Source organism: Lapidilactobacillus dextrinicus DSM 20335, from assembly GCF_001436095.1.
GTDB lineage: Bacteria > Bacillota > Bacilli > Lactobacillales > Lactobacillaceae > Lapidilactobacillus > Lapidilactobacillus dextrinicus.
In genome coordinates this window covers 288358-344167 of the sequence record NZ_AYYK01000004.1, presented here as the reverse complement: position 1 = coordinate 344167, position 55810 = coordinate 288358, and the positions used below count along the sequence as shown (strand labels likewise).

76 protein-coding genes and 2 tRNA genes (2 of these 78 running past the window's edge) are annotated in these 55810 nt (G+C 38.5%); 69 read left to right on the top strand and 9 right to left on the bottom strand.

Going from position 1 to position 55810, the window contains the following annotated elements:
- The 3 genes in view from FC84_RS03890 to FC84_RS09075 are tightly spaced (at most 42 nt apart) and all read right to left on the bottom strand, a layout consistent with a single transcriptional unit that may run on beyond the window.
- Window positions 1-286: the beginning of a zinc-ribbon domain-containing protein gene (locus tag FC84_RS03890; RefSeq protein WP_057755742.1), read on the bottom strand. Its footprint begins 404 nt before the window's first position; only the first 286 of its 690 coding nucleotides appear in the window; it begins with the start codon at window positions 284-286; its stop codon lies off the left edge, out of view.
- A 42-nt stretch (window positions 287-328) separates the two neighbouring features.
- Window positions 329-850, bottom strand: coding sequence for a hypothetical protein (locus tag FC84_RS03885; protein WP_057755741.1), 522 nt, complete (start codon window positions 848-850; stop codon window positions 329-331).
- 11 nt (window positions 851-861) lie between these two features.
- Window positions 862-1509, bottom strand: a complete 648-nt coding sequence (locus tag FC84_RS09075; RefSeq protein WP_057755740.1) for a helix-turn-helix domain-containing protein — start codon at window positions 1507-1509, stop codon at window positions 862-864.
- 142 nt (window positions 1510-1651) lie between these two features.
- On the opposite strand from FC84_RS09075, the gene FC84_RS03875 reads away from it, so the two are divergent.
- The 54 genes from FC84_RS03875 to FC84_RS03630 all read left to right on the top strand — a co-directional run bounded on the left by FC84_RS03875 (window position 1652) and on the right by FC84_RS03630 (window position 35862).
- Complete coding sequence (locus tag FC84_RS03875) at window positions 1652-1930, top strand: helix-turn-helix domain-containing protein (RefSeq protein ID WP_057755739.1); 279 nt, start codon at window positions 1652-1654, stop codon at window positions 1928-1930.
- A complete protein-coding gene (locus FC84_RS03870; RefSeq protein WP_057755738.1) occupies window positions 1930-2112 on the top strand; it encodes a hypothetical protein in 183 nt (60 codons plus the stop codon). The genes FC84_RS03875 and FC84_RS03870 overlap by 1 nt, the downstream gene beginning before the upstream one ends.
- Window positions 2113-2204: 92 nt before the next feature.
- Entirely contained in the window at window positions 2205-2771 is a 567-nt protein-coding gene (locus FC84_RS03865) for a hypothetical protein (RefSeq protein ID WP_057755737.1), read from the top strand.
- Window positions 2738-3031: a hypothetical protein gene (locus FC84_RS03860; protein WP_057755735.1), complete on the top strand. Its 294-nt coding sequence runs from the start codon at window positions 2738-2740 to the stop codon at window positions 3029-3031. Before FC84_RS03865 ends, FC84_RS03860 begins: the two co-directional genes overlap by 34 nt.
- 11 nt (window positions 3032-3042) lie before the next feature.
- Window positions 3043-3177: a hypothetical protein gene (locus FC84_RS09130; protein WP_263970765.1), complete on the top strand. Its 135-nt coding sequence runs from the start codon at window positions 3043-3045 to the stop codon at window positions 3175-3177.
- 114 nt (window positions 3178-3291) lie between these two features.
- Window positions 3292-3672, top strand: a complete 381-nt coding sequence (locus FC84_RS03855; protein WP_057755733.1) for a hypothetical protein — start codon at window positions 3292-3294, stop codon at window positions 3670-3672.
- A complete protein-coding gene (gene bet, locus FC84_RS03850) occupies window positions 3672-4451 on the top strand; it encodes a phage recombination protein Bet (RefSeq protein WP_057755731.1) in 780 nt (259 codons plus the stop codon). Before FC84_RS03855 ends, bet begins: the two co-directional genes overlap by 1 nt.
- Complete coding sequence (locus tag FC84_RS03845) at window positions 4402-5241, top strand: PD-(D/E)XK nuclease-like domain-containing protein (protein WP_057755730.1); 840 nt, start codon at window positions 4402-4404, stop codon at window positions 5239-5241. The genes bet and FC84_RS03845 overlap by 50 nt, the downstream gene beginning before the upstream one ends.
- Window positions 5242-5253: 12 nt before the next feature.
- Window positions 5254-6204 (top strand): DnaD domain-containing protein, encoded by a 951-nt coding sequence (locus FC84_RS03840; protein ID WP_057755729.1) that lies wholly within the window; start codon window positions 5254-5256, stop codon window positions 6202-6204.
- Between the two features lie 16 nt (window positions 6205-6220).
- Window positions 6221-6667 carry a hypothetical protein gene (locus FC84_RS03835; RefSeq protein WP_057755727.1) on the top strand — a complete coding sequence of 149 codons (447 nt, stop codon included), beginning with the start codon at window positions 6221-6223 and terminating at the stop codon, window positions 6665-6667.
- Complete coding sequence (locus tag FC84_RS09195; RefSeq protein WP_057755725.1) at window positions 6664-6906, top strand: helix-turn-helix domain-containing protein; 243 nt, start codon at window positions 6664-6666, stop codon at window positions 6904-6906. Before FC84_RS03835 ends, FC84_RS09195 begins: the two co-directional genes overlap by 4 nt.
- Window positions 6903-7094 carry a hypothetical protein gene (locus FC84_RS03825; protein WP_057755723.1) on the top strand — a complete coding sequence of 64 codons (192 nt, stop codon included), beginning with the start codon at window positions 6903-6905 and terminating at the stop codon, window positions 7092-7094. Before FC84_RS09195 ends, FC84_RS03825 begins: the two co-directional genes overlap by 4 nt.
- Window positions 7095-7230: 136 nt before the next feature.
- Entirely contained in the window at window positions 7231-7389 is a 159-nt protein-coding gene (locus tag FC84_RS08955; RefSeq protein ID WP_157051850.1) for a hypothetical protein, read from the top strand.
- A gap of 14 nt (window positions 7390-7403) precedes the next feature.
- Complete coding sequence (locus tag FC84_RS03820) at window positions 7404-7628, top strand: hypothetical protein (RefSeq protein ID WP_057755720.1); 225 nt, start codon at window positions 7404-7406, stop codon at window positions 7626-7628.
- 25 nt (window positions 7629-7653) lie between these two features.
- Window positions 7654-8022, top strand: a complete 369-nt coding sequence (locus FC84_RS03815; protein ID WP_057755718.1) for a hypothetical protein — start codon at window positions 7654-7656, stop codon at window positions 8020-8022.
- A complete protein-coding gene (locus FC84_RS03810; RefSeq protein WP_057755716.1) occupies window positions 8022-8210 on the top strand; it encodes a hypothetical protein in 189 nt (62 codons plus the stop codon). Before FC84_RS03815 ends, FC84_RS03810 begins: the two co-directional genes overlap by 1 nt.
- Window positions 8200-8424 (top strand): hypothetical protein, encoded by a 225-nt coding sequence (locus FC84_RS03805; protein WP_057755709.1) that lies wholly within the window; start codon window positions 8200-8202, stop codon window positions 8422-8424. Before FC84_RS03810 ends, FC84_RS03805 begins: the two co-directional genes overlap by 11 nt.
- On the top strand, window positions 8411-8851 hold the full coding sequence (locus FC84_RS08860; protein WP_083479518.1) for a DUF1642 domain-containing protein: 441 nt from the start codon (window positions 8411-8413) through the stop codon (window positions 8849-8851). Before FC84_RS03805 ends, FC84_RS08860 begins: the two co-directional genes overlap by 14 nt.
- Window positions 8848-9084, top strand: a complete 237-nt coding sequence (locus tag FC84_RS03795; protein ID WP_057755707.1) for a hypothetical protein — start codon at window positions 8848-8850, stop codon at window positions 9082-9084. The genes FC84_RS08860 and FC84_RS03795 overlap by 4 nt, the downstream gene beginning before the upstream one ends.
- Window positions 9085-9336, top strand: a complete 252-nt coding sequence (locus FC84_RS03790) for a DUF3310 domain-containing protein (protein WP_057755705.1) — start codon at window positions 9085-9087, stop codon at window positions 9334-9336.
- 16 nt (window positions 9337-9352) lie between these two features.
- Complete coding sequence (locus tag FC84_RS08950) at window positions 9353-9520, top strand: hypothetical protein (RefSeq protein ID WP_157051848.1); 168 nt, start codon at window positions 9353-9355, stop codon at window positions 9518-9520.
- The gene (locus FC84_RS03785; protein ID WP_057755704.1) at window positions 9517-9990 is read left to right on the top strand and encodes a RusA family crossover junction endodeoxyribonuclease; all 474 of its coding nucleotides are present in this window, start codon (window positions 9517-9519) and stop codon (window positions 9988-9990) included. The genes FC84_RS08950 and FC84_RS03785 overlap by 4 nt, the downstream gene beginning before the upstream one ends.
- Before the next feature lie 18 nt (window positions 9991-10008).
- Window positions 10009-10422 carry an ArpU family phage packaging/lysis transcriptional regulator gene (locus FC84_RS03780; protein ID WP_057755702.1) on the top strand — a complete coding sequence of 138 codons (414 nt, stop codon included), beginning with the start codon at window positions 10009-10011 and terminating at the stop codon, window positions 10420-10422.
- 491 nt (window positions 10423-10913) lie between these two features.
- Entirely contained in the window at window positions 10914-11402 is a 489-nt protein-coding gene (locus tag FC84_RS03775; protein WP_057755698.1) for a terminase small subunit, read from the top strand.
- Entirely contained in the window at window positions 11389-12705 is a 1317-nt protein-coding gene (locus FC84_RS03770; protein WP_057755695.1) for a PBSX family phage terminase large subunit, read from the top strand. Before FC84_RS03775 ends, FC84_RS03770 begins: the two co-directional genes overlap by 14 nt.
- Window positions 12706-12718: 13 nt before the next feature.
- Window positions 12719-14269: a phage portal protein gene (locus tag FC84_RS03765; protein WP_057755692.1), complete on the top strand. Its 1551-nt coding sequence runs from the start codon at window positions 12719-12721 to the stop codon at window positions 14267-14269.
- Window positions 14266-15411 (top strand): phage minor capsid protein, encoded by a 1146-nt coding sequence (locus FC84_RS03760; RefSeq protein WP_057755690.1) that lies wholly within the window; start codon window positions 14266-14268, stop codon window positions 15409-15411. Before FC84_RS03765 ends, FC84_RS03760 begins: the two co-directional genes overlap by 4 nt.
- Window positions 15412-15450: 39 nt before the next feature.
- Window positions 15451-15672, top strand: a complete 222-nt coding sequence (locus tag FC84_RS03755; RefSeq protein ID WP_057755687.1) for a hypothetical protein — start codon at window positions 15451-15453, stop codon at window positions 15670-15672.
- 97 nt (window positions 15673-15769) lie between these two features.
- Window positions 15770-16342: a phage scaffolding protein gene (locus FC84_RS03750; RefSeq protein ID WP_057755686.1), complete on the top strand. Its 573-nt coding sequence runs from the start codon at window positions 15770-15772 to the stop codon at window positions 16340-16342.
- A gap of 11 nt (window positions 16343-16353) precedes the next feature.
- Window positions 16354-17256 carry a hypothetical protein gene (locus FC84_RS03745; protein ID WP_057755684.1) on the top strand — a complete coding sequence of 301 codons (903 nt, stop codon included), beginning with the start codon at window positions 16354-16356 and terminating at the stop codon, window positions 17254-17256.
- 12 nt (window positions 17257-17268) lie between these two features.
- Window positions 17269-17703 carry a hypothetical protein gene (locus FC84_RS03740; protein ID WP_057755682.1) on the top strand — a complete coding sequence of 145 codons (435 nt, stop codon included), beginning with the start codon at window positions 17269-17271 and terminating at the stop codon, window positions 17701-17703.
- A complete protein-coding gene (locus FC84_RS03735) occupies window positions 17700-18050 on the top strand; it encodes a putative minor capsid protein (protein WP_057755679.1) in 351 nt (116 codons plus the stop codon). The genes FC84_RS03740 and FC84_RS03735 overlap by 4 nt, the downstream gene beginning before the upstream one ends.
- Window positions 18051-18395 carry a minor capsid protein gene (locus FC84_RS03730; protein ID WP_057755677.1) on the top strand — a complete coding sequence of 115 codons (345 nt, stop codon included), beginning with the start codon at window positions 18051-18053 and terminating at the stop codon, window positions 18393-18395.
- On the top strand, window positions 18395-18793 hold the full coding sequence (locus FC84_RS03725; RefSeq protein WP_057755675.1) for a minor capsid protein: 399 nt from the start codon (window positions 18395-18397) through the stop codon (window positions 18791-18793). The genes FC84_RS03730 and FC84_RS03725 overlap by 1 nt, the downstream gene beginning before the upstream one ends.
- Window positions 18794-18795: 2 nt before the next feature.
- Window positions 18796-19413, top strand: coding sequence for a phage tail tube protein (locus FC84_RS03720; protein WP_057755674.1), 618 nt, complete (start codon window positions 18796-18798; stop codon window positions 19411-19413).
- A 77-nt stretch (window positions 19414-19490) separates the two neighbouring features.
- On the top strand, window positions 19491-19955 hold the full coding sequence (locus FC84_RS03715) for a hypothetical protein (protein ID WP_057755672.1): 465 nt from the start codon (window positions 19491-19493) through the stop codon (window positions 19953-19955).
- A 6-nt stretch (window positions 19956-19961) separates the two neighbouring features.
- A complete protein-coding gene (locus FC84_RS03710) occupies window positions 19962-20606 on the top strand; it encodes a Gp15 family bacteriophage protein (RefSeq protein ID WP_057755670.1) in 645 nt (214 codons plus the stop codon).
- On the top strand, window positions 20607-24950 hold the full coding sequence (locus FC84_RS03705) for a tape measure protein (protein ID WP_057755659.1): 4344 nt from the start codon (window positions 20607-20609) through the stop codon (window positions 24948-24950).
- The gene (locus tag FC84_RS03700; RefSeq protein WP_162257964.1) at window positions 24928-25662 is read left to right on the top strand and encodes a phage tail family protein; all 735 of its coding nucleotides are present in this window, start codon (window positions 24928-24930) and stop codon (window positions 25660-25662) included. Before FC84_RS03705 ends, FC84_RS03700 begins: the two co-directional genes overlap by 23 nt.
- Window positions 25662-27650 (top strand): GH25 family lysozyme, encoded by a 1989-nt coding sequence (locus FC84_RS08855; RefSeq protein WP_083479517.1) that lies wholly within the window; start codon window positions 25662-25664, stop codon window positions 27648-27650. Before FC84_RS03700 ends, FC84_RS08855 begins: the two co-directional genes overlap by 1 nt.
- 4 nt (window positions 27651-27654) lie before the next feature.
- Window positions 27655-28458 carry a hypothetical protein gene (locus FC84_RS03690; protein WP_057755653.1) on the top strand — a complete coding sequence of 268 codons (804 nt, stop codon included), beginning with the start codon at window positions 27655-27657 and terminating at the stop codon, window positions 28456-28458.
- 70 nt (window positions 28459-28528) lie between these two features.
- Entirely contained in the window at window positions 28529-29014 is a 486-nt protein-coding gene (locus FC84_RS03685; protein WP_057755651.1) for an Ig-like domain-containing protein, read from the top strand.
- 15 nt (window positions 29015-29029) lie between these two features.
- Complete coding sequence (locus FC84_RS03680) at window positions 29030-30049, top strand: hypothetical protein (protein WP_057755643.1); 1020 nt, start codon at window positions 29030-29032, stop codon at window positions 30047-30049.
- 35 nt (window positions 30050-30084) lie between these two features.
- Window positions 30085-30507 (top strand): hypothetical protein, encoded by a 423-nt coding sequence (locus FC84_RS03675; protein WP_057755641.1) that lies wholly within the window; start codon window positions 30085-30087, stop codon window positions 30505-30507.
- Window positions 30508-30519: 12 nt separating this feature from the next.
- The gene (locus tag FC84_RS03670; protein ID WP_057755639.1) at window positions 30520-30873 is read left to right on the top strand and encodes a hypothetical protein; all 354 of its coding nucleotides are present in this window, start codon (window positions 30520-30522) and stop codon (window positions 30871-30873) included.
- The gene (locus tag FC84_RS08850) at window positions 30873-31007 is read left to right on the top strand and encodes an XkdX family protein (protein ID WP_083479516.1); all 135 of its coding nucleotides are present in this window, start codon (window positions 30873-30875) and stop codon (window positions 31005-31007) included. The genes FC84_RS03670 and FC84_RS08850 overlap by 1 nt, the downstream gene beginning before the upstream one ends.
- 140 nt (window positions 31008-31147) lie before the next feature.
- Window positions 31148-31804: a hypothetical protein gene (locus FC84_RS03665; protein WP_057755637.1), complete on the top strand. Its 657-nt coding sequence runs from the start codon at window positions 31148-31150 to the stop codon at window positions 31802-31804.
- A 41-nt stretch (window positions 31805-31845) separates the two neighbouring features.
- A complete protein-coding gene (locus FC84_RS03660) occupies window positions 31846-32139 on the top strand; it encodes a hypothetical protein (protein ID WP_057755634.1) in 294 nt (97 codons plus the stop codon).
- On the top strand, window positions 32136-32396 hold the full coding sequence (locus FC84_RS03655; protein WP_057755631.1) for a phage holin: 261 nt from the start codon (window positions 32136-32138) through the stop codon (window positions 32394-32396). The genes FC84_RS03660 and FC84_RS03655 overlap by 4 nt, the downstream gene beginning before the upstream one ends.
- The gene (locus tag FC84_RS03650; protein ID WP_057755628.1) at window positions 32393-32611 is read left to right on the top strand and encodes a hypothetical protein; all 219 of its coding nucleotides are present in this window, start codon (window positions 32393-32395) and stop codon (window positions 32609-32611) included. The genes FC84_RS03655 and FC84_RS03650 overlap by 4 nt, the downstream gene beginning before the upstream one ends.
- Window positions 32608-33918: a LysM peptidoglycan-binding domain-containing protein gene (locus FC84_RS03645; protein ID WP_057755626.1), complete on the top strand. Its 1311-nt coding sequence runs from the start codon at window positions 32608-32610 to the stop codon at window positions 33916-33918. Before FC84_RS03650 ends, FC84_RS03645 begins: the two co-directional genes overlap by 4 nt.
- A 289-nt stretch (window positions 33919-34207) precedes the next feature.
- Window positions 34208-35167, top strand: a complete 960-nt coding sequence (locus FC84_RS03640) for a homing endonuclease associated repeat-containing protein (protein WP_057755623.1) — start codon at window positions 34208-34210, stop codon at window positions 35165-35167.
- A gap of 80 nt (window positions 35168-35247) precedes the next feature.
- Window positions 35248-35631 carry a hypothetical protein gene (locus FC84_RS03635; protein WP_057755620.1) on the top strand — a complete coding sequence of 128 codons (384 nt, stop codon included), beginning with the start codon at window positions 35248-35250 and terminating at the stop codon, window positions 35629-35631.
- Window positions 35632-35649: 18 nt separating this feature from the next.
- Window positions 35650-35862 carry a helix-turn-helix domain-containing protein gene (locus FC84_RS03630; protein WP_057755617.1) on the top strand — a complete coding sequence of 71 codons (213 nt, stop codon included), beginning with the start codon at window positions 35650-35652 and terminating at the stop codon, window positions 35860-35862.
- Between the two features lie 410 nt (window positions 35863-36272).
- Here FC84_RS03630 and FC84_RS03625 read toward each other — a convergent pair whose 3' ends face one another.
- Complete coding sequence (locus FC84_RS03625; protein ID WP_057755615.1) at window positions 36273-37466, bottom strand: aminotransferase class I/II-fold pyridoxal phosphate-dependent enzyme; 1194 nt, start codon at window positions 37464-37466, stop codon at window positions 36273-36275.
- Between the two features lie 556 nt (window positions 37467-38022).
- On the opposite strand from FC84_RS03625, the gene FC84_RS03620 reads away from it, so the two are divergent.
- From FC84_RS03620 to FC84_RS03580, 9 genes are all read left to right on the top strand, one after another.
- Complete coding sequence (locus FC84_RS03620) at window positions 38023-38994, top strand: mannose/fructose/sorbose PTS transporter subunit IIA (protein ID WP_057755613.1); 972 nt, start codon at window positions 38023-38025, stop codon at window positions 38992-38994.
- Window positions 38995-39033: 39 nt separating this feature from the next.
- Window positions 39034-39858: a PTS mannose/fructose/sorbose transporter subunit IIC gene (locus tag FC84_RS03615; RefSeq protein ID WP_057755611.1), complete on the top strand. Its 825-nt coding sequence runs from the start codon at window positions 39034-39036 to the stop codon at window positions 39856-39858.
- 18 nt (window positions 39859-39876) lie between these two features.
- Complete coding sequence (locus FC84_RS03610; RefSeq protein ID WP_057755609.1) at window positions 39877-40800, top strand: PTS system mannose/fructose/sorbose family transporter subunit IID; 924 nt, start codon at window positions 39877-39879, stop codon at window positions 40798-40800.
- Between the two features lie 41 nt (window positions 40801-40841).
- Window positions 40842-41225, top strand: coding sequence for a DUF956 family protein (locus tag FC84_RS03605; RefSeq protein WP_057755606.1), 384 nt, complete (start codon window positions 40842-40844; stop codon window positions 41223-41225).
- A gap of 143 nt (window positions 41226-41368) precedes the next feature.
- Complete coding sequence (locus tag FC84_RS03600) at window positions 41369-41998, top strand: superoxide dismutase (protein WP_057755604.1); 630 nt, start codon at window positions 41369-41371, stop codon at window positions 41996-41998.
- 90 nt (window positions 41999-42088) lie between these two features.
- Window positions 42089-42415: a hypothetical protein gene (locus FC84_RS03595; protein WP_057755602.1), complete on the top strand. Its 327-nt coding sequence runs from the start codon at window positions 42089-42091 to the stop codon at window positions 42413-42415.
- The gene (locus tag FC84_RS03590) at window positions 42408-42590 is read left to right on the top strand and encodes a hypothetical protein (protein ID WP_057755600.1); all 183 of its coding nucleotides are present in this window, start codon (window positions 42408-42410) and stop codon (window positions 42588-42590) included. The genes FC84_RS03595 and FC84_RS03590 overlap by 8 nt, the downstream gene beginning before the upstream one ends.
- Window positions 42591-42665: 75 nt before the next feature.
- Window positions 42666-42737: transfer RNA gene (locus FC84_RS03585), tRNA-Glu, on the top strand.
- A gap of 5 nt (window positions 42738-42742) precedes the next feature.
- Window positions 42743-42815: transfer RNA gene (locus tag FC84_RS03580), tRNA-Gln, on the top strand.
- Between the two features lie 65 nt (window positions 42816-42880).
- Here the strand turns inward: FC84_RS03580 and FC84_RS03575 are convergent.
- Window positions 42881-44302 carry a DNA/RNA non-specific endonuclease gene (locus tag FC84_RS03575; RefSeq protein ID WP_225733088.1) on the bottom strand — a complete coding sequence of 474 codons (1422 nt, stop codon included), beginning with the start codon at window positions 44300-44302 and terminating at the stop codon, window positions 42881-42883.
- A 228-nt stretch (window positions 44303-44530) separates the two neighbouring features.
- Here FC84_RS03575 and FC84_RS03570 point away from each other — a divergent pair, with 228 nt between their 5' ends.
- From FC84_RS03570 to FC84_RS03555, 4 genes are all read left to right on the top strand, one after another.
- Window positions 44531-44959, top strand: coding sequence for a VOC family protein (locus FC84_RS03570; protein ID WP_057755598.1), 429 nt, complete (start codon window positions 44531-44533; stop codon window positions 44957-44959).
- 219 nt (window positions 44960-45178) lie between these two features.
- The gene (locus FC84_RS03565) at window positions 45179-46927 is read left to right on the top strand and encodes an ABC transporter ATP-binding protein (RefSeq protein ID WP_057755596.1); all 1749 of its coding nucleotides are present in this window, start codon (window positions 45179-45181) and stop codon (window positions 46925-46927) included.
- Between the two features lie 7 nt (window positions 46928-46934).
- Entirely contained in the window at window positions 46935-48653 is a 1719-nt protein-coding gene (locus tag FC84_RS03560; protein WP_057756071.1) for an ABC transporter ATP-binding protein, read from the top strand.
- A gap of 98 nt (window positions 48654-48751) precedes the next feature.
- Window positions 48752-48988 carry a DUF2187 family protein gene (locus FC84_RS03555; protein WP_057755594.1) on the top strand — a complete coding sequence of 79 codons (237 nt, stop codon included), beginning with the start codon at window positions 48752-48754 and terminating at the stop codon, window positions 48986-48988.
- 55 nt (window positions 48989-49043) lie between these two features.
- On the opposite strand, the gene spxB is transcribed toward FC84_RS03555, so the two are convergent.
- Window positions 49044-50780: a pyruvate oxidase gene (gene spxB / locus FC84_RS03550; protein WP_057755591.1), complete on the bottom strand. Its 1737-nt coding sequence runs from the start codon at window positions 50778-50780 to the stop codon at window positions 49044-49046.
- Window positions 50781-50984: 204 nt separating this feature from the next.
- On the opposite strand from spxB, the gene FC84_RS03545 reads away from it, so the two are divergent.
- Together FC84_RS03545 and FC84_RS03540 are read left to right on the top strand one after the other, a co-directional pair.
- Window positions 50985-52688, top strand: coding sequence for a M3 family oligoendopeptidase (locus FC84_RS03545; RefSeq protein WP_057755588.1), 1704 nt, complete (start codon window positions 50985-50987; stop codon window positions 52686-52688).
- Between the two features lie 12 nt (window positions 52689-52700).
- Entirely contained in the window at window positions 52701-53384 is a 684-nt protein-coding gene (locus FC84_RS03540; RefSeq protein WP_057755586.1) for a 2,3-bisphosphoglycerate-dependent phosphoglycerate mutase, read from the top strand.
- A gap of 123 nt (window positions 53385-53507) precedes the next feature.
- On the opposite strand, the gene FC84_RS03535 is transcribed toward FC84_RS03540, so the two are convergent.
- From FC84_RS03535 to FC84_RS03525, 3 genes are all read right to left on the bottom strand, one after another.
- Window positions 53508-54854 carry a C1 family peptidase gene (locus FC84_RS03535; protein WP_057755584.1) on the bottom strand — a complete coding sequence of 449 codons (1347 nt, stop codon included), beginning with the start codon at window positions 54852-54854 and terminating at the stop codon, window positions 53508-53510.
- A 149-nt stretch (window positions 54855-55003) separates the two neighbouring features.
- Entirely contained in the window at window positions 55004-55690 is a 687-nt protein-coding gene (gene rpiA / locus FC84_RS03530; protein WP_057755581.1) for a ribose-5-phosphate isomerase RpiA, read from the bottom strand.
- Window positions 55690-55810 carry the end of a GNAT family N-acetyltransferase gene (locus FC84_RS03525; RefSeq protein ID WP_083479515.1) on the bottom strand. It continues 188 nt past the right edge of the window, so 121 of the gene's 309 nt are visible here — the last part of the coding sequence; its start codon lies beyond the right edge, outside the window; it ends in the stop codon at window positions 55690-55692. Before FC84_RS03525 ends, rpiA begins: the two co-directional genes overlap by 1 nt.

Here is a 55810-nt window from a genome sequence, read left to right as displayed (position 1 = left end):
CTTTGAAATGTTTACCACATACATAATAACCGTCACTTAATTCTATAGATTTATTTAATAAACCAATTTCTCCGCCGTCAACTGCACAAATATCTTTATTACGATCACGAGAAAGTTCAACAGCATATTTTTTATTTAGATTTTCTTTTGGTTCTTTTGTTTCACTTGTTGTTTGTTCAATTTCAGTCGTTGTACTATCTGAATCGTTTTCAATTTTATATCCGCAGTGCTGGCAAAATACGGCACCTGCAACTAATTTAGTTCCACACTTAGGGCAAAACTCCATGGTAATTCCTCCCAAACAATTAACCTTCTGTCGTACATAAACTTAGCGTTGTTTAATTACTTTCTTAATATTCTCAACATTTTCAGTAAATGTTTTAAAATTGTTGGTCGATAATTGCTTTTGATATAAAGATAATTCAGCCAACGTTTTATTAAGGTTATTTAATTGAGCTTTTTCTGTTTTTAATTTTTTAATCTTTTTTATCAGGGCTTGTAAGACCCTATCAAGGAAAAGTGCATCAATAGATTCTCTTTTATCAAAAAGTGTTTTACTTAAATCGTTTACCCTTGACTTATTTAGAGAGAGCTTCCGCTTTGCTAATGGTGAGTAAAATTCTATTGATCCACCAACTTTTTCTAAATTTAAATCGAGTAAATTAACATGATCCATCAATGTGTCCCATCTTGGAAAATAAACCTCTGGATTAGCTGTTTTTTCAATTAAAGAAAACGATTCTTTTATTATTTTATAATTTGTTCCGAAATATAAATCAGCGTTTTGTCGTAGCTCCTTAGCTTCCTTTTTAGAACTATGAATATTAACAATTTTTGATAAAATACCCATTTTATCGCCTCTTAATATTTCCTTTTAGTTTGAACTAATCTGCCTGCAATTAATATTTCGTTCATATCATTACCTGCAAAAATTCTAGGTGGGTAACTAGGGTTGGATGCCGTTAATACAATAGAATCTTTTGATTTAGTGACATGCTTTAACGTTCCTTCTTCACCATCTACAATAACCGCACAGATATCGCCGTTATTAAACTCGGTTGTTCGTTTAATCATGGCGTAATCTTTATCGTAAATTCCATCTCCAGTCATAGAATCGCCTGAAACGACTAACCAAAAATAATCATAGCTCATGTCGATATCATCTTTATTGACAAATTCCATGCCTAGGTGATCTTGCATAGCTAAACCGTTTGGACCGGCTTTGATTGTGCCGATGACTGGAATATCAATTAAATTATTTACGTCGACAGGTAAGGCATTAGTCGGCAGTTCAGTATCTGTTACATAACCGGCCATTTTCATTAGTTCTAGTTCATTAAATTTAAGACCCTTAGCTAACTTTTTTATTGTGTTAACTTTTGGGGTTGCCATTTTACCATTTTCAATTCTAGATATTTGTGATGCACTAACGCCGGACAGCATAGCAAATTGGTTTAACCCAAGCTTACGTTCTAATCTAAGTTGTTTCAATTTTTCGCCAAAAGCCACGTTATCACACCTTTCACGATTAATTTTATTGCATAAATGCAATGCTTTCAAACTTTTTTTGCTTTTTTGCAATAAAACTATTGCTTTTTAGCAACGAAGAGTTTATTATAAGTATTGTTAAAAAGAAACAGAGGTGATGCAGATGGTAGTTATTAAAGATAATAAAGTAATTTTAAAAAACGACTATTTTCATGAGTTATTAAAAAATAAAGGTATGACAATCACTGGATTATCAAGAATTATGGGCGTTAATCCATCTACGATTTATAGAATGATGAATCAAGAAACAGAAGTATCAAGTAATGTCATTGCTAAAATGATGGCAGCATTTGGACTAAAAGAAGCTGATTTTGGTGAGCTTTTTATTTTTAAGTCAACGTTGCTAAAAAGCAATGATGATGACAAGGAGGTGATCAAGTAATGCGAAAAGGAATAATTGGACGCGAAAATCAAATCAGATGGATTGCAAGCGTAGAACATAGAAGCTTTGATGAAGTTAATTTTGAAATGTTGCCTTTTGATGACGACATGGTTGAGACAAGATATCAAGATTTGTTTTACGAATATCAAAGCTTAATCAGACAAAAAATGATACTTGCTTAATTAATATTAATGCAAACATGTTTTACATCTTTAATTCTAATCGTAATCAAGTTGGAATAAATACACTAAAAATTTAAATAGGTCGTGTTCATATGGATATATCAAAAGCATTGCATAGAGTCGAAAAGCGATTAAACGTCACTCCTAAGGTTGTTCAGACAGATACACATAATAAGTATTCTAAATCGACAATCTATAACTGGTGGGGTGGTTCGAATATAAAGGCTAATGATGCAGTTGAAGTAAGTAAGGCAATTAAAGATTTCGCAACTGCTAATGATTTAGCGTCGCAATTCTTTGGGATATTCAGAATGCTGGATGGTGACAAATTCAAAGAAGATGCATTATCGGTTGAAGCTTTTGCCGAGTTTGAAGAACAAGAAAAAGTAGATGCTTTTTCCAAATATCACGTCAGAAAGTTGTTGGCATCAAGTGATTTAACTCATGCAGAGCAGAAGGATTTATATGACTCGGCTTGTGAGTTATTGGATTCATTGCTAATGAATTACAAACTACTGGTTCTTATCTGTGAAGAACAGCATATCGATTTGTGGGATGTCTATAAAGAACGACGCAAGTATTACATCAATGCTGGTTATGTAGAACCGGAAAGGAAAGAAAAATTATGGATGAGAAGACAAAGCCAGTCAATGGACTAGTAATCATTCCGAATGTTTATAAAAAGAAGGAAAAGCCTAAAAAGCGAGAACGTAAACAAAAAGTTATCTTGCCGATTGAAAAACAGACAATCGATTATTTCTCCAATAAATGGAATGTGTCCCGAGTGCAGGTATGGCGTTGGACGAAGAAGAAATACACTAATCCACCATTACCAAGTCAACAAATCGGACGTGTGATTCGGATACCTGTTGATAAAGCAGAACGTTGGTACGCTGCTAAAAGCAAAATTAATGAATAGGGGTTAATGAAATGAAATTAGTTAACGGCATTAAAGATTATCTAGCACTAGGCAATGATTTTTGGGGCAACTTTATTGCAGCTGAAATTATCATAGTTCCAACGTTGGTAGTTCTAAGTTGGATTGTTACTTCAAACATTTTCTAGGTGGTTTAAAAATGAAAAAACAGCATAAAAAAAGACCACTCACGGCAATGAGTGATCTAAAGCATTACAAATTTATTTATACGTTAATTCTAACACGGATTGGAGTTGTTGGAAATGATTAGTTCGCAAGAGTTAGCACGAGCACAGAGGAATTACGATGAACAAGTTGCAAGAGATTGTTCAATACATGCGTTTTCTGATGAAGAACAATTAACTGATTGGAATGGAGATATTATTCTTCCGGGTCAATCTTATTGGAATGTTTACGAATACAACGATATTAAACTGCCTGACCGTGTAATCAATAGCAACGATGATATTTGGAGCTGGATGGATAACAACAGCTTTTTCTACGATTTAACGTGGTTTATACAACATTTCGGTAGATATGGTGTTGACGAAACTATCAGAAAACTAATGACTTTAGACAGCATTAATGAAGTTGAATTTTTTAAATTATTTGTTAATTGCGAATTGATGGAGGATGAAAACTAATGGCAGATTTAATGACTAAACCTATTAATTATGAAGTAAACGGTGAGCAGGTTAATTTATCAGGTCAAATGGTTAGAGATTATTTAACAAGTGGTAATGGCAAAGTTAGTGATCAAGAAGTTGTGATGTTTATTCAGCTTTGCCGCTATCAAAAGCTCAATCCTTTCTTACATGAAGCATACCTTGTTAAGTTCGGCAGCTCACCAGCACAGATTATTACTTCAAAAGAAGCTTTCATGAAGCGTGCAGAAAACAACGCCCATTATCGCGGATATAAAGCCGGCATTATTATTGAACGAAATAACGAGATTATTTATCAAAAGGGAGCATTTAGTCTTAGTTCAGATAAATTAGTAGGCGGTTGGGCAGAAGTAATGCGCGATGATCGTGATGAAAATATCCGCGTTGAAATTGGTCTTGACGAGTTTTCAAAAAGCCAATCAACTTGGAAAAGCATGCCAAAAACAATGATTAGAAAAACAGCGTTAGTCAATGCATTACGTGAAGCTTTCCCAGAAACATTGGGTGCTTTATATACCGAAGATGATAAAGACTTAAACGAAGCACGACAACCTAGATCAATCAATGCCAAAGAGGACAGTAAACAAGCACAATCTATTGACGATTTAATCGAACAAGATACAGAGCCTGAAATTAAAGAAGCTCAACCAGTTCAAGATGAAAACACAGTGATTGATCCAGAAGAAATTGCAAGGGAGATTGATGAAGATGCCGCTAAAACAGACCCAACAAATATCTTCGAAAACCCAGCTTACTAGTGATAACTATTATGATCGTGACACAGATTTACAGTATCAATCAGCAACACTGTTTAAGTCGTTTTTAGAATGTGAAGCTAAGACCCAAGCAGAGTTGCTAGGCGTATGGAAGCCACCGGAAAATCAGGTGGCATTGCTAATGGGTAATTACTTGCATAGCTATTTTGAGAGTAAAGAAGCACATGAAGCTTTTATTGAGCAACACCAATCAGAGTTAATCAGCAGTCAAGGAAAGACAAAAGGTCAACTCAAAACAGCGTATAAAGGTGTTGAAGCAATGATTGATGTGTTAGCTAATGACGAGAAGTTTTGTAGTTTGTATCAAGGTGATAAAGAAGCAATCGTCACTGGCAATATTTACGGTGTTGCGTGGAAAGGCAAAATTGATTGCTTGAATTTAGATCGTGGCTACTTCATTGATTTAAAGACCACTCAAGACCTTCATAAAAGTTATTGGAATAGCGAACAACATGAGAAACAGTCTTTTGCGGTTCATTATAACTATCAGCTTCAAATGTGGGTATACATGCAACTGATTTATCAGACGTTTGGTGTTTGGTGTCAGCCTTATATCGTTGCTGTGGACAAACAAAAAGTGCCTGATAAGGCGATATTATCCATTCCTAGCTATCGTCTAGAAGAAGCCGAACAAGTTGTCGCAGACAATCAAGAACGCGTTGAGAGCGTACGACAAGGCGAAACTAAGCCAGAACGTTGTGAGCAATGTGATTATTGCAAGGAAACAAAACAATTAAACGAAATTATCAGCATTGACGATCTAGTGGAATAGGAGGTGCTGTGATTGGCAATATACAGACAAGTTCATACAACTATCTGGAAAGACGATTGGATAGGAGAATTGTCACTAACAGAAAAAGCATTATGGTTCTACCTGCTTACAAATGATAGAACCACACAATGCGGTATATATGATTTTTCATGGCGCTATGCCACTTTTGAAACGGGAATTAGCCGATCAGATATTCAAACAACAATTGAAAAGTTTCAAAGTGATGGCAAAGTTGCTTTTAATCCAAAAAATAACGAAATTATGATTGTTAATTGGCTGAAATATAATTCAGCAAGATCACCTAAGGTTGCCCCTGTGATCGATAAGGAATTAAAAGAAGTTAAAACACTTGAATTTGAATCAGAAGTCATCAAGAAGTGTGAAGATCTTGGATACCCTATAAAAACTAAATTACCTGATGGAAATACCCTATCGATACCGTATCAATATAATAGCGATACGATATTGCAACCATCACCATCATCAGAACCATCACCAACACCATCAGCAGCAGAAAAGGGCGCGTCTGCGACTACTCCGTTGCAAGAATTGTCTGAATTCTATCAAAAAAACTTTGGTTTAACGAATCCGACTATTGAGCAGGATCTTGAGTATTCGCTTGATGATTTTGATGGCAACGTTGAGATTGTTGAAGAAGCCATGAAACGAGCTGCTAGGGATCAAAAAGGATTCCGCTATGCACTCGGAATTATGAAAAAATGGCTTGCTAAGAACATCAAGACTATGGAGCAAGTGAAAGCCGAAGACGTACAGTTTGAGAATAATCAAGCTAATAAATTTGGCAATAACAAACCACAGAAGCGTGCTGGTATTATGCCTGATTGGTTAAAAGAACAGAAAGAAGCGCAGCAGAGCGGTCAAGCTGTTACTGCTCATAGTAATAGAATTTCAGCTGATGAAGCTGAAAAGATACGCAAAAGACTAGAGGAAAAACTTAAATAGAGACAGAGGTGATCGCATGACATTGATTACTGACATGGTGGCTGGTTTGTATGACAAATATGAAGATGCTTATAACATACCTGATACCGACCCGACAGTTATCAAGCTTCGCTATTGGTTTGATCCAACCGGTGAACTAAGAAAACCACATAAACAGCCATATGACGACAAGGTGATTGAGCTATACAACCAAGGATTGAGTGATGTTGAAATTGATCATAAAATCAAAAGATCAACCACAGTTGCTTTAAGAACAAGGCATCGGCTTGGATTAATACCTGCTAACAACAAAAAGCATAAGTACAAGCTTACTGACCGTCAAGGTGTGGTAAGCGAACATGTATCCTTAGCCACTATTGTTCAAGCCGTTGGTTATAAACCAAATAATTATTCGTTTGATAATTTGAAAAAACGGATTGAGGAAAAAGGATACAAATTGGAAAGGATCAAGCTAGAACAATGAACAGCCAGAAAATATTACAAGATAACGTGCTTAGCTTATACGCTCACACAAAACTTAGCTTATCAGAATTAGCTGATCGTTGTGGAATAGGTTCTACAACGCTAGTTGGCATAATGAATGGCAATCATAGCACCATGCTGGAAACACTCGACAGAATGGCAGACAAGCTGAATGTCACTACAAGCGATCTGATAACAGCTAACTACGCAAATAATAATTGGCAGGAAATGATGAAATGAACGGTAATCAACGTGTGTTTAGAGAATACTTGAAAGAGTCAATGGCACGACATAGCAATGATATGGTTCGCTCACTACAAGCCGTTGGCCGTTATGCACCATCAGAGATATTAATTCCATTCAGTAGGCTGACTACCGAAGAGAAAAATCAAGTGATTTATGAAGTGCTAAGAAATGACTATGTTTGAGAAACTAGCAGCAATAATTGCAGTGATAATACTGATTACAACGTTATTTTTCAACGACTGGTTGCCCCTTGTTGCGCTGATTATAACTATTGTTCTTGTATTTATTGCTATCTGGAAATTGTTGGAGGAATAGACGATGAAAATTAAAGTAACGTATACGCAAATTTACATGGGTGAAAGATTGACTGACAGTTTCACAAAAACAGTACGCAATATTGATGAAGCACGTGGAGCATGCGAACGAGTTGCTACTGATCCACACGTGATTGACGTTTGCTGGTCACCAATAGATTAGTGGAGGATGAGTAAATGCCAGCAAGAAAAATCACGATCAACGGAGTTTCTAATTCGTTTGAGTGGCAAGTAGGCAACACGACTAGATTTATCAAATTTGAAGATATAACAGGATTAGGGCGTTTTAGTTGGATAGAACAAATTGTGGAAGTTAAGTGCGGTAAAACGATTCATACATTGCCAGTAAAAGAGTTTGACAGATTATCAGATGAGTATCACGAATGGAGGAAAAACAAATGAAGCAATATAAAGTAGGCGACCAACTATGGTATTAAGTTTAGACACAGTAAATGAACTCATGGATCAAGGAGAACTTAACAAGGCTATTGAAGAGGCGGAGCAATACTTAGACAAGTGCATTGAAGCGTCGGCACTTAAGAAAGGGTATGTAGATGTGTCTGTGTACGAGGACCTTAGTCAAGCTACAAATTATTCTAGACAGCCTGACATCGAGCTTAAGTATATTATCAAGCGGCATAACCTATCTAACAGCCATGTTGCGTTGTTTCGTACTAAGTTAGTTGAGGCTTATGCAGAAGCTGGGTACAAAGTTGACTATGAGCTTCACGACATGGGTATGAGCGAGGTTTATTTCGGCGTTCGTATACAGCACTATCAGGAGGTTGAAGAATAATGATGGAGCTAATCTTAGCAACATTGTTGGTTACGGTCGTTGTTGTACTTTACAGAACTAGAGTAGCACTTAGGAAAGCAATCTTTTTGTTAGAGAGTATCGAACAGCATACACGTTTTACCGATCAATCTATGTTCCACATTGAGGAAAAATTACTTGGAGATGAGGTTAACGACAATGAAGATTAAACTACCAAAAGCAGTCGCTGAAGAGCTAGCTGAATTTATTGGCTATATTGATGTTGGTTTTGATGATTATTATGAAGTTTCTCTTGAAGATACAAGTTGTGCAACATATTACTACATCATGAGTGAAACACTTGAGTCAGACCGTAATGCGCGAATTGTAAACTTGTTAAATGCTTGGACGTATGGCTGGGAGGAAGCGGATGAAATATCGTAAAACAGCACTGATTGAAGCCGAACAGTATATTGGTTCGCCAGCACAAGTTATAGAATATAACATCGTTGAAATACCACCGATTATCGGTACCGACAAACCGTATGAATATTTTATTCCAACGTTGGAAGGCCCTATGGAATTGCACGCTGGCGATTGGATAGCGACTGGGGTCAATGGCGAACATTGGCCTATCGCTGATGATGTATTCAAGAAGACGTACGCCAAGTTACCTGTGATTCCTTATAACGTTGCTGCTTTTATCAAGTTGTGCAAAGGAAGCAATATTGATCTTCGAGATGTTCTATATTTCGAAAACAATGGTTTTGATTATGTAAAAGAAGACGAAGCTAGAATTGGTGATTGGATTGCAGATCATCAAGACAAGGTTGCACGTGCTTGGTTAGACGGATATGAGGTGGAGAAATGAGTGAATGTGAATATTGTAAATTTAGAGATAGGTATGCTTACAATTCGCAACGTACTATGTACAAAGAGACAGATTTTGAAGACAAGCATTTACGTTCTCTTATTGTGGGACTAATGCGGCAAGATAGTGGGTACGAATTGACTGTTGGTATTGGCTTATCTGACATTGGTTATCAAAGTGGAATTGCTATTAATTATTGCCCAATGTGCGGCAGAAAATTGGAGGAAGAATGAATGAGTAATTTAAAACCAGATTATTATGCTACTTCAGGAAGTGATTTAATCGAACACTGGTACGACAAGTGGGGTAAGTCGGCAGATATTATCATGGTTGCTAATGTTGAAAAGTATCTTGAACGATATAAAGAGAAGAATGGCATGGAAGACTTGCAAAAGGCTAAGACCTACTTAGATCGTTTGATTGCCAAGCAACAAGTAACACCGAGCAATGATGATGGTTATACGCAATTTCCATTACCAAAGTAGGTTAGGAGGAATTCAAATGAGGAAAACACTGGGATTAGTTAGTGCAACAGCTTTATATGCACTGATTATTATGTATGTTGGTTTAAAAATAACATTGATTGCTACTGTGCTGACGCCAATCGTATTGTTTTTTGGAACAGCATTAGTAGCTGGACTAAAGGAAGCGTTAGATAACCGGAAATGATTAAGTTAGTTATAGTAGGAGAACCGCAACCCCAAGGTAGGCCAAGATTTGCAAGGCGTGGCAATTTTGTTACTACATATGACCCGCCAAAGTCGAAAGCCTATAAAGCATTAGTTAAATATCAAGCACTCACACAGTGGCATAGTGAGCCGTTACAGGGTGCTTTAGCTTGCAAGGTAAAAGTGTACCGACCAATTCAAAAGAGCGGCAGTAAGCGCCAGAAAGAGCTGAAAGAAGCGGGAGTAATCAGACCGGTTCAGAAGCCAGACGTTGATAATTACTTTAAAGGCGTAACTGATCCGTTAACAGGTATTGTCTGGGAAGACGACAATCAGATAGTTCATGCAGAAATAGACAAGTATTACAGTAATGAGCCACGAATTGAGATTGAAATTGAAGAATTAGAGCAAAAAAAAAAGACCGTCATCACTGGCAGCCTTAATTGGTTCATCAGAATAAACCAATTATAGCATAAGGGGCGCGGTTTAGTGGGCTTATTACCAGAAATTGATGCAGATAAATGCGTAGAAAATGCGCGTGAGATACTCTCTCAATATCGCCGTTTATCACGAATGGCAGGACGCAAATTAACGGATATTCAATCGCCAACATTCGATGGTATGCCAAGAGCGTCCAGTTATGAAAATAGAAACGAAACCAAGATTGTTAATCATATTGACGCTGAAATGATAGTTGATAATTGCCAACAAGCGATGTCGATTATTGGCAAAAACAGCTACTGGGTATTATATTATTCGTATTTTTGTGAGCCAGCATTAACGTATTATCAGATTGCAAAGAAGATTAGCTATTCTGAAGAATCTATTGATTACCTCAAGCGAAAGGGGTTGTTGGAGTTTGCGGAAGCTTATCCGAACGGCAAATTGTTAGTCTATAAGTAATTCGGCGATTTGTGGCAAACGTTCGGCTTTCATACCGCGATTAGGTTCAAAAAGCGTGCTATATTGATATTATCGATAAGAACAAGGAGAGCAATAAGGCGGGAAACTTACTGCTCACAAAATAAACTATATTCTTTGTTGTCGGCCAACAAGTAATATAAGTTTCACGTTGCATGACTGGTGCTAAATAGCGGTTCGATTCCGCTTCATGTGGTTCTTCCAATCAGAGAAAACAAAAAATAAAAATGAAAGATCTTTTTCTTCGTTGTGTGACTTGGTGGTTGATTGATGGTTCGATTCCATCACGCACAGTTCCTTCCTGAAGGAGGATATTTTTACCTACAAGCAATATCAGAAGCTCGGCAAAGTCGTACAAATTCCTTCCAATTAATTAGTTAAAGCCAATCGCCGGCTTTTGATATTGCAATACATAATGACACCTTAATTGGTGTCTTTTTTATACCCTAAATTTGGAGGTGTGGTGATATGTAATGAATCGGAAATTAACACCAAAACAGCGTAAGTTTGCTAATGAGTACATCAAGAGTGGAAACGCCGAACAATCAGCGATTGACGCTGGTTACAGCTCTGCTTATGCCAGAGGAAATGCACATAAATTAGTTGCAAATGTGAGCATAAAATCCTACATCGATGAACGTATGCAGGAGCTTGAATCACAGAAGATTATGAGTGCTAAAGAAGCGATTGAGTTACTATCTAGCATCGCTCGTGGTGAAATAAAGGAAACGGTGATTGTTAGTACGCCAATCGGGGCTGAAGAAGTTCAAAAAGAAGCTGACTTTAAAACAAGAATTTCTGCTATTCGTGAAATACTTAAACGTTATCCTGACTCAGATAAATTGACCGAAGTGCAGATTAGAAAAGCCAATGCTGAAGCAGATATTGCTGCATATAAAGCCAAGCTATTAACTGAAGCAGACAAGGGTGATCGGACGGTGATTATTGATGACATCGAATAAATTAAGGCTGTCAGATATGGTTAATCCACACTTCAATAAGATGTGGAACACAGATAAGCCTTATGTTGTTGCTAATGGTGGTCGTGGCTCGTTTAAATCGTCTGTGATCAGCTTGAAGTTAGTTACGATGATGAAGAAGTATATTCAGCAAGGATACAAGGCTAATATCATTTGCGTATTAGCTAATAAATCCGACCTACACGATACGGTTTATAGCCAAATTCAATGGGCTTTGAACATGCTAAATATGGACAGCGAGTTCATCGCCTTTAAGTCACCGTTGACAATCAAGCACAAACGAAGTGGCAGCACATTCTATTTCTATGGCGCTGATAATCCATACAAACTGAAATCAAACATTGTTGATAACGTTGTTGCTGTCTGGTACGAAGAAGCTGCTAATATGAAGAGCGCTGATGTATTTGACCAGGCTAATCCAACCTTTATTCGGCAAAAGCCTAGCTATGCTAAACAAGTAAAGGTGTTCTATTCATATAACCCGCCTAAGAATCCATATGATTGGATTAACGAGTGGCTGGATAAAGTAACCGCAGATGATAATTACTTCATTGATACAAGCGATTATCGCTGCGATGTGCGTGGGTTTACCAGTCAGCAAACCTTAGACTTGATCGAATCTTACAAAAAGAATGATTATGACTATTACCGCTGGCTATACCTTGGCGAAGTCGTCGGTTTAGGTACGAATATCTACAACATGAACTTATTTCATCCGTTGGTTGCATTTCCAGATGACGATGAGATTAAGTCGCTTTACTTTAGCCAAGATAGTGGCCAGCAAGTATCTGCAACAACTGAATCATGTTATGCGTTGACGAAAAAAGGACGAGTTATCTTGCTAGATACCTATTACTATTCGCCACAACACCAAGCAGTTAAGAAAGCGCCTAGTGAACTTGCTAAGGAACTGCATGAGTTTGAAGTTAGTCGTGAGAAACAATGGGGCAAGAAAGCATGGCAAAAGTCAGCTGATGAAGCCACGTCAGATTTTGCGATTGATCACGAATACTTCCGGCTATTTGGCGAGCATTGGCACCATGTCCATAAAGTTGAGAAAACAAAAATGATTGATCACGTTCAGGACTTGTTGGCCACTGGGCGTTTTTATTATCTTGATAACGAAGCCAATAAGATATTTATTTCAGAACATCAAAAGTATCAATGGGATGAAAAGACGTTAAAGACCGACAAGCCAAAGGTTATTAAGGTTGATGACCATACATGCGACGCATTTATGTACATGGTTCTAGATAATCTAGTAGACCTTGGCTTGAAGTGGTAAAGGCGGTGAATAGATGACGTTAATTGACAGTATTAAGAAGTTATTTAGAAGGGGGGCGATGAATATCGGATTAGGAAAATCGTTAAGCAAGATTACTGACGACAGTCGTATCAGCATTGATCCACAAGAATATGAACGTATAAAGAAAGATATTGATTATTACACCAATGCCGACGAGAAAGTAGAATATCTCAACTCATACGGTGATAAGAAAGACCGCGTTAAGAATAAGCTGAACATCACTAAGACGGCTGCACGTCGCATCGCCTCGATTGTGTTTAACGAAAAAGCCAATATTCATATTCAAGATGACCCAGAAGCTGATAAGTTCATTAATGAAGTATTGCTAGATAATGACTTCAAAAATCAATTTGAAGAGCAGCTTGAGAAAGGCATTGCGCTGGGTGGTTTTGCCATGCGACCTTATGTTAGTGATGATAAGATTAAGATTGCTTGGATTAGAGCTGATCAGTTTTATCCGTTGCAATCAAACACTAACAACATTTCAGAAGCAGCTATTGCTAGTAAGACAGTGGTTACAGAACATGACCGCAATGCCTATTACACGTTGCTAGAATTCCATCGATGGGATAAGCGCAAAGGTGATAAAGGCGAGTCAAAAGATGTTTATGTGATTACTTACGAGCTTTACCGCAACGAGATGGCGTCTCAAGTTGGCACTCAAGTTCCTTTAAGCCGTTTAGATGCTTATAAAGACTTACAGCCAGAAGTAGTCATTGATAACTTTGTTCGCCCACAATTCGTTTATTTCAGAACTCCTGGCGCTAATAACATCACGTTAGATAGTCCACTCGGCGTTGGTATTGTTGATAATGCTAAACACGTTCTTGATGATATTAACGACACGCACGATCAATTCATGTGGGAAGTTCGCTTAGGAAGCCGCAGAATTGCTGTGCCACGTTCAATGATGAAGTATGATTCAGCACACAAACCAGTCTTTGATACCGAGCAGAATGTTTATGCGCCACTGTTAACAGATGATGCTGGTTCAGTTGGTGTTAAGGACATGACGACTGATATTCGGACACAGCAATACACTGACGCACTTAATCACTTCTTGAAAGAGCTTGAGACACAGATTGGATTATCTGTTGGCACGTTCTCTTATTCAGAAACCGGATTAAAGACTGCTACCGAAGTTGTCAGTGATAATTCAATGACTTATCAAACACGCTCAAGCTATTTGACGATGGTTGAAAAGGCAATCGGTGAATTATGCACATCAATCGTTGAATTAGCTGGTCAAAGTCAGTTATTCAGTGATGGCAAGCCCCTATTTGAACATGATTTAGTTAATAAGCCGCTCGATGTTGTTTGTCAGTTTGATGATGGCGTGTTCGTTGATAAAGATAAACAGCTTGAAGAAGATTTAAAGACGCTAGCTGCTGGTGCAATGTCTAAAGCTACATTTTTGGTACGCAATTATGGCATGTCACTGGATGACGCTAAAAAAGAATTAGCTTTAATTCAAGATGAAGCACCAGAAGATACGATGTTTGGCGCTCAATTAGCGAAAGATGGCGGTGGTGATGGTGAATGATAACACCAAACTCAATGCAACAAGACGCCAATTCAGCGATTGATATCTATGCTCAAATGGAACAAGACATTTATGCTTTGATCTTTAAAACGATTAAGACAACAAAGTATGATTCGGTTGACGCTGATAATGCCTTGGCTTGGCAGTTAGAGCAGTTATCTAAAATGGGTGTTCTTAACAAGCAAGTTATTCAATTAGTTTCTAAATATACTCATAAGAGCGAAGAAGCTATTGAACACTTAGTTCAAGATAACGGTATTCAGATTGTTGATGAAGTTGACCAGGAGTTATCTGATTTATTGCACAAAAAAGTTGATGTTGGCGATGATACAAGAGACATTATCAATTCTCAGCTCAATCAAACCATGCATGATCTAGATAACACAGTTAGTCAAACGTTATTGACCACGTCATCGGCTCACAATTCGGCTGTACAAGTGTTCCAGAATATAGTCAAGCAAACTACCATAGCAACTTCGACTGGTCTCAAAACTCATCAACAAGCGTTAAACGAAACGTGCGAGAAGTGGATTAGCAATGGTATTCCTGTGTTAGTTGATAAAGCTGGTCGTAGGCGGTCGATTGAAGGCTATGCACGAACAGTCATTCAGTCAACATCACACAGAACGTTCAATAATTTACGTTTAAAGCGTATGGAAGATTACGGCACGCATCTTGCTTTAATGAGCAGTCACCCTGCCGCACGTGAAGCCTGTGCACCAATTCAAGGCAAAGTTATTAATTTAGTTCCAACAAGCAGCAAGGATTATAACCCGAAATATGATTCAATATATAATCACGGTTATGGTGAAGCGTCAGGTGTTCTAGGAATTAACTGCACGCACGTGTTATATCCGTTTATTGAGGAATTAAACACCAATAATCAACCGCAATATGATGAAGATGAAGCGATTAAGAATGGTGAGTTACAAGCTAAACAACGTGGCTATGAGCGTGCTATTCGTGATACCAAGAAAAAGCTTGAAGCTGCTAAAGCACTAGGCGATGAAGCTGGTATTCAACACTATAAATCTTTATTAGCCAGTCAGCAGAAGCGATTACGCGAGTTTATTAAGCCACACGATTTCTTACACCGTGATTATTCACGCGAGAAGATATTTAACAAGCAATCAGCTAATTAGTTGGTTGCTATTTTTGTACCGAAAATTGAGGCTAATCATATGAAATTAAGTAGTGTCACTATCAATGTTTATAAATTAGTTATTAATGACAACGGAACGCCGTTTGGTAAAACGATTGTCATTAATGATGTTGAAATGGGTAGAGGTGTTACCGATGTGGCAATCAATGCAGGTGCAGGGGCAAGAACAACAGCCACAATCACTTTTTACAGTCCACACATAGATGATGTTTTCAAGAAAATGGTAGCTAAAAGTTTATAGAATCAATAGTTTCGACCTAGATAAGTCGTTAAACTGTCTATTTTTTATACCCAAATCGTGGTCGTTCCACGTAAAAAAATGTTAGGGAGTGTAGTACATGAAACGAGAAGAATTAAAAGAATTAGGGTTAACCGATGAACAGCTTGGTAGTGTGATGGCAATGCATGGCAGTGATGTCAACGGCTTAAAAGAAAAAGTCAATAACCTAGAGGGCGAGCGAGATGGTTTGCAGACGCAACTTGATACTGTCAGTGGCCAGCTTGATACGATCAAAAAAGATCATAAAGGCGATGAAGATCTTAAAGCCCAAATTGAACAGTTACAGTCTAAGAACAAAGAAGATGCTGAACAATATCAATCTGACTTAGCTAAGACAAAAATCGATTATCAGACTGATATGGCACTAACCAAAGCTGGTGCTAAGAATGTTAAGGCAGTTAAGGCTTTGTTAGACTCTGAAACTATTCAATTAGACAAAGACGGCAATCTGACAGGTCTTGATGAACAGCTTGAATCAGTCAAGAAAGATAACGACTTCTTGTTTGAACAAAAAGCTGAACCGTCTAGCAATCATATTCAAATCACACCATTAGGCAATCCTGGTACTGGAGCAAGTTCGGAAGAGAGTTTAACTCAAAAGATTGCGGAGCGAATGTCCGCTGATAAATAGGAGGAAACAAAATGACATTAGTTTTAGATAGCAAAGATTTAGCAACTTTAGACACTGAGTTCCGTGCTGATTCACAAGTGTGGGATGTTTTACAACAAGGTGCAAACAGTATCACAGCAGCTGATTTCGTTGGTGCAAACGAAGTTCGAATCAACAAAATGGGCGGATTTATGGACGCCACACAATACAAACGTAACCAAGATAATGCACGCTCAAATATTGACATTGAAAAAGAAACGTTCAAATTAACCCACGAAGATTGGTTTGGTTATGACGTTGACCGCTTAGATCAATCAGAAAACGCAGCTTTAACAATTGAAAATATTGTCCGTGAACATCGACGTTTAATCACAGTACCACATCGTGATAAAGTGGCTGTTCAAGTAATGTATGATAATTCGGGCAAAAAGGTAACAGATACTATCACAACTGATAATGTTTTGGATTCATATGATGCTGCCGAAGAATATATGACTGACAACGAAATTCCGGGCGGTTATGTGATGTTTGTTTCCGCAGCGTATTATCGTATGTTAAAGAACGCTAAAGGCGTTTCTAAGACGTTCACGACTAATCAACAAGCAATTAACGGCATTAATCGTACTGTTGCTCAAATCGATGGTGGTGTGCCAATCCTTAAAGTTGCCAAGGATCGTTTCAACGGTACTGAAATCACAGATACAATGAACTTTATCATTACACCTTTATCAGCGGTTGCACCGGTTGTTAAGTATGGTTCAGTTGATACAATTTCAGCAGATCAAGATCGTTCAGGCTATCGTGACACAATTAAAGGCTTGGATTATTACGATGCATTTGTATTCGACAATGCTAAAAAGGCAATCTATATTGGCGCAACTCCAGCGTCAGCTCCAGAAGCAGCTAAAGCAGCGACTACGTCAGCAAAGAAATAGAGGTGATCAGTGATGGCTTATCTAACGTTTGATGATTACCAGTCACTTGGCTTCACAAAGATTGATGATAAAGCAACGTTTGAAGCTGTTTATCCGAGCACAGAATTGTTGCTTGATTTAGCCACTGACTACTTTTATAACCCAGATTGGCAAACTAATAATCTTGATGAAGACTATGCATCATCTGATAAGTGGGAGCATATTCGGGCGGCAACGTTTAAAAAAGCACTCGCAATTCAATGCGAATACTTCGTTGATAACGGCGTAACTGGTAGTCAAGAGCTGATTGATAGCAATAACATCTCATCAGTTGCTATTGGCCGAACAACAATTCAAAAGAGTGCTGGTAACAGTGGCACAATGTACGGAACATCTGGTTTGTCATCGTTGGTTGCTGAAATGTTAATTGGCGCAGGCTTTATGGTTCGGGCGGTGAATTATCGATGAGATTACCGCAAGTTGATCCAAAGTTATGTAATCAGTCAGTCCATATCGAACTAGTAACAGGTGAGACCGATAATTGGGATAAGCCAATCACTAAACCCTATGACGTTGAGAAGTGTGTAGTTCAGCCACAGACAATCTATTCTGGCGACAATAATAATCGGGCAATCGTAGCTAATGCGGTTGTCTTTTTATATGCCGGAATTACGACACCTATTCCTAAGCTAGACCGAGATAAGGTCGGTTCAGTGCTGATATTTGAGGATAAGCGTTACACAATCACGAAGATTGTAGATAATCGCAATCCTTACAGTAATGAGTTGTGGTCGTATGAATTGGAGGCACTGTAAATGGGTGTAAAAGTATCAATTGACCTTAACGGTGTAGAGAAGAAGCTTAATTCAACGAACATCAAGCGTGGACGTTATGCGTTCATGAACCAAGCTCACTCAGATATGGAACGTTATGTTCCTAAAAGACAAGGCAATTTGAGAAATGATTCTTATGTTGATAAAGGCAACGAATCAATCCGTTACACCGCACCATATGCCAAACCACAATTTTACGGTGTAGTTAATGGTAGCCAGATCAAACATTATTCGACATCTGGTACAACAAGGCGTTGGGATTTAAAAGCTAAAGGAATATACATCAAAGATTGGATTAGTGCTTTCAATAAGGGGGCTAACTTGTAATGGACGCAACAGAACGATTATGTGACGTTATCAATTCTATCGATGATTTACCAATGAAATGTAAAGTTGGCTTCTTGAACGCTGATGATTCTTTGAAAGTATTTGCTAATCCCGGTGGTCATGTTGTTAGTGAAGATTTTGCTGGAAACAGCAACAAGGTATTGCCTTACTCGGTTGGTATTAGAACGGCTGATCAACAACTTGCAGACAGCACGATGTGGCAAATCAGCACATTTCTCGATAGCTTGAATGAATTAGAGAGCCAAGATGGCTCGTTCACATTTAATAGCCTTGAACTCAACGGTTTGCCGAATGTCTCGGTTGCTGATGAGCGAGGTTATTTTACTTATTTGCTTGATTTTGAAATTGATATAGACACAAAAATTAGGAGAGTGTAAAAATGGCTAAATATCCTGAAAACTGGATTAACAAACTAGAAATTGACCTTAACAGTGGTCAAGACCCAAAAGCTGAAAGTGAAGATGTCAAGAATGCTAAATGGGCTTTACTTGCTGAAGGCATTACTCAAATCACACCAGCTTCAAACGAAACATCTGAAACAAGCAGCTATTATGCAGATAAAGGCTTTGGTTCAACTGACATCACGTCTAAGCGTGCAAGTTTTGCTATTTCTGGTGTTCGTGTTCTTAATGATCCGGCACAAGACTATGTGGCAGATCGTTTCTTTGCAGCAGGTGATAGTGTTAAGACCTTGGCGCGTTGGACTGGTCAATATGGCGATGTCATGACAGCAAATGTCACATTGAGTGCTATCATTCCGTTCAATGGTAATTCGAATGCTAAGCAAACATTCAGTTTCACGATGTCAGTTAATGGTGCTCCAGTATTATCTTCAGACGGTACTAACAACGATTTAGGCGATGGCTTAAATGGTGAAAAGTCAGGTAGCGGTGATGAAAATGACGCTATGATCTTGCCAAGTGGTCGGCCAGCACCTGATACAGGTGACGGCGGTGCTACTCAAACAGGCGCAAAGTTATCAGCTAAATCTAAGTAATTAAACAGATTGGAAAGAGTGAATAATCATTCTTTCCTTTTTTATTTTTATCAAAAATCAAAAACGAGGTGCTTTAAATGGCAATTAATGTTGTAAATATTGACGAAATGTTGAACATGCAGCGTGATTTTGAAATTGGTGGGCGAAAGTTCACTGCTCATTTCAATGACAAATTAGTAACTGAGATTACTGAAGTCCAATTACGCGTTACAGACTTGATGAACCAAATTGAAAAGACGCCTGAAGAAAAGCAAAAAGAACTTAACAATGCGCCGGTAACTGAACAAATTAAGTTTGTTGAAGAACAAATTAGCAAAGTTAATGGCATCGTGATGGGGTTCTTTACCAAGTTGTTCTCTGCTGATGATGCTAAATGGATTTATGAGCATTACAACGAATCAACATCTGCATTGGTGGCAGTTCTAGGAATTATCAATCAATACAGCCAAGACATCGTCAATGAATCAGCTATTGCTAAGCAAAAGAAGTATCCAGTTAAGAACAGTAATACCGCTAAGTTCAGCAAAAAGCATCGGAAGTAATGAGCGATGTTAAGCCTCACACAACCGATTGATGATACTTGGCTTGATGAAGAAACCGGCGAGATATATCACTTTGATATGAGTTATGACAATGTTCTTCGTTGGTACTCACTTGTTGAAGAAGAAAACATAAGTGATGCTGAAAAATTAGTGACAGGTTTTCAAATGTTTTTTGGCAAAGAACTAGATGTATCAATTGATTCGATGATCAAAGCAGTTGAAGATATTGCCAATTACATTCAAACAACCGCTTATGGGAACTATAACGACAGTGCTAGCGGTACAGAACACCAATCTGAACCAGAAAAATACTTCTCATATTCTCAAGACGCTGGTGCTATCTACTCATCATTTATGATGGATTACCAAATTGATCTTGTTGATCAGCAAGGCATTCTGCAATGGGATAAGTTCCGAGCGCTATTTTCGGGTTTATCCGATAAGACAGACTTCAAGCATATTATGCGAATTCGGCAAGCTAATTTGACTGATTACGAAGGTGAACAGCAAACAGCAATGGCAGAAGCTCAAGCTTATTACGCGTTAGAGGGGCAGAACGTCAATAAGCTAAATGATCAGATGACCGATATTTTCAACGGTTTGTTACTTCAAGCTAAGGAGGCTCAAAAACAAGAGAAAGGAGGTAAATAGATGGCAGCAGATGGCACAATTAATATTGATATGATCTTGAACGGTACAGATAAAGTTAAATCTGATGCTGATGCTGTTAGAGAAAGTATCAATGATGTCGGCGATGGCGCAGAAAATACCGGTGGCAAGTTCTCACACTTGAAGGATGTATTTACTGGTACGTTCCTTGGCGGAATGCTGACCAATGCAGTAACTGCTGCTGGTTCAGCAGTTAAGGATTTAGGAAGCGAAGCAATAGATGCTTCTGATTCAATGGATAAGTTCAGGTCAACAATGAAACTTGGTGGCTTTGGTGAAGATGAAATTAATACCGCTGCTAAAGCTGTTCGTAAATATGCTGACGATACTGTTTATGACTTGTCTGATGTATCTAATACGACAGCGCAATTAGCTGCTAACGGCATTAAGAACTATACCGAGCTAACTCAAGCTGCTGGTAACTTGAACGCTCAAGCTGGCGGTAATGCGGACACATTCAAGTCCGTTGCAATGGTAATGACCCAAACCGCTGGTGCTGGCAAACTAACGACTGAAAACTGGAATCAATTAGCCGATGCTATTCCTGGTGCTTCTGGCGTATTGCAAGAAGCATTGAAGAAGAACGGCGCTTATACTGGCAATTTCCGTGATGCCATGTCTGAAGGGCAAATTACAGCAGACGAGTTCAACAAAGCTGTTACGCAGTTAGGTATGAACAAAGGTGCGGTTGAAGCCGCTAAGTCCACTGATACATTTGAAGGTGCGATTGGTAACTTACAGGCAACTGCAGTTGGCGCTATTCAAGATATTATCGATTCATTCGGCAAGAGCAACTTAACTGGAATGATTAATGGTGCAACAGACGTTGTTTCTAAAGCTGTTGATTCAATTCAGAAAAACAAAGGCATTATTAGCGATACTTTTAACGCTGTTTCATCGATTACTAGCAGCGCTTTTGGCACAGTTGGCGATGTATTCAAGTGGTTTAAGTCTAGTTTTGAAGCTAATGTTTCCGGTATTAGCACTGATAATTTGAGTAAGAAGCTTAAAAATATCAGTGAGTGGTTTGATAACTTCAAAGAGAGTATTCATCCATTAACTGGTGCTTTAGGTGGATTATTAGGCATATTAACCGCTGGTGTTTGGAATACTATCGTTAAGCCGATTAAAGGTATTGCTAGTGCGTTTAAAGAATCTGGTGATAGTGCAGATAAAGCAAAAGGCAAATTTGATTTATCACAGTCTTTTCAATGGATTAATGCAGTCGCTGCTGATTTAAATATCTTTTTCAAGAAGACAACAGAAATACTAGAGCCACTCGGCAAGATTGCTGGCATTATGGCTCAAGGCGTCTTTGAAACATTTGGCGATATTGTCGGAGCAATTGCCGATGCATTCCACCAAATGAATGACAAGGCACTAGAATCAGTCAAACCGACTAACAAAATTGCTGATGCGCTTGAAAGTATTGCTAAACATAAAGATGCAATCAAAGCAGTAGGTGCGGCGATTGCTGGTTTAGTAACTGCATTGACAATCAAAAAAGGCGTAACAACTGTAATTGATGTTGCTAAGCAAGTTCCAAGTATGATCACTAACGTTAGTGGTGCTTTTAGTAAAGCTATGGCTTTGTTAGCTGCTAACCCGATTATTGCTATTGTTTTAGCGATTGCAGCGCTTGGTACTGCATTCTATGAATTGTACAAGCACAACGCTAAATTCCGTGAGTTCGTTAATGATTTAGTTGATAAAGCTAAAGACTTAGCTAAAGGCGTTGGCGAATGGTTTGGCGATGTCGTTAAACAAGCAAAAGATCTATGGAAAGGCATTACTGATGTATTTACCGGTCAAGCCGACTGGGAAAAGAATATCTCTAAGCAATTCAATAAGATCAAAGATGCAATCGTTGATAGCTTAGGCGCAGCTGTTGATTGGATTGGTAAGAATTGGAAAGGCCTTGCACTTTTAATCGCTAGTCCGATCGCTGGTGGTTTGAAGCTATTGTACGACAACAACAAGGGATTTAGAGACTGGGTTGATGACCTTTGGGACAAGATTAAATCTGGTTTCAGCTCTATGGTCAAGAAGATTAGCGGTGTTTGGGATGGCATTACTGGCGAATTAACAAAGGGTGCTAAAGTGGCCGTTAAAGCAGTGACAGGCATCTTTAAAAATGTTGGTAAAACATTACTTTACGCCATGATGATTCCAGTTGGCTTAGTCGCAATGATCGTTAAGCCGATTATTAAGCCGTTGCAAAATGAATTTAGAGTGGTAGTAAAAGCAGTCACAACCGTTTGGGACGCTTTTACTAATTGGCTTAGTAATTCGTTTAATGCAGTTTCAAAAGCGTGGCGTAAAGTTTGGAATGCTATCTCTGATTGGTTTGGTGACTTTTTCAGTGGTCTAAAACGGAATGTAAATAAGTGGTTTAAGCCGATCGCTAAGTTCTTTACAGATTGGTTTGATGATGTTCATGATACGTGGGTAGACACTTGGGACGCTATTTCAGAATGGTTTAACAAGTTTTGGAAAAAGTTTACTCTTACAATTCGAACTAGTGTCAATAAAGTTAGTAAAATCATGCATGACGCTTTAGACGCTATTTCTGATAAGTGGCACGATGTTTGGAACGCTATATCTAGCTGGTTTAATAAGCTGTGGTCGACTATTCAAGGACACGCTAAAAAAGGTATTAATAAAGTCAAAAGTGTTATTAGTGGCGCTTTAGATGCCATTTCTGATTTGTGGCATCGCGTTTGGAATGCAATTTCTAGTTGGTTCTCTGATAAATGGGATTCAATTAAGAAAACTTCATCAAAAGGCATTAACTCGGTACACGGCACTTTATCGGATATCTTAGACAAGATTAAGACCAAGTGGCACGATATTTGGGGTGGTCTAAGTGACTTCTTCAAAGGCATTTGGAAAGATATTAAAGGTTATGCTGCTGACGGTATTAATGGCGTAATCAATGTTATTAATACCGGTGTTAATGCTATTAATGACGTTTGGAAGTTCTTTACTGGTAAAAAAACAGGCATCAAAAAATTAAAACCAGTTAAATTTGCACAAGGTGGCGTCGTTGAACGTCATTTGTCAATGGTCAATGATTCTCCAACTGAAAACTGGAAAGAGCTTATTGAAACGCCTAGTGGCGAATTGATGATGGCTCAAGATAGGAATGCTATCTTGCCACTTGAACCTGGCACGCGTGTTTATAACGGCGATGAAACTAAGCAAATTATGTCAATGGCTGGTGTTGAACATTATAAAGATGGTGGTATCGTTGGCGCTGTTAAGGATAAGTTATCAGATGTTGGTTCATGGTTAGGCGAAAAGACTGAAGCTATCACGAAGTTTATTGAACATCCCATCAAGAGTGTTGAATCATTATTTGAAAAATCTGTTTCAGGTATGTATTCTAGCTTGGGTAATTTTGGTGAATTAGCTAAAGGCGTTATCAGTAAATTAACTAACCCAATTGGTTCTTGGTTTAAAAAAGGCTTGAAAAAAGTTGAAGAAGAGACTGGAGACGGTGGCGGTGGCAAAGGTGCGCCGAGTGGCTCTGGCGTTCAACGCTGGAAAGGCCAAGTTAAGGCTGCCTTAAAAGCTAATGGATTACCCACCTCAAGTGATTATGTCAACGCTTGGTTGAGACAAATTTCATCAGAATCAGGCGGTAACGAGAAAGCTGTTCAAGGTGGATATGTTGATATCAATACACTTACCGGTGATCTAGCCAAAGGGTTGTTACAAACTATTTCAGCAACATTCAACGCTTATAAATTCCCGGGTCACGGCAATATCTTTAATGGATATGATAATATGCTTGCTGCAATGAATTATGCTAAGCATCGTTACGGTGCTTCATCTATGCTACAAGTTATTGGTCATGGTCATGGTTATGCCAATGGTGGCTGGGCAGACAAACCAAGCATATTCGGTGAAGTACCTGGTGAGCCTGAAATTGTAGTTAATCCAGCACGTAATAGTGCAGATAAATTATTAATCGAAGCAATGAACGCACGTATTAAAGCTGACCCAAACGGTAAAATTGCCAAAATGGCAGCTAATTTAGCACACGTCAATGATCCAATACAAACTAATTTTTCAGTAACAACATCTGGTAGAAACACACAATCGTTTTCTGATTCTAACAGCGGTAGTGCTTACAGTGCTACCGATAAGTCATATGTACTTAATGATTCAAAAGTGATTGAATTGTTACAAATTATTGCAAACAAGAGAACCACCGTTGATGGTTCTTCGTTTGCATCAGCGTACGAACAGTATGGTTCAACAGAAACGGCACGACGCAATCAATTGAAAGGTAGGGGACTTGCGATTGACGCTAAAATCTAAGTATGAATATGGCATTGAATTTGACGGTCAGCGTTCTAATGATTTTGGGCTTGATGTTCTGGATAAGGTCATTGGTATGCCGGCCAAACAAAAAGCAGTTCAACCTCTGCCTTTTACTAGTAATGTTATAGACTTATCTGGGCTGTATGGTGGGCAAGTATATAATGAACGCACAATTAAGATTGTGTTTTATGTACACGAATTTAATAATATGAGTAAAGATCATCTATATACAATGTGGACAAAGGCAGTCAATTGGTTGATGAATTCTACTCATAAAACCAAGCTTAAAGATGATGTTATGAATAATTACTATTATTTAGGAGAAGTTCAAAAAGAACCAAACTGGACTGAGTTTCAAATGTTTGGCAAGCTAGAAGTTGAGTTTACTTGTTATCCATTTCGAATCAGTGAATTAGTAGAAGGCAATGACATTTGGGATGACTTCAATTTTGAACTGGCTATCGCACAGAATACGGATTATGAAATCAGTGGCAGTAAGACAATTACGCTGTTCAACGTTGGTACTAATTCAGTTGCTCCGCAGCTGATTTCAACTGCTCCATTTACGATTACTATGAACAACAACACATTCACGCTGGAAGCTGGCACTTACAATAGTCCGGACTTCACACTGATGACTGGCGAGAATAAGCTAACAGTAACTGGTACTGGTAAGCTATCGTTTGTTTGGCATAAGGAGTTGATCTAATGTATCGCGTCACAGTAAGACAAGGATTTAACGGCGATGAACACACAATTCACTCTGAATTCAATAATGATACAAAGCTGCTGACTGGTAAAATTACCAAAAATGTTGGCTCTATTGATTCATTTCAGTTTAGTATCAGTCCTAAGTCACCTTACTACAATAGCTTCACTGGACTAACAACTTTTGTTAAAGTAACTAACACTACCCTCAATAAGGTTCTTTTTGAGGGTAGAGTTCTACCAACTACTGATTCTATGGAAAGTAGTGGCATTCTTAACAAGGAAGTCACTTGTGAGGGGCTTTTAGCATTCTTGCATGATTCCGTTCAGGATTACTATGCGTTGCAGAACAATGATTTACGTTCATTCCTGCAGCGTATGATTGACGCGCACAATAAACAAGTTGATTCTTATAAGAAAATAAAGCTCGGTGTTGTCACCGTAACTAGTCCATCCGACAATGTCTACAAGTCGATTGATGACGCCAAAACGACGTATGAGACGATTCAGGAGAAACTAATTGATAAGTACGGCGGTGAGATTAGATTACGTCACGAATCAGACGGACTTTACCTTGATTACATGCCGGTAATTGGTGTTAAGAGTAATCAAGATATTCGTTTGACTAGTAATTTAGTTTCATTGAAACGAACGATTGATCCTAGCACGATGTATTCAATCATTAAACCATTGGGTGCTCGTGCCGAATCAACTGGCGAAACAGAAACTAATTCTGAAATATCACAACCACGATTAACGATTGAGACTGTCAACAATGGCAGTCCTTTTTTGTACAGTCAGAAAATGATCGATAAAATCGGTCGCGTGGTTATGCCGGTTACTTGGGACGACGTCAAGACTGCGTCAATTCTGAAATCAAAGGCTCAGCAGACACTTGATAGTCAAAAGGAAATCAAAGAACAGTTTCAAATTACTGCAGTTGATCTGAGTATGATTCATAAAGATGTTGATGATTTTGATTGCGGTAATTATCACCGCGTCATTAATCCGTTGCAGGCAATCAATGAAGACTTGCGAATTGTCGGTCAGTCAATTGATATTTGTTCACCGGTAAGTTCGACTTTGTCAATTGGAGATAAGCTATTAAGCCAGGAACAATATGAGATTATTTTGCGTAAGCAACAAGAGCAGAAATTGCAGCAAGCGCAAGTGAAGATGAATCAACTATCAACTTCAGCATTAGAGGCAAGCAGGCAAGCTCAAGAAGCTATCAACACCGCAAACGATGCAAAAACAACAGCGGCACAGTTTGAAGCGTCACAATCAGATCAGGACAAACAAATTACTGATCTTGTAGAGCTGGTTAAACAACTGCAAGACCAAATTAATGTTGATAAAGGCTATTACGAAGGCGTCATTATTGATGTCTCCGAATTCCAAGGCAGTATTAACTGGGCTCAAGTCGTGAGTGGCGGTTTGGCGTTATCGGTTATTCGTATTCAGTCTGGTAGTTCTCATATTGATGAGACATATGCTACTAACATTCCAAATGCAATCAGTGCTGGTGCTAACTATGCTGTTTATGCTTACTTCTCGGCAGTAAGTGCTGCTGACGCAGAAGTAGAAGCCAACGATTTCTACAATCGTGCACAGTCAGCCGTTGGTAGTCGTAAACAACCACGCTTCTGGATGATTGATGTGGAAGCCAACTCGGTCACGAGTGGAACGTTGACTGCTGCGGTTACGGCTTATATGAATAAACTCAACTCTTTAGGTGTTCCTGATTCTAAGATTGTTATTTATGTAAGCAACGCACTATATCCAAGTATTGATACGTCTCGAACGATGATTTGGATACCAAGCTACGGTGCTAATGACGGAACGGTTGGTAATTCTACTAAGCCACTTTATCCGTACGATTTATGGCAATACACAAGCGTCGGTAGCGTCAATGGTATTTTAGGAAATGTCGATATGAATACAGAACCAAGTTCAAGATTTAAAGAAGCCTATTTAAGAAAGGAGTGAGAAAATGGCAGAAGATTTCCTTAAATGGACAAACGAACAAAAGACCTTCAACAAAAAAATAGATTATCAAGACCCGACAGAAACGCCACCTTTGGTTGTTACACCAAGCTCTGATTTGCAATCAAAAGCAGAAACAAATGCTGATCAACTTGCTCATAAAATGTTTGGTGCACAAGTTCGAAAAACACTAGCTCAATGGATTCAATTAGGCGGTTATTTATATAGTCAAGGCCTGATTACACTTCAACAATTCCAAACAGCACTTAATAGCTTCGAAGATATCATGGAAGAGCGGCAGGTTGACGTTGAAAAACGACAAACCGATATTGAAGAACAATTTAAAGCTGTTATTGCTAATGCAACAGTTGATAGTGAATTGATTAATGCACGTGACTCTAATATTTATGGTAAATTCCCAACGCTAGATGGTCGGCTAGAGAACATTGAACAGATGCTAGCTATGTCGATCCCATCAGGATATTTAGTAACCATTAACCATGGTCTGGGACGTAACCCAGACGTTACAGTTAGTTACTATGAAGATGCTATTGGTACAGAAATTGGTGGCTTTGGTAAAGCTGCTATATTTGGTGGCACTAAAGCTAAGTTTATCGAATCTACGGAAAGCTACGTTGATGCTAACACAGTCAAAATTGAATTACCTGCCGGCTTTGCACTAACAGGCTATCCAGTCTATCAACCTGCTGATCGTTGCTGGTACATTATTGATAAAAACCGTATTTTAAAATTTGATTTAGGCGTTAATGTTACGGAACATCCAAATGGCGGTGACCAAAGCCAACTGTAGAGGCTCCTAAATTTTTAGTGGTAAGTCCTTTATCAGATAGTTCTGTAAAATTAGATTGGAAGTGAAATGAATGATTTATTATATCTATCAAAATGACGTCAAGGTTAAAGAAGTAACTAATGTTAAGACAGTTACGATTACTGGTTTGACCGCAAATAAGACTTATACATTTGCTGTTAGCGCTTGGAACGGGAAAACCGAGTCAGCTAAATCAAATGTTGTGACGGTCACAACAGCTACAGTTCCAGCTACCACAATTACGATTAGAATTGTCGATGATATGGAGATTGGTCAATCAGTTAAGGCAACAGTGACATTAACACCAGCCAATACGACTGATAACGTTACTTGGACATCAAGTGATTCGACGATTGCAACTGTTGGAACAGATGGCACCGTTAAGGCGTTAAAGACTGGTCCAGTGACAATTACGGCTAAGACAACCAGTGGTAAAACTGCGACTGCTGCTATTACAGTCTATGAAGCAATGGTTACTGTTACTGACTTGACAAGTTCAAATATTACAGCAAGCGGTGTTTCTTTAACATGGAAGTAAAGGGGTTGATGAGCCGTGAAATACAAGGTTTATCAAGATGATGTTCTCAAAGCGACTGTAACGGATAAGAAGTTTGATGTTGTTGGATTGCAGCCAAATACTGAGTACAAGTTATCTGTTCAACCAAACAATGGGCTTCGTGATGGTGTTAAGCAAGACATAATCGTTAAGACGCATAGCACGAGTAGCATTCGTTTTGTTATTCCAAAGGAATTGGCGGTTGGATCAACAATTCCACTACGCTATGTTGAATATCCATTGGGCTTAGTCCCTATTGGCAAAGAGCCTGCTGGCATGTTTGGAGGTGGCAATGAAAAAGAACTATCTGCTAAGGTTATTGACAGCGACAGTGAAATTATCGGTCGCAACTATCTTTTAAACACATCACTTCCAACATCATCAGACAAGGTGCATGTGGGTACTGCTTCAACTTCGATTTATGGCAATCTTAGTTATTCTGATGGAATAACTCGAGTTACATTTACGTCAGGTAGCGAATTGTTCTATCGTTTCATGTCAACCGACACTACTAACATGGCTAAAACCGAGCTTGTAGCTGGACAGACATACACACTAAGCGCTGACGTTCGTACTGATTTAAAAGGTGGCAGATTGACGTGGCGCTCGCAACATATAAAGGCGGGTGGAGGTTGGAGCGATTTTCAAACTGGTGGAGCAGTTACAATAACTGAAACACTTTCAGATAACGTCTTTAAACGAATTAACACAACATTCACCATTCCTGAAAACACAACCGGTTTATTCTTTTCGTTTCAGCTATACGGTAGTTCTGGAAAACCAACGATTGGTTCTTGGTTTGAATTTAAACATGCAAAACTAGAACTTAGCGATAAAGCAACTGATTGGTCACCTGCTCTAGAGGATAACGGCGTATTTAGCATAGCTGAAGTGGAAGCTGACACAGAAATAATATCTAGTATTGATTTTTTAAATGGTTCAACACTAGCCTTACAACCCGATGGTAATTATGGTCTAACTAATGGCTTTGTTGGGATTTATAGTGACGGGTTTTAACCTATGTAACAATTATTTTAAAAGGAGTGATTTAAATGGCATTAACAACGATTTTTACGGGCATGGAAAAAGGCCCAGAACAGATTGATGCAAATTTCAAAGAACTAAATTCAAGCAAACTTGACAATCGATATTCAACGAAACATTATTCAACTGGACAGAATTCATTAATCAAAGCAGGATCAATCGATATTGCACGAAGCGAGAATACTGTTACAGTGACCTGCTCTTTTAAGCTATCTAAAGACTTAGCGGCTAATGGAGCAATTATGACGTTGCCGGCTGGTTATGCTGCTCCGGGATTCCAGATCCGGATAGCCGCAATGTTAAGCAACAACAAACAAGCGTTGATTGTTGTTGATCGCAATGCGTTGAAGACGTCTGTGGCCATTACCGCGGATGACTATATAACAATGACTGTTACGTATCCAACAAACGATGATTTTCCAATAGAATAGGAGTGAAATAAATTGAGTTTAATTAAATTAAAACTAGCAGCAGACAACACGGTAATGGCCAGCGGATGGGCTAATCCTAATCAGCGTGAAGTCGGAGATGTTATTGACGGATTTACTGTCTATGACGTTTCAGATGATGAGATTAAAAAATTGATCGTTAATCACACTAAGTTAATCAACAATCATCTAGTTATTGACACTGATTATGTTCCGCCAGTTGAGATACCAACCGATCCACAACCGAGCGAAGAGCAACAAGCAATTACAGATTTAGCAATTAGTTCTGCTGAGCATAGTCAGCATATTCAATCAATCGAAGAAGCAATAACAGCATTTGCACAATCAAAAATCGGAGGTACTAACTAATGTTTAAAGTATTTAAATTTGCATATCAACTATGGCACACAATGGATAAGGCAGCAGTAGCGGCTGAAGTTGCTAAAGGTTCAATCACAGCGGCTGAGTATAAAGAAATCACTGGTGAAGATTACGCTGTGTAGGAGCTGACAAGCATGAACTATAAAGAACTATTCGTACTTGCCGGTGTTTTTGGAATGCTGGCTTTATTAATCTTTATTATTTTGGCCTGTTATATTTTCTTATAATTGATTATACTTTTAACCATTAGGAGTGATTAAAAGTGAACAATTATATGCAAGAACTAATTAATCAAATTCATGAACAAAATGCATGGTATATTGCTGTCATAGGGATTCTGGTCACCATAATAACTATATTCTTAGCTTATATGGGTTATGAGCAAAAGAAGATCTCAGATAAACAAGTTAAAAAATTTCAGACTGCCATTAAAAAGTCCCAAGAAATTTCTCAAGGTATCCTAGAAAACAACCAAAGTTTATTGCAGTACTCTCTTGCCTCAATGGCTAACGAGGGATACCTCAATCCTATTGTTGAGTGGCATCAGAAAGCTCAATTATATTTAACTGCAAAGCATGCAACGGAAACTTATTATTCAGATAACGGAGAACTTAGCAGAAAGTTAATTCATGCCAAACGTTCAACACTATATTCTTCCCAAAGAACATTTGAACAACTGATTATTTTAGATGAAGCCGGAACATTACAAACCGGAATATCTAAAGGCAAATACGATGAATTAGCGGTCGCTTACAAAAAAAGTACTCCGACATTTGAGGTTCCTATGCAAGAATATATTGATTATGACAGAAATCAATTGATAAAAATTGGTCATGAATTTAAGGACGGCAAGCTACAACAAGAATGGTTTAAACAGCTTAATGAATTTAATAAATTTTGGGACGAAGAGACACTCTGATAAATAGGGTGTTTTTATTTTGCACTAAAGGAAGTGAGTAAATGCCACCACACTATGTAGCAGGATTAAGTTTGGCAGAATGGACAGCGGTGATTGCGATTATCACGTTCATTGCAACAATTATCAGCCTGCTATTTAAATATGCCGTGTTTGGGCCAATTCGTGGTGATATTAAAGAATTATCAAAGTCGATTACGGCGCTTAATAAACAGCTCGAAGTGCTACAAAACGACTATGAACGATTAGAAGGCCGAGTTGATGAACACGATAGACGTTTAGATCGTCATCATGAACGAATTAAGAATCTTGATTTAGAGAGGAGAAAGGCAGGATGAAGATTAACTGGAAAGTACGTTTATTGAATAAGAAGTTTTGGCTGGCGATTGTGCCGGCTTTTTTGTTGTTTGCACAAGTGATTGCAGTACCGTTTGGTTATGATTTCAAGACGGATTTAATCAATGAGCAAGCAACAGCGATTATTAACGCGTTTTTTGCATTCTTAACTGTCCTAGGCGTTGTTGTTGATCCAACTACACCGGGAATTGATGATAGTCCACAAGCTCTTAAATATGATAAAGAGGTGTGTAAATGAAAATTCACATTCAGACAACGCAAGGCGAGATTGTTTCTCCAAGCTTTGAGTACGGGAAAGAGGAACAAGCGGCAGTTGAGAAGCTTTTTGAAAAGTTTGTTAATACACCCTTTTTTATAAGAAAGACAAATTTAAAAATTGGAAATTGGCATGCGTTGATAGTCTGGTCAAAACTAGTAGCAATGTACGTTGAAGATGAAGAGGTGAAAGAATGAAATCTAAAAACAGAATAGCTAAAATGGTAGTCACCTTTATGGTGGCTATTTTATTTGCTTCAATTTCCGTACCGGTGGCCACATCATCAGCTGCAACTCGAACGTATGGCGTTGATTGGTCAAAGTACCAGGGCAACAATGGTAAGTTTGGTTATCAAAAAGATAAGTTTGTTATCAGCCAAGTAGGCGGAACTTACAACGGTTCATACGTCACACAATCAACATACCGAACGCAAGTGGCTAGTGCAATCGCGGCTGGCAAGTTTGCGCACACATACATTTGGTATCAAGTCAGTGGTAATATCGGCGTATCTAAAGCAGCATTAGATAAGTTCTTGCCACAAGTTCAGACGCCCAAGAATTCAATCGTCGCTTTAGATTTTGAGTCAGGCGCAAGCTGGAATGCAACGACTAATACTGATGCAATCATCTACGGTATGAGCCGAATTAAGCAAGCAGGTTATACGCCAATGCTATATTCAAGCAAAGCATTCTTGCAAGCTAATGCTGATGTGTCAAGAATTATCAAGGCATTTCCAAATAGTCTTTGGATTGCTGGTTACCCAATCAGTGGGGTAATTAGCTCCGCGCCGTTCCAATATTTTCCAAGTATGAACGGTGTGGCCATTTGGCAGTTTACAGCTGAATATATTGCCGGTGGGTTAGACGGCAACGTTGACTTGTTAGGCATTACCGAGAATGGTTACAAGGGTAGTCATCAGGATGATGACGGAAAAGTTACTGTTGAACCTGACACTGATACACCAGCCATTAATGACGGTCAAAACGCTAATGATACTGCCAAAAAAGACATTAAAGTTGGTAATACTGTTAAGGTTAATCTGAAAGCAACGAAGTGGGCTAATGGTGTTGGCATGCCAAGCTGGGTACGTGGCAAGACCTATAAAGTTCAACAAGTTGCTAAGGGTAAAGTATTATTAGCTGGTATCTTATCTTGGATTAAGACATCAGATATTGAGATCTTATCAGTTGGTAGCGGTAGTTCATCAACGTCAACTTACACAGTTCGCAGCGGTGATACCTTATCAGCTATCGCAAGTCGTTACGGTACGACAGTTAGCAAGTTGCAAAGTTTGAACGGAATTAGCAACGCTAACTATATCTACGTTGGTCAGAAGCTAAAAATTAGCGGTTCAGTATCAGCTACTTACTACACGGTTAAATACGGTGATACTGTTAGCGGTATTGCTGCTAGATATGGCACAACAACTAATAATATCAAGCAGCTTAACGGTTTAAGCAACGTCAACTTCATTCGGATTGGTCAGCGTTTACGAGTTAAATAAAAATAATTGCAAAATTAAAAAACAAATAAGCAGTTTTGCGTATTTAATATTGTCGGGCAAAAAACCGACGTCGTTCTTCTGTGGGCGATTTTTGACACGAGCCTCACTCAATTAAGAGTGGGGCTTTTTTTATTTTGTTTGCAAAATAGACCATGATAGCTTATGATTTACTCGTAGCTACTTATCACGTTTATCTAAATAACTTTTTATCTAACCAATATGGAATGTAACAGCTTGGACTAAACACTATTAGTCCGAGCTTTTTTGATACATTGGATGGAGAAGTATGATGAAAAAAACAGAAATTGATAAATTAACAGACGAACAAATGTTAGATCAATTACGCGAGTATTATAAAGAATATGAAAAACTACCAAGAATTCTTGATATTAAACGCGGGAAAAACATTGCTTATCGATTTGGGACTTGGAATAAAGCTTTATCATTAGCGCTTGGAGAAGATAAAGTAACCAGCCGTGATGTTAGTGATGAACAAATACTATCAGCAATTCGCGAACTTAATGACAAGCTTGGACGGCTGCCACGTTTACGTGAAAGCAAATATGGAAGTACGGCAAGAAGACGGTTTGGTTCATGGAATAACGCATTAGAACGCGCACTTGGTGATGATAATGTTCATGTCCATCACGATTATGATCGTAAAAAAATAGTTGAAGGATATAAAAGATTATCAAAAGAATTAGGATATGCTGCAAGCTCTAATGATATTGTAAAGGACAAACGGATGCCTAGCTTGATTTATATTCGTAAAGAATTTGGTTCAATCATAGATTTGGCTAACGAAGCAGGCATCTCAAAAGAGGTAGTTGAACGATGGCGCGATTATAAACTACAAAATTGGACGCCAGAAGAATTGATTAGCGGGTACAAACGTCTCGAGAAGCAACTAGGACGAATACCAGTATCAAAGGATATTACAGATTGTAAGTGGTTGCCAAAACCACACGTTTTTGTACGAGTTTTTGGATCTTTAACACAAATGAGGGACGATTATAATTTAGCAAAACCCAATTCTGGCCAATCACCTATTTCTAAAAAAACGTTGGTAAGACAAGTTGCAGAGTTTTACAAAGAACACGGTAGGTTCCCGTTAAAAAGAGAATTTGCATCGTACAGCAACAACTCGATAGACGTGCTTTTAGCTCGTTTCAAAACCTCATCAGTTTACACGGTTTGGGAAGAAATTATTAACGATCCATATTTTAAAGAAATAATTGAAAAAAGATAAGCTAAACTATTGATTAGTACGGTACACCGTACTATAATAATAGATGTAGATAAGATCAATAAGAAAGCGGGTATTCAATCATGGATTATAAAAACACAGTAGCTAAACAAATTACAAACAGTATTTCAGGAATTAGCCGCCAAATTTCAGTTAATGATATGTTAGATTTAGAAGAAGGCCAAATCATTACTCTTGAAAATGCTGAATCTTGGACTAACGAAGGCTCATTCTCTATTGAAACTGTACGTGCCGTTGATTATGTGTTTACAGCTATTAATGAAGTGCCAGTTCATGAAGTTGACTACAACAACGCTAAAGAAGTTGAAGAACTATCAGCCGAAGAAGTCGAACGTGAAGTGCTTGTACCAGCCGGTACTAAATTTGAAATCACAGATGTTGGCATTGATTTAGATCTTGAAGAATTGGGTTATATTCCAGTAGAAGTTAAATATATTGCTGACTAATATTCGGAGGATTGTTTATTGATTGATGAACTACTAAAAAAATACGGATTAACACGTTATAAAATTACTAAAGCAACAGGCGTCACTGCTAGTACATTGCAATATGCTAATGAGCTAGAAAGTGTTAGCAAACTTAAAGTTAAGACGTTGATCACACTTGCCGAAGCAATCGGTAAAACGCCTGGACAAATATTAGATGAACTGATTGAATTAGAAAACAGCCAATCCTAAATGGAAAGGCTGCTTTTTTATTTTGAATGATTATCAATGAGCCACCATAGGCAACAACTGTCGATATATAATAGTAGAAACTAATGAAATAAAAAATAAATTTATGGGTAGAAAATGGTTAAGACGTGTTGAAGCTAAGGAAACTAATGAAATAGAAATCAACATTAGAAACCTTGATAAATCAGCAGTTTGAAATACCAGTAACATATAGAAATCTACTAGATTATAAGAAGAACATGTTTGCCCTTTTAGGTAAACCAGGCTTCGAAGATTTAGCTAAAGACTTAAACTCTCGCTTATAGAATTCAATGTTCAATTAAAGGAACGATAATTAATTATCGTTCCTTTTTTTGTCTCATAAAAAAAGGTCCCCTTGAATTGGCTGATAAATTGCCATTCAAGGGGATTTTTTAAATTACTGCGCTGTGCTGATACTGGCGAGCATAGTTTTGAATCCGGCGACCAGCCTCAATTAAACTTTCTGTTGAAGCAGCATACGATAAACGAATGTGATGTTCACCACCAGGACCAAAAATTGAACCGGGAATAACACCTACCTGCGCCTTTTCTGCTAAATCATAGACAAATTTAACATCATCTTGGATCATGTTTGTTGGAATTCTCGCAAAAATATAAAAAGCACCAGCCGGGGTTGTCGTTGTAAAACCAGCTAAATTTAAGGCATTCAAAAGTAAATCACGCCGTTGTTGATAAATTGTCCGCATTTGAATGATATCATTTTGCCCATGACGTAAGCTTTCTTCAGCGGCCTTCATCATCGGGCTAGCGGCCGTCGTGACTACAAATTGATGTATTTTATCAATCGATGTCATTAATTCAGCAGGTCCAGCAAGGTAACCAATGCGATAACCAGTCATAGCGTGTGACTTCGAGCAACCACTGATTAAGATTGTTTGCTCAGGTAATAGGGTGGCCATACTCAAATGATGTTGCTCATAGGTTAGCTCTGCATAGATTTCATCGGAAAGAACAACTAAATCAGTTTGCCGTAAGATATCAGCGACAGCACGTGCTTGCTCAGGAGAATAGGTTGCGCCCGTCGGATTATTGGGATAGTTCAAAATAATACCTTTTGCCTGTGGGTATTTAATAAGTAATTCGGCAAGTTTATTAGCAGTCAATAAATATTCAGGGGCCGTATTAACTGTTACGATATTAAGTCCCATTAATTCGGCAACGGCATGATACAGTGGAAAAGATGGGGTAGGAATAATAATAGTATCACCTGGGTTGAAGATGCCCTGAACAGCAGTATAAATACCTTCAGTGGCCCCTACTGTCACAGTGATTTCACCTTCTGGTTGATAGTAAGTGTTGGTTGCTTTAAGTAAATAATTGCTAATTTCTTGACGTAATTCTAAAAAGCCAGCAGATGGTGCGTAATGAGAGAAGTTTTGATCAATTGCTAATTTAGCTGCGTTCTTAATATGTTGAGGAACTTCGAAGTCTGGTTCACCCAAAGTCAACTTAATGATATCGGGAATCTGAGAAATTCGATTATCTACGGTACGAATTAAGGATGGGGGAATGGCTTGTATGGCCCGATTACCTCGAGCAGTTAAACTAACTTTTAAATTAGGCATAAGAGCGCGCTCCTTTTGGCTTGTTAAATTCATTATACGAAGTTAGACAGATTAGACCAACATTAAAGCCTTTGATTATAAGTTAAGGGTTAGCCGGGTTTTGATTTGACTAGGATCTGACTAATGGCGATGAAGGTCTTAATAATGAGTCATGCCTAAAGATTGCTTTTCTAATGCTTAAAATATGACTCGTTATTTTCTTAACAATGAGTGTGGAAACCGTTTCATAATTTTTTAAAATTATTTTGTGATTTTTTGAATTAATATAACATTAGCATCCTGAAAGTGTGGAAATGTTTTCAGTGATATAGCATGTTTATGCAAATTTTTCATGATACCAATTTTGTTCATTATTAATGTAATGCGTCTTACTGTGAAATTATATCCAACTAATTTTATAAAAATTTGTGAAAACGTTTTTAGATTTTATTGCATTTAACTTTCATAATGTGTTATATTTGTGCATGGAAGTTGTGTGACAATACTGCAATTTATATTATTTATTCGGTTATAAAAAATCACATGCTGACCAAATAATTAGTAGGAGGGGTAAAACATGATCGGAATAGTTCTTGCCAGTCACGGGCAATTCGCCGCTGGCATTAAACAATCTGGAGAAATGATTTTCGGCGAACAAGAAAAAGTCGAAACCGTCACTTTCGTCAATGGCGAAAGCCCAGATGATTTAAAACAACATCTTGTGGATGCAACTAAGAAATTTGATCCAGAAGATGAAGTACTATTTTTGATTGATCTTTGGGGTGGCTCGCCTTTTAACCAGGCTAGCGGTATTCTCGAAGAACATAAAGATAAGTGGGCAATCGTCACTGGCCTTAATTTGCCAATGTTGATTGAAGCTTATGGCTCTCGTTTGTCAATGACGTCATCACACGAATTGGCAACACATTTAGTTGACGCTGCACGTGAAGGTGTTCGTGTTAGTCCAGAGGCATTAATGCCTAAGGCTAAACAAGCAGCTCCAGCAGCTAAACAGTCTAATGGTGGTCGTCCAGGTAAGTTAGAATATGTTCTAGCTCGGATCGATTCACGTTTGTTACATGGTCAAGTTGCAACAGCTTGGACTAAGTCAACACATCCAACACGTATTATCGTTGTTTCAGATGGCGTTGCTAACGATAAGCTTCGTAAAAACTTGATTATTCAAGCAGCACCTGCTGGTGTTTCTGCACACGTTATTCCTGTTGATCAAATGATCAAGATTGCCAAGGATGACAAACATTTTGGTGGTGAAAGAGCACTCTTGCTTTTTGAAACACCGCAAGATGTTTTACGTGCGGTTGAAGGTGGCGTTCCATTGAAAACGGTTAACGTTGGTTCAATGGCACATTCTGTTGGTAAAGTTCAACCTAATAAAGTTTTGGCTTTTGACCAAAATGATATTGATACTTTTGAAAAACTCAAAAACGATGGTATCGATTTTGACGTTCGTAAAGTACCAACTGATTCAAAGGACAATATGGCTGCAATCTTAAAGAAGGCTCAAGATTCCTTGAACGACCAAAAATAATCTTTTTTGTCAGTCAAATTAAGTGGAGGAGAAATACTTATGCAACTAAATTTCATTCAAGTCATTTTAGTTCTTATTGTTGCATTCCTTGCTGGTATGGAAGGTATTTTGGATGAATTCCATTTCCATCAACCAGTTATCGCATGTACATTAATCGGTTTAGTTACCGGTAACTTAATACCTTGCCTTATCTTAGGTGGTACATTACAAATGATCGCCTTAGGCTGGGCTAATATCGGTGCTGCCGTTGTGCCTGATGCTGCTTTAGCATCTGTTGCTTCTGCAATTATTCTTGTACTTGGTGGCCAAGGTACTAAGGGTGTCGGTTCTGCCATCGCCATTGCCGTTCCTTTAGCTATTGCTGGTTTGTTATTAACAATCATTGCTCGTACTTTAGCTACTGCTATTGTTCATATTATGGACCGTGCTGCTGAAGAAGGTAGCTTTGCTAAGATTGATTTCTGGCAATGGGTTGCTATCTGCATGCAAGGTTTACGTATCGCTATCCCAGCAGGCTTAATCTTAGCCGTTGGTGCTGGTCCTGTACGTTCATTACTTGGCATGATGCCTGCTTGGTTAACTGATGGTTTATCTATCGGTGGTGGTATGGTCGTTGCCGTAGGTTATGCTATGGTTATCAACATGATCGCTACTCGTGAAGTATGGCCATTCTTTGCCTTAGGTTTCGTTTTGGCAACAATCCAACAATTAACATTGATTGCTCTTGGTGCTATCGCTGTTTCATTGGCGTTACTCTACATCGCTGTTACAAACAACAGCTCAAATAATGGTGGTAATGGTTCTAACGACGGTAACAACAGTGGTGTCGGTGACCCAGTCGGCGATATTATTGATAACTATTAGGAGAGGGGGTAAAAAATAATGGATAATCAAAATACTAAAAAAGTTACATTAAGCAAACGTGATCGCCTCTCAGTTTTCTGGCGGTCAACATTCCTTCAAGGTTCATGGAACTATGAACGTATGCAAAACGGTGGTTTCGCTTACTCATTAATTCCAGCATTAAAGAAACTTTACACAACTAAAGAAGATCGTGCTTCAGCATTGAAGCGTCACATGGAATTCTTTAACACCCATCCTTATTTGGCTTCACCAATTCTTGGTGTTACCCTTGCGCTTGAAGAAGAGCGTGCTAATGGTGCACCTGTTGATGACGTTACAATCCAAGGTGTTAAAGTTGGTATGATGGGTCCTTTAGCTGGTATTGGTGATCCAGTTTTCTGGTTCACAGTTAAGCCAATTATTGGTGCCTTAGCTGCTTCTCTTGCTATGAGTGGTAACATCTTAGGACCAATCATTTACTTCATTGCTTGGAACTTAATTCGTATGGCCTTCATGTGGTATACACAAGAATTTGGTTACCGTGCAGGTTCTGCAATTTCTGATGATATTTCAGGTTCATTATTACAAAACGTTACTAAAGCTGCTTCAATTGTCGGTATGTTCGTCCTTGGTTCCTTGATTAATCGTTGGGTATCGGTTAAATTTACACCGGTTGTTTCCACGGTTAAGTTAGCTAAGGGTGCGTTCATTGACTGGGCTAAGTTGCCTAAGGGTAGTGCGGGTATCCAATCTGCCTTACAACAACAAGCTTCAGGTTTGTCATTAACAGCAGACAAAGTAACAACATTACAAGATAACTTGGATAGCTTGATTCCAGGTTTAGCAGCATTGTTATTAACATTCCTTTGCATGTGGTTATTGAAGAAGAAAGTTTCTCCAATCGTTGTTATCTTAGGTTTGTTCGTTGTCGGTGTTGTATTCCACGTTATCGGTATTATGTAATAAATAATTATTAACGTTTAGTTTGAGGGTAGGGGATTTCATTGGTTGAATCAATCAATTCAAAGGCCGATTTAGTAATTGATGCCACATCATTTCTGGGCACGGCTACTTATGGTAAAATCATGATTGGTGATAAGGGGTTTGAATTTTTTAATGATCGTAATGTCAAAGATTATATTCAAATTCCGTGGTCAGAAGTTGATTACGTGATTGTTTCAATCGTCTTTGGTGGTCACTGGATTCCGCGTTATGCAATTCGGACCAAGCAAAATGGGACGTACTCATTTGCATCTAAGGATCCTAAAAAAGTATTACGAACAATTCGTCAATACGTTGAGCCAAAGAGAATTGTCCGTTCGTTGAGTATGTGGGATGTGCTAAGGAACAGTGTTCTAAGGTTAACACATCGTAACAAAAAAGCGTAGATTAAATTGAACGTTGAAAAGAGTCGCAGAATGCGGCTCTTTTTTGTATGCTTGATAAGTGTCGTAAACAGTCATTAAGCTTGCTCTAGCTGTGCTTTTCTTTGTATGCTTAACTTGTAAAACGATTATGAGGAGGAATCAGAATGGTTTACCAATTACCAGAATTACCTTATGGCTATGGCGACTTAGATCCTTTAATTGATGAGCAGACGATGCATTTTCATCATGATAAACATCATGCCACTTATATTAGTAATCTAAATGCAGCCTTAGCCAAAAGTCTTGAAACTGCAGATCGGCCTTTATTTGACTTAATGAGAGATCTTGAGAGCGTACCTGAAGAAATCCGGACAGCAGTTCGGAATAATGGCGGAGGACATTTAAATCATACCTTGTATTGGCAGTGGTTGAGTCCAGATCAAGATCAAGAAATCCCAAGCGAACTGGCTAAAGAAATCAGTCAGACTTTTGGTAGTGTTGATCATTTTAAGAAAGAATTTATTAATGCTGGTTTAACACGTTTTGGGTCTGGGTGGGCTTGGCTAGTTTTAAATGAGCAACATCAGTTACAAGTTGTTTCCACAGCCAATCAAGATAATCCCCTTAGCGAAGGACTGATGCCTATCTTAGGCGTTGATGTTTGGGAGCATGCTTATTATTTAAATTATCAGAACCGACGTCCAGATTATTTAGGAGCATTCTGGCATTTGATTAATTGGGAATTTGTGGATCAGTGTTGGCGTGATCGAGAAATGTCCTATTTACAGTTATAATTTTTTGATAATCGCAGTTACTTTTTGGTGGCTGCTTTTTTTGCGTCGAATTATTTTCGTGGTACAATTTAGAACAAAGGGGTTATAATGATGCAAAATGAAGAGTTTGCTAAGCAATTAATTGAATTTATTTTAACTAGTCAAGATGTTGTGCGTGAACCACGTGTTTATGCCAATCAAGTTACTTATGCTTTTTCAGATAAATTGGTTGAGCCTGAAGATGAGACGTTATTCCCACCGATGCGCCTACACGTAGTCCGGCTACAACCTAATTTTGTTCAAAAAAATCAAAAATTGTTAAATCAATTATTTGAGCAGACGAAAGATACTAATCCACAAGGTTATCAAGATGTTTGGTTGACGAGTTCCCATTTAACGGATCGTGGTTTATATTTAGTGGAGTATTCCTTTGAGTAAATTGGACCATCGTTGGCACCAATTAATTGTGTCATTGGTTGTACTGACAATTTCACTGCTGATCATGCAACGGCTATTAAATTGGCCTTGGTTAATTTATTTAGTTTTAGCTAGCGCAATTGTGACGATTATTAGCTTAATTGTGCTATTAGTTTATGATTGGTTACTTCATTAAATTATTAATCTAGTACAAAAATTACTTGACGATTTTTTTGAGATACGTTAAACTATTTCTTGTGCTTATTAATATTGCCCGTTGGTCAAATGGTTAAGACGCCACCCTCTCAAGGTGGAGTTACGAGTTCGATTCTCGTACGGGTGATTCATTGGGATATAGCCAAATTGGTAAGGCGGTGGACTCTGAATCCATAATTTCTAGGTTCGAACCCTAGTATCCCAATAAATGTTAAAGATAAAAAGCAGTTAACCAATATTGGTTAGCTGCTTTTTGTTTATCTAAATATTCTAATATGGTCGGGCGTATTGATTGCCTCGACTAGCTCGGGCAAATCCTTGGTTATCGGCCTCTGATTGACTCATTAGTCGGTAATTACCTGGATTGGTGACTCGTGCATAATATTTATTACTGTTGGAAACATAGACTTGACCAGCAGGTGCAACTGTCCAGCCGCCGCTAACAGTAGGTGATGTAGCTGGCGTGGTAATTGGTGCTGTACTTGATGAAACAGCAGGTGCACTGTTTACAGTTGTTGAACTTGAAGAACTTGATTTTACAACCGGTGCAACACTTGAAGATGGTTTAGAACTGATTGCTGCGATTGTTTTATTAGAACCGTTGTTGTAATTAATGCTAATGCCCTCAACTGAGTTAACGACGACAATTTCTTTATTGATGATACCGTCTGAAGATTTAATATCGACGATTGAGCCCCGCGGAATTGTTTCACTGTTGTTATAAAGTGGGGTGGTCTCATAAGCGATTGTATTCTTGGTATTAGGGTGACTATCCCAATAATCTTCAGCAGTTTCTTCGGCATAACGCATGCCGCCATTTTGGTTAGCACCTACATTTTGGGGGCGTGTACCAGTGGTGAAATTATATTTAGAATCATATGAATCTGCACCTAGTAAACTGTCACCAATTGAGTGGCTACGATTGTATAGATAACCATGATAAGTCCGACCAGTTAAACTATAAGTAATAGCCACTTTAGGATTGGTATAAGGCCATGCAGGTGGTTCAAGTGGATCACCTTGCCGTGAGCCCTTTGATGACTCGTACTCTGAATAAGTTAAAATAGCCTTGGCAACGCCAGAACGGCCCTGACCATCTGCTGTGAACTTTTCTTCACCACTTTTAAGCCCATCAAATCCGGTGATTTTAGCGGCGCCATTTTCCCAATAATAATCTTTAGTAGGGCCAGCAGAGTGATTATTTGTCTCTTTCACTAGTTCAGCTAGTATTTCTTGATTGTTAGCACTTTTGACCTTGGCTTCACTAGCCTGTTTAGCTGCTAGTTCAGCGGCAGATTGCTTGGCAGCTGCTTCAGAAGAAGCAATAGCTTGAGATTGTGCGCTGGCTTTGGCACTTTTTAACGCTAATTGTTTAGCCTTAGTTTGACTGTTAGCACGTTTTCTTGAGCTAGCCAGTTCAGCAGACTTCTTAGCAGCTTGTTCACTAGCCATTGCCAAACTTGATGAACGAGCCTCTTCACGCTGATCAGCGGCTTTTTGCGCAGCTGTTTCAGTTTTTGGTGCGACGAAGACTAAGGCAATCATTGCAACAAATGTGGTTCCGATTTTTTTGAGACTAAACCATTTGCCCTTTTTACGCCCAAAAATCTTTTTAAATAGTAAGACGACTAATCCCACGACAGAGTAAAGAAATGCCAGAATAATCAACGTTATCAATAAATTATAAAACACAATATTCCTCCCCAATAATATTATTTAAAGCTACGATGATTGATTGACGATCAACAACGCAGCTTAATAAGTTTGTACCAAAACATGATTGATAACTTGTCTATTATAACAAAAAGATAAATGAGGCAAAATAATCGCTTGATTGAAATGCTATTGAGTTACAGTCGCGTACTTTGACAAATAAAACGTTTTCGTGAGACTATACGGGTGTAAAAGGGGGTGACAATAATGTCGACCATGGTTTTTGCTAATTTTCCGGTTCAAGATTTAAAAAAGGCGACGGCATTCTATGAAAAGTTAGGCTTTACGCAGAATAAAGAATTCTCAGATGAACACGCCGGTGGCATGATTTGGGACGATAACTTTTGGGTGATGCTATTAACGCCTGAGTTTTATCAAGGATTCATTGGTGATTGTCAAATCATTGATCCACATAAAATGAGTGGAGCGCTGGTGGCTTTTAGTTTACCAAGTGCAGAAGCTGTTCGTCAGTTTGGACAAGCCGCTCAAGATAATGGTGGTTCATATTATCTATCAAAACCAAATGCCGAGATTCCTGATGACGTGATGCTTGGTTATGAGGTTGTGGATCTAGATGGGAACATTTTAGAGCCTACTTGGATGGCGACACCGTCACAAGCACCGGAAATTAGTTAATAGTTAATATAGGTAAGTTTCAATACTTGAACAATTTTTAACAGTTAATGGATGAAATAAAGCAATTAAAAAATATCGACAAGGAAATGGTCAAACGTTTCCTTTTTTATATGTCATAGTTTTTATTTTTACTTAATTTATCAGATTAGGATCGGAATGATTTAGGAATTTTCTGAAAATGCGGTAAACTATTACTTAGAAGAAATTAGGGAGGATATTATGTGGAAGTTACGCCGGTTTTTAATTCCTTATCGACGCCAAGCAACATTAGGCGCACTCTTTAAGTTTATCGAAGTTGTTTGTGAGTTGTTATTACCTAGCTTAATGGCCATTATTGTTGATCAGGGGGTTAAAACTCGCAACACACATTTCGTCGTGCAACATGGTTTATTAATGATTGGAATGGCTATTTTTGGACTACTATCCGCGTCAGTATGCCAATATTTTGCGGCCCGTTCTGCACAAGGATACGGTACTGACTTACGTCGAAGTTTATTTGCTCATATCACCAAGTTGTCTTATCAACAGCAAGACGAGTTTGGCGCAGCAACCTTGACGACGCGTTTGACAAATGATGTTAATCAAATGCAATTATGGGTAGCAATGTCAATTCGACAAGTTTCGCGGGCACCATTTATGATTATTGGCTCTTTATTAATGGCCTTTATTATGGATCGTCATTTGGCACTTATTTTATTGATAGCAACGCCTATTTTAGGATTAGTTGTTTACTGGTTGACGACAAGGATGTCGCCACTTTACCGCCGTTATCAGAGTCAATTAGACCACTTATCTGCTGTTGTTAAAGAGAATCTTTCTGGTGTTCGGGTAATTCGTGCTTTTGCCAAAACTGATACAGAAACAGCTAAGTTTAATGATGCCAATACGCAGCAAACAGAGACTGGTTTGAGAATTGGTCGGCTGTCAGCTATTTATAATCCAATGACGGCAACAGTGGTTAATTTAATGACGATTGCGATTTTGTGGGCTAGTGGTAGTCGGATTAATTTAGGGACTTTAGATCAAGGTACGGTTTTAGCATTTATTAATTACGTTAATATGATCTTAGCTGCAGTATTAATGTTATCTAATTTAGTTATTTTATTAACTAAGGCGATGGCTTCTGCTGCTCGTGTTAACGAAATTATGGAAACTGAGCCGGCAATTGTTTCCGCAACAACGACAACCCAACAATTGGAAGAAAATCAGGACCCAATTTTGCAATATCAGGGTGTTTCCTTTTATGCTGATTCTGATCATGCTGATCAAAGTGATGCAATTTTAAAGGATATTAATTTTGTTGTTAACGATCAGGAAACAATCGGTATTATTGGCGGTACTGGTTCAGGTAAGTCAACTTTAATCAATCTTTTACCACGGTTGAAACAACTTTCAACAGGTGAAATTAAACTGTTTGGCCAATCAATTGCAGCATTATCACTGCCACAATTACGTCGTTTAATCAGTATTGTGCCGCAACATGTTGATCTTTTTTCTGGAACGATTGCTAGTAATTTACGTTTCGGCAATCCTGAGGCCACTGATCAAAATTTAACTGATGCCTTAGCAACTGCTCAAGCAACAGCATTTGTTGATCAACAAGCTTTAGGTCTTAATGCACCAGTTGAGCGTGATGGTCGTAACTTTTCTGGTGGACAACGGCAACGTATTGCAATTGCTCGAGCACTGGTTAAACAAGCACCTATTTTATTATTAGATGATGCCACCAGTGCGCTTGATTATTTGACCGAAGCCCATTTTCGGGAAGCGTTAAAGCAACAAGCATGGTTACGGGGAACTTTAATTATTTCACAGCGCGTGGGGACGGTCATGCACGCTGATCGTGTTCTAGTTCTTAAAAACGGTCGCGTTGTTGGCTTTGACAAGCATGAGGCTTTATTGAAAGATAATCATTATTATCAAGAGCTGGTTGCTAGTCAGTTAGATCAAGATGAGGCAGGTGAGTAGATTGGCAATGTTTAAACGACTATTTCAATATTTCGAACAAAAAACACAATTAATTGGCGCCACGTTATTAATTATTATTTCGGTAATTAGTAATTTATGGGCACCAGTCTTAGTAGGGCAAACCATTGATCAGTTGATTGGCCGTAATCAAGTTGATTTCCCACAGCTAACGCGGGATATTGTGTTATTAATCTTTGTTTATTTAGGGGGTAACCTCTCACTCTGGTTAGCAACTTGGTCAACCAATGAGATTGCTTATAAAGGTGTTAATCGACTGCGCCATGATTTGTTTGCTAAGCTTAATTATTTACCATTGCGTTTCTTTGATACACATCCGCATGGCGATGTTACCAGCCGTTTCGTTAATGATATTGAAACGATTTCTGATGGCGCCCTGCAAGGACTATTGATTTCGATTCAAGCTGTTTTCACAATTATCGGTTCAATTATTGTCATGTTTAATTTGGATTGGTTAATGGCGTTAATGGTTTTAATTACAGCACCGTTGTCTTATCTGACGGCCAAAGTTCTAACTCAAAAATCACATCATTATTTTAAACTGCAAGCTGATGATTTAGGTAGCTTGAATGGTTTTGCAGAAGAGTCAATTGCCGGCTTAAAAACGATCCAAGCATTTAGTCATGAAGAGCAAGCACAAACTGAGTTTGAAAACCGTAATCAACAACTTTATCAAACTGGTTTTTTGTCCCAGTTTATCGCATCGTTTGCCAACCCCACGGCTCGGTTTATTAATAACGTGATGTATGCTTTAATTGGGTTGACTGGTGGATTACGGGCCATTACCGGGCAAATTACAGTTGGTGAAATTTCCAGCTTTTTAATATTTGCAACGATTTTTGGTAAGCCATTCAGTGATTTGACGAATTTAACCAGTCAGTTCCAGTCAGCTTTTGCATCTGCTAAACGTATTTTTCATATTATTGATTTACCAGAAGAAGTTGCTGATCCAACAACACCTCGAGTTATTGAACAGGTGACAGGTAACATTGATTTTGAACAAGTTAAATTCGGCTATGAACCTAGTCAACATTTAATTGAGAATCTAAACTTGCACATTAAAGCTGGCCAACAGATTGCAATTGTTGGTGAAACAGGTGCAGGTAAGACAACTTTAATTAATTTATTAATGCGGTTCTACGACGTTACCGGTGGCGCAATTAAGTTAGATGGCATTGATATTCGGCAACTGACTCGAGAAAATTTACGTCGACAATACGGACTTGTCCTTCAAGAGACTTGGCTCTTTAGTGGGACCATTCGCGATAATATCGCTTTTGGTCGGCCTGATGCTAGCTTAGCGGAGATTAAAGAGGCCGCTCAAGAAAGTGGTGCTGCTGAATTTATTGATAAATTGCCAAAGGGTTATGACACCTTGTTAAATGCAGAGAACAATAATTTATCAATTGGTCAGCAGCAACTGTTAACGATCGCACGGGTCATGTTGGCTAACCCACCGATGTTAATTCTAGATGAAGCCACTAGTAATGTTGATACTTATACTGAAGCTAAGATTCAACAAGCCTTTAACCGTTTGACGCATGGGCGTACTAGTTTCGTGATTGCCCATCGTCTGTCGACTATTCGTCAAGCAGATTTAATTTTAGTCATGGATCATGGTAATGTCATTGAACAAGGGAACCATCGGCAGTTACTTGCTAAAAATGGTTATTACGCGCGGCTTTATCATAGTCAATTTGAAGATTAAACTAATGATTAGCTGCATTTAAGAAAGGCTGTTCATTGAGTTTTCCTAGAAAACATGGTATAACTTAGAAAGAAATTTTGATAAGGGAAGTTGATTAAATGGCACAAGAACCACAAACACCAGAAGAAGAAAAACCGGTATTTACTGTTGGGGAGAAAATCGCTGTCCGTAAAAGTGCAGAAGTGCCATTAAGCTTTAAGGGAACGGTTACAAAAGTATATGAAAATTCTGCATTAGTCTCAATTGACTCATATGAAGATAAATATGAAGAAGTTGTTGCTGACTTGCAGAACAAAACAGTTGTTGGCTTCAAACATATTCGTGCAGCAAAATAAACAAGAAAAAACGATTAGACAAATCATTTGTCTAATCGTTTTTTTGATAGCTTGACTAAGCTTGGTATTGTTTCAAAATTTGACTGAAAGGAATGAGATCGCTAGAATCATAAATTTGATTGAACTTAGAAATTTCTTCGGCACTGAATTTTTCGGGATCGATTCTTAATTGTTCAACAGGTAGTGGTCGTTCATCGGCAATTTTAACGTCAATTAGGACTGGTTCAGTAGCAGTTTTAGCGTAGTCAAAGGCTGCGACTAATTCGTCATGATTAGTGACTTTGAATCCTTTGACGCCAAAACCTTCAGCTACTTTTGCAAAGTCAACTGGGGCGATGTCAACGCCGTAGTGACTTTGGTGAGTATCATCTTGTTCGGCTTTGATAAAACCAAAGGAATCATTGCTCAAGACAACGTTAATAATTGGTAGATGATATTTAGCCATGGTAATCAGATCTTGAGCTACCATTGCCATGCCGCCATCACCACTAATTGTAAAGACTTGACGGTTAGGATAACTTAACTGAGCAGCTAAGCCAGCAGGTAGTCCGAAGCCCATGGTAGCAAACCAGCCTGATGTCTTGAAAATTTGTTTAGGATTCATATCAAGCAAGCGTAGACTATCAATCGTCACGTTACCAACGTCAATCATAAAAGCGGCGTCTTTTTTTGCAATCCGATTGATTTCTTTATAAACAGGCTCAACGCGTAGTGGTGTTTTAGTTGATTGAGCCATCTTATTGATCCAATCATGCCAGTTTTTATTATTAGCTAAGTTAGCCTGATACCATTTGGTCATGGGTTGTTCTTCACCACGCTCGATTAACTTTTCAAGAGTGGCTTTAACATCGGCTAGAATTGGTAAATCGACATGGTGACGTTTGCCAAACTCAGCTGAATTAATATCAACCTGGATAAAAGTGGCATCTGGCTTAAAGAAGTAATCGCCGAATGGATAATCACTGCCCATAAATAAGATTAAGTCAGCGTCTCCTAAAGCTTCAACGGCTGGTTTAGTTGCAACCCGACCAGCAGAAGCTAAATAAGCAGGATTACTATCTGGCACAATGCCTTTAGCTAAAGCAGAAGAAGCAATTGGTAATTTATACATTTCGGCAAACTTCTGAACTTCTTCTGAAGCGCCAGTAGCACCTAATCCAATATAAAGAATGGGGTGTTTAGCTGCTTTGATCAGCCGTAAGGTTTCATCAACATCATGGTCTGCAGGTTGCGGATAACTAATGCGATAATCGGCGGCTGTTGATTCAAAAGTGTCTGGAATATCTTGCCAACCTAGATCAACGGGAATTGTCACAACGGCAACACCTTTTGCTTGATAAGCACGACGAATAGCTTGATCAATCACCTTTGGCAATTGTTCAGCGGTCATAACGGTCCGATTGTAAACAGAGACATCAGCAAACATGGGATTCTCGTTCATTTCTTGGAAGTAATCCGTGTTCATGGTGTTAGTGGCAACTTGTCCAACAAGTGCTAAGACAGGAACGTGATCCATTTTGGCATCATAAAGGCCGTTGAATAGGTGGGTTGCACCAGGGCCAGCGGAACCAAAGGTAACGCCAATTTTGCCAGTTACTTTTGCATCTGCAGAGGCAGCAATTGCCCCAACTTCTTCATGACGAACTTGGATAAACTTAATTTTGTCACGTTGTGCAAATAAAGCATCCATTGTTGAATTAAATGAACCACCAGGAATGCCGTAAATATGATCGACACCCCAATCCTCAAGAACTTTGACCATGGCAATGCCAGACTTAATTGTTTCAACCATGATAATCCCTCCAATATCTTTTTAAATCTTCTTCAGTATAGGATTTGTTAAAAATAAAATGCAAACGTTTTTACTCGAGCGCCGATTTGGCGGCTTTTTGATTTAACTGGATTGTTATTAGGAAAGAGTGCGTCATTTTCTAAAATCAGCTATAATAGTTTAAGAATATCATCAAGTAAATTTGTCTACGATCGGAGTAATAAGATGACCGAGTTTTCCCAACTACCTTATCAACGTCCTAATTTTGAACGAGTGAAACATCAGTACCATCAGTTATTAACTGCTTTTCAAAGGGCTGATGATCCACTAACTGCAACTCAAGCGGCTTTACTATTAGCTGAGTTAAATGAGCGGGTAGCATCTCAGCAAATGCTGGCCACTATTCGCTTTAGTGTTAATACACTAGATGCTTTTTATAGTGGTGAAAATGATTACTGGAATGATTATGGTCCTAAATATGATGAATTAGTTGCTGACTATTACCGGGTACTAGTTGCATCACCGTTCCAAGCAGAGCTTAAACAAATTTTCCCGGAAACTTTGTTTAAGATTGCAGCTAATCAAGTTAAGACTTTTTCAGCGCAGAATATTCCCTTACAACAAGCTGAAAACAAGTTAACAAGTCGTTATGCGAAATTGATTGCTACTGCAGAAATTGATTTTGCGGGTGAAACTTACACTTTGCCGCAAATGAATAAGTTTAGTAGTGATCGCGATCGCACTAAACGTCAGGCTGCTGCTCAAGCAACAACGGCTTGGTATGTTGAACATGAGGCTGAATTTGATGAGATTTACGATCAAATGGTTAAGGTCCGGACGGAAATGGCTCATAATTTAAACTACCGCGATTATGCTGCAATGAGTTTAGATTTGATGAACCGATTTGATTATGGTGAAGCAGAAATTGCAGCTTACCGCAAACAAATTCGTGAACAAGTAGTCCCAGTTGTAACGCAACTTCATCAACGGCAAGCTAAACGATTAGGTTTAAGGCAGCTGGCTTTCTTTGATGAGAATTTTGCATTTCCAAGTGGTAATGCTGTTCCTTCAGGTAATGCGGAAGCCTTAGTTGCTCAAGCCAACGAGTTTTATCATGAATTGTCGCCTCAAACTGGCGACTTCTTCCAGATGATGATCGATCGGCATAACTTAGATTTAATCAGTCAGCATGGTAAGCAAAGTGGCGGTTACTGTGAGTTTATTCCAGAATTTGAAACACCATTTATTTTTGCTAATTTTAACGGTACTTCTGGCGATGTGGATGTTTTAACTCATGAAGCAGGTCATGCTTTTCAAGCATATCAAGCTCGGGACACGAATGCTTGGAAGTGTATTTTCCCAACTAATGAAGGTGCAGAAATCTTCTCCATGAGCATGGAGTTTATTGCGTATCCATGGCTAGATAAATTCTTTGGTCAGCAAACAACCAAATATAAATATGACCATTTAGCAAGTGCATTAACTTTCTTGCCATATGGTGCTTTAGTTGATCATTTCCAAACAGAAGTTTATCAACATCCGGAGATGACACCTGAAGAGCGCAAAGCAACTTGGCGACGTTTAGAAAAAATGTATTTACCTGATCGAGATTATACCGAGATTCCTGAATTAGATCGTGGTTTATATTGGTACCGGCAAAGCCATATTTTTGAAGTGCCTTTCTATTATATTGATTATACGTTGGCTCAGGTGGTTGCTTTTGAATTCTGGCAACGATTTAATCTGGATCATGATCAGAATGCTTGGTCAGATTATCTGACAATGGCAGAAGCGGGTGGCAAACAAACTTTCACGCAGCTGATTGAGCTCGGTCACTTACAAAGTCCTTTTGCGCCTGGGACAATTGAGACCGTGGTTGCAAAAATTAATCAGCAGCTTGCCAGTATCAGTGAAGAACAGTTAGGTTAAAGAGGGTTTATTGTGGTTAAATTAGTTTTAGTGCGCCATGGTGAAAGTACAGCCAATGCTGATAATGAATACACTGGTTGGAATGATGTAGATTTAACAAAACGAGGTGTTAATCAAGCTCATGAAGCTGCCCAGCTGTTGGCAAAGATTGACTTTCAACCAACAGCCGTTCATACTTCTGTTTTAATCAGAGCGATTAAAACGGCAAATATTATTTGTGACGATTTAAATTGGCTCTATTTACCAATCTATAAAACTTGGCGTTTAAATGAGCGCCATTATGGTGCCTTACGTGGTCATAATAAAGATGATTCACGACAAGAATATGGTAAACATCAAGTGGCTTTATGGCGGCGTAGTTATACGGCAGTGCCGCCAGCGTTGCCTCAGCCTGACCATGATCGGCGCTATGCTCATTTAGATCCACGCAGTGTGCCGTTGGCTGAAAGTTTAGCAATGGCTAGCAAACGGGTTATGCCATATTTTCAAGATCAGATTGCCCCTGAACTTTTAAATGGGCATGACCAATTAATTGTGGCCCATGGTAGTACTTTGCGAGCTTTATTGAAGTACCTAGAGGCCATTGCTGACGATCAAATTGATGGCGTTGAAGTCGATAACGGCGAACCGATTGTCTATGAATATGATGAGCATTTAAAGATTATTAACAAAACAATTCTAACCAGTTCAATTTAATTAATCACTTAACCTGCAGAAATGCAGGTTTTTTTATACCTAATTTTAAAAGTTTATCAGTAACTAAAAAAATCCGTTCACAGCAACGAAGTGTTGTGGACGGATTTAGAATGCGTGATTAAATTAAAGTGCTAAGGCACCCATTGGATCCCATGGTTTTAAGACAGTTGGCTTGTCTTTTTCAGCTGCGATAACTTGAAGCTGTTCTTCAGAAAGAAACTTCTTATTAATTACAACTTGATAAACATATTCGTCAAACCAAGCGTCACTCATGATGAAGTAACCTTTAAAGTTACCTGCTTTTTCGCCCCATGAATTTTCTACTTTCCACTTGGTTGGTTTGCCATCAACTAAATCTACACCGGTTAGGACCATGGCGTGTGTCATTAAACTTTCGCCGTAGTCTAAACGTTGAGCCTTAGTTAAGGATAAATCAACGCCTAGAAGGTCATCTTTTTGGTAGACGTCGGTGGCCATGATGCCCTCTTTACGATCAGAAGACTTACCAACATCAGAACCAAACCAAACTGTTTCACCAGCTTGTAATTGTTTAACAGCTAAAGCTTTAAAATCATCAATTTTCAAGTTCATGTGGCGAACTTGGCGACCGCCAACCACGTTGCCTAATAAGTCAACGGTATAAACATGGTTATATGGCTTATCATCAGTAGGAGAGTTAATCATTGAAAGATAGTTTTCCAAATCCATGCCGACATATTTGTCGTAGAATGATTTTGGTGTTAAATCTCTTTCAATGTGGTATTGATGATTGTTATCAGTATATTCCCAATCAAATTTAACTGGTGGCTCACCTAAAGTAAAGACTAAAATACGGTAAACGTCATCTAACATTGCTTCTTTAGCAGTTGCGATTTCATCAGCTGACTTGTCATCAGCAACTAATTGCCGTAATTCAACTGCATCTTGACGAAGCTTAGTATTTAAAGTTGCGTTTAATTCAGAAGAACGTGAACTATTATAAGTTTCTGGCATAACTGACTTTGGCACTAAGCCATATTTTTCAATTAAGGCGCACAACATATCCCATTGGCCACCATCTTGTTGTGGTGTTGCCATTAAGAAATCAACTTTACGGTCGCCTAACGGTAAATTAGCCGTTTCAATTACGTTTTCTAAGAAAAAGTTTGATTTTTCAAATTTATCCCAGAAATTAGTATAATTTTGTGATAGTTCAAAACCCTTAAGTTCAAACTTATCCTGAAGGGGATGGCGCATTGTATTTAATGCGGCAAACATCCAGCAACGGCCAGATTGTTTCTGGTTGGCAACGTCGCCAGTTTGAATTTCAACTGAGAAGTTCGGGGTCATGGCGATATCAGCGCCAAGATTACGACTTGAAGCATCGATACCGTTATGGGCAACAGTATTAGCGATAGCATTTGATTTAGCTGATTCAGCAAAATCTTGCGCAAACTTTTCAATGTTTGCATTAGTAATTTCTTTACTCATGGTGTACCTCCAAATTCTAATCGTTACAAATAATATCCTAACGCTTTTGTGAGAATTAGTCTAATTATTTTTTAATAAAGTTAGTAAGTTGAGAACTAAATTCTCATTTAATCATCTAAAATTGCCATTTTAGCAGCAGCTATTAGCAATTACCGAGGCGCGTTGATAATTTCAACGCCGCTTTCTTTACCGATCACAACTTGATTAACAAGATCTAAGAACAAGCCATGCTCCACGATACCTGTTTGATGATCAAGCCAATCGGCAAGAATGTGGGGATGTTCAATTGTGCCAACATGTAAGTCAATAACAAAATTCTTATTATGTGTGCGCACGCGTTGACCATCTTCTGTTAGGCGAAATTCAGGATGAAGATTTTCAGCAGTGAGGCGTTGATAGACTTTCTCAGAGCCAAAGGGAATTACTTCCAGTGGTAATGGGAAGGCGCCTAAAGTTTTAACCATTTTACTTTGGTCAACGATCCAAATATTACGTTTTGAATTGATGGCCACAATTTTTTCTAATAAATGGGCAGCGCCACCGCCTTTAATACCTTGGAAGTGCTCATCAATTTCATCGGCGCCATCGATGGTAAGGTCTAGAGGTGGTGCGTCATTGATATCAATGACTTTAATACCTAAATCACTGGCTTGTTTAGCAGTTCTTGAAGATGTAGAGACGGTCGTAATGTGTAAGTTTTCTTCACGGACGCGTTTAGCAACAGCTTCAACTAAGTAAAAAACAGTGGAGCCAGTACCAAGACCAAGCATCATCCCATCCTCAACGAATTTAGCTGCTTCATCTGCAGCGGCTTTCTTTAATTGGTTAATATCCATTAATATTTTTCTCCTTCAGGATTGTGATAATAAACATCAGCATACTCAGGTTTAGTTTCAAAAGCTTTATGAGCATACGAGCAAAGCGGTAAAATTTGTTTGTGGTCAGCTCGAGCTTTA

Coding starts and splice junctions, on each gene's coding strand:
- FC84_RS03860 (WP_057755735.1), top strand. CDS start 2,738: ATGGATGAGAAGACAAAGCCAGTCAATGGACTAGTAATCATTCCGAAT.
- FC84_RS03715 (WP_057755672.1), top strand. CDS start 19,491: ATGGCAATTAATGTTGTAAATATTGACGAAATGTTGAACATGCAGCGT.
- FC84_RS03865 (WP_057755737.1), top strand. CDS start 2,205: ATGGATATATCAAAAGCATTGCATAGAGTCGAAAAGCGATTAAACGTC.
- FC84_RS03815 (WP_057755718.1), top strand. CDS start 7,654: ATGGTATTAAGTTTAGACACAGTAAATGAACTCATGGATCAAGGAGAA.
- FC84_RS03845 (WP_057755730.1), top strand. CDS start 4,402: ATGCCGCTAAAACAGACCCAACAAATATCTTCGAAAACCCAGCTTACT.
- bet (WP_057755731.1), top strand. CDS start 3,672: ATGGCAGATTTAATGACTAAACCTATTAATTATGAAGTAAACGGTGAG.
- FC84_RS03750 (WP_057755686.1), top strand. CDS start 15,770: ATGAAACGAGAAGAATTAAAAGAATTAGGGTTAACCGATGAACAGCTT.
- FC84_RS03735 (WP_057755679.1), top strand. CDS start 17,700: ATGAGATTACCGCAAGTTGATCCAAAGTTATGTAATCAGTCAGTCCAT.
- FC84_RS03640 (WP_057755623.1), top strand. CDS start 34,208: ATGAAAAAAACAGAAATTGATAAATTAACAGACGAACAAATGTTAGAT.
- FC84_RS03885 (WP_057755741.1), bottom strand. CDS start 850: ATGGGTATTTTATCAAAAATTGTTAATATTCATAGTTCTAAAAAGGAA.
- FC84_RS03600 (WP_057755604.1), top strand. CDS start 41,369: ATGGTTTACCAATTACCAGAATTACCTTATGGCTATGGCGACTTAGAT.
- FC84_RS03645 (WP_057755626.1), top strand. CDS start 32,608: ATGAAATCTAAAAACAGAATAGCTAAAATGGTAGTCACCTTTATGGTG.
- FC84_RS03825 (WP_057755723.1), top strand. CDS start 6,903: ATGAACGGTAATCAACGTGTGTTTAGAGAATACTTGAAAGAGTCAATG.
- FC84_RS03755 (WP_057755687.1), top strand. CDS start 15,451: ATGAAATTAAGTAGTGTCACTATCAATGTTTATAAATTAGTTATTAAT.
- FC84_RS03570 (WP_057755598.1), top strand. CDS start 44,531: ATGTCGACCATGGTTTTTGCTAATTTTCCGGTTCAAGATTTAAAAAAG.
- FC84_RS08955 (WP_157051850.1), top strand. CDS start 7,231: ATGAAAATTAAAGTAACGTATACGCAAATTTACATGGGTGAAAGATTG.
- FC84_RS03745 (WP_057755684.1), top strand. CDS start 16,354: ATGACATTAGTTTTAGATAGCAAAGATTTAGCAACTTTAGACACTGAG.
- FC84_RS03725 (WP_057755675.1), top strand. CDS start 18,395: ATGGACGCAACAGAACGATTATGTGACGTTATCAATTCTATCGATGAT.
- FC84_RS03765 (WP_057755692.1), top strand. CDS start 12,719: ATGACGTTAATTGACAGTATTAAGAAGTTATTTAGAAGGGGGGCGATG.
- FC84_RS03805 (WP_057755709.1), top strand. CDS start 8,200: ATGAAGATTAAACTACCAAAAGCAGTCGCTGAAGAGCTAGCTGAATTT.
- FC84_RS03740 (WP_057755682.1), top strand. CDS start 17,269: ATGGCTTATCTAACGTTTGATGATTACCAGTCACTTGGCTTCACAAAG.
- FC84_RS03620 (WP_057755613.1), top strand. CDS start 38,023: ATGATCGGAATAGTTCTTGCCAGTCACGGGCAATTCGCCGCTGGCATT.
- FC84_RS03675 (WP_057755641.1), top strand. CDS start 30,085: ATGGCATTAACAACGATTTTTACGGGCATGGAAAAAGGCCCAGAACAG.
- FC84_RS03610 (WP_057755609.1), top strand. CDS start 39,877: ATGGATAATCAAAATACTAAAAAAGTTACATTAAGCAAACGTGATCGC.
- FC84_RS03795 (WP_057755707.1), top strand. CDS start 8,848: ATGAGTGAATGTGAATATTGTAAATTTAGAGATAGGTATGCTTACAAT.
- FC84_RS03555 (WP_057755594.1), top strand. CDS start 48,752: ATGGCACAAGAACCACAAACACCAGAAGAAGAAAAACCGGTATTTACT.
- FC84_RS03685 (WP_057755651.1), top strand. CDS start 28,529: ATGATTTATTATATCTATCAAAATGACGTCAAGGTTAAAGAAGTAACT.
- FC84_RS03775 (WP_057755698.1), top strand. CDS start 10,914: ATGAATCGGAAATTAACACCAAAACAGCGTAAGTTTGCTAATGAGTAC.
- FC84_RS03565 (WP_057755596.1), top strand. CDS start 45,179: ATGTGGAAGTTACGCCGGTTTTTAATTCCTTATCGACGCCAAGCAACA.
- FC84_RS03705 (WP_057755659.1), top strand. CDS start 20,607: ATGGCAGCAGATGGCACAATTAATATTGATATGATCTTGAACGGTACA.
- FC84_RS03690 (WP_057755653.1), top strand. CDS start 27,655: ATGGCAGAAGATTTCCTTAAATGGACAAACGAACAAAAGACCTTCAAC.
- FC84_RS03760 (WP_057755690.1), top strand. CDS start 14,266: ATGATAACACCAAACTCAATGCAACAAGACGCCAATTCAGCGATTGAT.
- FC84_RS03790 (WP_057755705.1), top strand. CDS start 9,085: ATGAGTAATTTAAAACCAGATTATTATGCTACTTCAGGAAGTGATTTA.
- FC84_RS08850 (WP_083479516.1), top strand. CDS start 30,873: ATGTTTAAAGTATTTAAATTTGCATATCAACTATGGCACACAATGGAT.
- FC84_RS09195 (WP_057755725.1), top strand. CDS start 6,664: ATGAACAGCCAGAAAATATTACAAGATAACGTGCTTAGCTTATACGCT.
- FC84_RS03545 (WP_057755588.1), top strand. CDS start 50,985: ATGACCGAGTTTTCCCAACTACCTTATCAACGTCCTAATTTTGAACGA.
- FC84_RS03855 (WP_057755733.1), top strand. CDS start 3,292: ATGATTAGTTCGCAAGAGTTAGCACGAGCACAGAGGAATTACGATGAA.
- FC84_RS03730 (WP_057755677.1), top strand. CDS start 18,051: ATGGGTGTAAAAGTATCAATTGACCTTAACGGTGTAGAGAAGAAGCTT.
- FC84_RS03785 (WP_057755704.1), top strand. CDS start 9,517: ATGATTAAGTTAGTTATAGTAGGAGAACCGCAACCCCAAGGTAGGCCA.
- FC84_RS08860 (WP_083479518.1), top strand. CDS start 8,411: ATGAAATATCGTAAAACAGCACTGATTGAAGCCGAACAGTATATTGGT.
- FC84_RS03650 (WP_057755628.1), top strand. CDS start 32,393: ATGAAAATTCACATTCAGACAACGCAAGGCGAGATTGTTTCTCCAAGC.
- FC84_RS03710 (WP_057755670.1), top strand. CDS start 19,962: ATGTTAAGCCTCACACAACCGATTGATGATACTTGGCTTGATGAAGAA.
- spxB (WP_057755591.1), bottom strand. CDS start 50,780: ATGGTTGAAACAATTAAGTCTGGCATTGCCATGGTCAAAGTTCTTGAG.
- FC84_RS08855 (WP_083479517.1), top strand. CDS start 25,662: ATGTATCGCGTCACAGTAAGACAAGGATTTAACGGCGATGAACACACA.
- FC84_RS03595 (WP_057755602.1), top strand. CDS start 42,089: ATGCAAAATGAAGAGTTTGCTAAGCAATTAATTGAATTTATTTTAACT.
- FC84_RS03870 (WP_057755738.1), top strand. CDS start 1,930: ATGCGAAAAGGAATAATTGGACGCGAAAATCAAATCAGATGGATTGCA.
- rpiA (WP_057755581.1), bottom strand. CDS start 55,690: ATGGATATTAACCAATTAAAGAAAGCCGCTGCAGATGAAGCAGCTAAA.
- FC84_RS03615 (WP_057755611.1), top strand. CDS start 39,034: ATGCAACTAAATTTCATTCAAGTCATTTTAGTTCTTATTGTTGCATTC.
- FC84_RS09130 (WP_263970765.1), top strand. CDS start 3,043: ATGAAATTAGTTAACGGCATTAAAGATTATCTAGCACTAGGCAATGAT.
- FC84_RS03875 (WP_057755739.1), top strand. CDS start 1,652: ATGGTAGTTATTAAAGATAATAAAGTAATTTTAAAAAACGACTATTTT.
- FC84_RS03535 (WP_057755584.1), bottom strand. CDS start 54,854: ATGAGTAAAGAAATTACTAATGCAAACATTGAAAAGTTTGCGCAAGAT.
- FC84_RS03720 (WP_057755674.1), top strand. CDS start 18,796: ATGGCTAAATATCCTGAAAACTGGATTAACAAACTAGAAATTGACCTT.
- FC84_RS03770 (WP_057755695.1), top strand. CDS start 11,389: ATGACATCGAATAAATTAAGGCTGTCAGATATGGTTAATCCACACTTC.
- FC84_RS03635 (WP_057755620.1), top strand. CDS start 35,248: ATGGATTATAAAAACACAGTAGCTAAACAAATTACAAACAGTATTTCA.
- FC84_RS03835 (WP_057755727.1), top strand. CDS start 6,221: ATGACATTGATTACTGACATGGTGGCTGGTTTGTATGACAAATATGAA.
- FC84_RS03820 (WP_057755720.1), top strand. CDS start 7,404: ATGCCAGCAAGAAAAATCACGATCAACGGAGTTTCTAATTCGTTTGAG.
- FC84_RS03660 (WP_057755634.1), top strand. CDS start 31,846: ATGCCACCACACTATGTAGCAGGATTAAGTTTGGCAGAATGGACAGCG.
- FC84_RS03625 (WP_057755615.1), bottom strand. CDS start 37,466: ATGCCTAATTTAAAAGTTAGTTTAACTGCTCGAGGTAATCGGGCCATA.
- FC84_RS08950 (WP_157051848.1), top strand. CDS start 9,353: ATGAGGAAAACACTGGGATTAGTTAGTGCAACAGCTTTATATGCACTG.
- FC84_RS03655 (WP_057755631.1), top strand. CDS start 32,136: ATGAAGATTAACTGGAAAGTACGTTTATTGAATAAGAAGTTTTGGCTG.
- FC84_RS03560 (WP_057756071.1), top strand. CDS start 46,935: ATGTTTAAACGACTATTTCAATATTTCGAACAAAAAACACAATTAATT.
- FC84_RS03810 (WP_057755716.1), top strand. CDS start 8,022: ATGATGGAGCTAATCTTAGCAACATTGTTGGTTACGGTCGTTGTTGTA.